Origin of the sequence: Polaribacter sp. L3A8 (assembly GCF_009796785.1) — a bacterium.
GTDB lineage: Bacteria > Bacteroidota > Bacteroidia > Flavobacteriales > Flavobacteriaceae > Polaribacter.
Map to the genome: position 1 here is coordinate 288,357 of NZ_CP047026.1, position 57,671 is coordinate 346,027.

At 31.2% G+C, this 57,671-nt stretch carries 36 protein-coding genes (2 of these 36 cut by a window edge); 22 read left to right on the plus strand and 14 right to left on the minus strand.

Annotated elements, in window-relative coordinates; translation table 11 throughout:
• The 15 genes from GQR92_RS00940 to GQR92_RS01010 form a co-directional block, all read left to right on the plus strand.
• A protein-coding gene (locus tag GQR92_RS00940; protein WP_233269935.1) for a BNR-4 repeat-containing protein crosses the window boundary here: on the plus strand, nucleotides 1–62 show its end. It extends 2,335 nt beyond the left edge of the window; 62 of the gene's 2,397 nt are visible here — the last part of the coding sequence; its start codon lies beyond the left edge, outside the window; it ends in the stop codon at nucleotides 60–62.
• 196 nt (nucleotides 63–258) lie between these two features.
• Nucleotides 259–2,169 carry a hypothetical protein gene (locus GQR92_RS00945; RefSeq protein WP_158837362.1) on the plus strand — a complete coding sequence of 637 codons (1,911 nt, stop codon included), beginning with the start codon at nucleotides 259–261 and terminating at the stop codon, nucleotides 2,167–2,169.
• 226 nt (nucleotides 2,170–2,395) lie between these two features.
• Nucleotides 2,396–5,173 (plus strand): family 78 glycoside hydrolase catalytic domain, encoded by a 2,778-nt coding sequence (locus tag GQR92_RS00950; RefSeq protein ID WP_158837363.1) that lies wholly within the window; start codon nucleotides 2,396–2,398, stop codon nucleotides 5,171–5,173.
• 66 nt (nucleotides 5,174–5,239) lie between these two features.
• Complete coding sequence (locus GQR92_RS00955; protein WP_233269937.1) at nucleotides 5,240–7,954, plus strand: alpha-L-rhamnosidase; 2,715 nt, start codon at nucleotides 5,240–5,242, stop codon at nucleotides 7,952–7,954.
• Between the two features lie 23 nt (nucleotides 7,955–7,977).
• The gene (locus tag GQR92_RS00960) at nucleotides 7,978–8,823 is read left to right on the plus strand and encodes a hypothetical protein (RefSeq protein ID WP_158837365.1); all 846 of its coding nucleotides are present in this window, start codon (nucleotides 7,978–7,980) and stop codon (nucleotides 8,821–8,823) included.
• A gap of 1 nt (nucleotide 8,824) precedes the next feature.
• The gene (locus GQR92_RS00965; RefSeq protein ID WP_158837366.1) at nucleotides 8,825–10,267 is read left to right on the plus strand and encodes a sulfatase; all 1,443 of its coding nucleotides are present in this window, start codon (nucleotides 8,825–8,827) and stop codon (nucleotides 10,265–10,267) included.
• A 39-nt stretch (nucleotides 10,268–10,306) separates the two neighbouring features.
• The gene (locus GQR92_RS00970; protein ID WP_158837367.1) at nucleotides 10,307–13,366 is read left to right on the plus strand and encodes a sugar-binding domain-containing protein; all 3,060 of its coding nucleotides are present in this window, start codon (nucleotides 10,307–10,309) and stop codon (nucleotides 13,364–13,366) included.
• A 28-nt stretch (nucleotides 13,367–13,394) separates the two neighbouring features.
• Nucleotides 13,395–16,814 carry a glycosyl hydrolase gene (locus GQR92_RS00975; protein WP_158837368.1) on the plus strand — a complete coding sequence of 1,140 codons (3,420 nt, stop codon included), beginning with the start codon at nucleotides 13,395–13,397 and terminating at the stop codon, nucleotides 16,812–16,814.
• A gap of 328 nt (nucleotides 16,815–17,142) precedes the next feature.
• Nucleotides 17,143–18,933, plus strand: a complete 1,791-nt coding sequence (locus GQR92_RS00980; protein WP_158837369.1) for a T9SS type A sorting domain-containing protein — start codon at nucleotides 17,143–17,145, stop codon at nucleotides 18,931–18,933.
• Between the two features lie 211 nt (nucleotides 18,934–19,144).
• A complete protein-coding gene (locus tag GQR92_RS00985) occupies nucleotides 19,145–22,660 on the plus strand; it encodes a glycosyl hydrolase (protein WP_158837370.1) in 3,516 nt (1,171 codons plus the stop codon).
• A 25-nt stretch (nucleotides 22,661–22,685) separates the two neighbouring features.
• Complete coding sequence (locus GQR92_RS00990; RefSeq protein ID WP_158837371.1) at nucleotides 22,686–24,089, plus strand: hypothetical protein; 1,404 nt, start codon at nucleotides 22,686–22,688, stop codon at nucleotides 24,087–24,089.
• Entirely contained in the window at nucleotides 24,052–26,166 is a 2,115-nt protein-coding gene (locus GQR92_RS00995) for a T9SS type A sorting domain-containing protein (protein WP_158837372.1), read from the plus strand. The genes GQR92_RS00990 and GQR92_RS00995 overlap by 38 nt, the downstream gene beginning before the upstream one ends.
• A gap of 12 nt (nucleotides 26,167–26,178) precedes the next feature.
• Entirely contained in the window at nucleotides 26,179–27,663 is a 1,485-nt protein-coding gene (locus tag GQR92_RS01000) for a sulfatase (RefSeq protein WP_158837373.1), read from the plus strand.
• A 118-nt stretch (nucleotides 27,664–27,781) separates the two neighbouring features.
• Entirely contained in the window at nucleotides 27,782–30,250 is a 2,469-nt protein-coding gene (locus GQR92_RS01005) for a hypothetical protein (RefSeq protein ID WP_158837374.1), read from the plus strand.
• Between the two features lie 6 nt (nucleotides 30,251–30,256).
• The gene (locus GQR92_RS01010) at nucleotides 30,257–31,660 is read left to right on the plus strand and encodes a BNR repeat-containing protein (RefSeq protein ID WP_158837375.1); all 1,404 of its coding nucleotides are present in this window, start codon (nucleotides 30,257–30,259) and stop codon (nucleotides 31,658–31,660) included.
• A gap of 157 nt (nucleotides 31,661–31,817) precedes the next feature.
• On the opposite strand, the gene GQR92_RS01015 is transcribed toward GQR92_RS01010, so the two are convergent.
• Together GQR92_RS01015 and GQR92_RS01020 are read right to left on the minus strand one after the other, a co-directional pair.
• Nucleotides 31,818–32,861 (minus strand): GntR family transcriptional regulator, encoded by a 1,044-nt coding sequence (locus tag GQR92_RS01015; protein ID WP_158841891.1) that lies wholly within the window; start codon nucleotides 32,859–32,861, stop codon nucleotides 31,818–31,820.
• Between the two features lie 94 nt (nucleotides 32,862–32,955).
• Nucleotides 32,956–34,002, minus strand: coding sequence for a GntR family transcriptional regulator (locus GQR92_RS01020; RefSeq protein ID WP_158837376.1), 1,047 nt, complete (start codon nucleotides 34,000–34,002; stop codon nucleotides 32,956–32,958).
• A gap of 402 nt (nucleotides 34,003–34,404) precedes the next feature.
• Between GQR92_RS01020 and GQR92_RS01025 the strand changes: the two genes are divergently transcribed.
• The 5 genes from GQR92_RS01025 to aldA all read left to right on the plus strand — a co-directional run bounded on the left by GQR92_RS01025 (nucleotide 34,405) and on the right by aldA (nucleotide 42,066).
• Nucleotides 34,405–36,510, plus strand: a complete 2,106-nt coding sequence (locus tag GQR92_RS01025; protein ID WP_158837377.1) for a bifunctional aldolase/short-chain dehydrogenase — start codon at nucleotides 34,405–34,407, stop codon at nucleotides 36,508–36,510.
• 81 nt (nucleotides 36,511–36,591) lie between these two features.
• Nucleotides 36,592–37,872 carry a sugar isomerase gene (locus GQR92_RS01030; RefSeq protein ID WP_158837378.1) on the plus strand — a complete coding sequence of 427 codons (1,281 nt, stop codon included), beginning with the start codon at nucleotides 36,592–36,594 and terminating at the stop codon, nucleotides 37,870–37,872.
• Between the two features lie 9 nt (nucleotides 37,873–37,881).
• Nucleotides 37,882–39,258, plus strand: coding sequence for an FGGY-family carbohydrate kinase (locus GQR92_RS01035; RefSeq protein ID WP_158837379.1), 1,377 nt, complete (start codon nucleotides 37,882–37,884; stop codon nucleotides 39,256–39,258).
• Between the two features lie 37 nt (nucleotides 39,259–39,295).
• Nucleotides 39,296–40,585: a class II aldolase/adducin family protein gene (locus GQR92_RS01040; protein ID WP_158837380.1), complete on the plus strand. Its 1,290-nt coding sequence runs from the start codon at nucleotides 39,296–39,298 to the stop codon at nucleotides 40,583–40,585.
• 41 nt (nucleotides 40,586–40,626) lie between these two features.
• On the plus strand, nucleotides 40,627–42,066 hold the full coding sequence (gene aldA, locus GQR92_RS01045; protein WP_158837381.1) for an aldehyde dehydrogenase: 1,440 nt from the start codon (nucleotides 40,627–40,629) through the stop codon (nucleotides 42,064–42,066).
• A 76-nt stretch (nucleotides 42,067–42,142) separates the two neighbouring features.
• On the opposite strand, the gene GQR92_RS01050 is transcribed toward aldA, so the two are convergent.
• The 3 genes from GQR92_RS01050 to GQR92_RS01060 are packed head-to-tail and all read right to left on the minus strand — an operon-like array spanning nucleotide 42,143 to nucleotide 44,821.
• The gene (locus tag GQR92_RS01050) at nucleotides 42,143–42,748 is read right to left on the minus strand and encodes a LutC/YkgG family protein (protein ID WP_158837382.1); all 606 of its coding nucleotides are present in this window, start codon (nucleotides 42,746–42,748) and stop codon (nucleotides 42,143–42,145) included.
• On the minus strand, nucleotides 42,714–44,081 hold the full coding sequence (locus GQR92_RS01055) for a LutB/LldF family L-lactate oxidation iron-sulfur protein (RefSeq protein WP_158837383.1): 1,368 nt from the start codon (nucleotides 44,079–44,081) through the stop codon (nucleotides 42,714–42,716). Before GQR92_RS01055 ends, GQR92_RS01050 begins: the two co-directional genes overlap by 35 nt.
• A gap of 2 nt (nucleotides 44,082–44,083) precedes the next feature.
• Nucleotides 44,084–44,821 carry a (Fe-S)-binding protein gene (locus GQR92_RS01060; protein ID WP_199269203.1) on the minus strand — a complete coding sequence of 246 codons (738 nt, stop codon included), beginning with the start codon at nucleotides 44,819–44,821 and terminating at the stop codon, nucleotides 44,084–44,086.
• A 329-nt stretch (nucleotides 44,822–45,150) separates the two neighbouring features.
• Between GQR92_RS01060 and GQR92_RS01065 the strand changes: the two genes are divergently transcribed.
• Both GQR92_RS01065 and GQR92_RS01070 read left to right on the plus strand, forming a co-directional pair.
• Complete coding sequence (locus GQR92_RS01065) at nucleotides 45,151–46,572, plus strand: purine-cytosine permease family protein (protein ID WP_158837385.1); 1,422 nt, start codon at nucleotides 45,151–45,153, stop codon at nucleotides 46,570–46,572.
• A 382-nt stretch (nucleotides 46,573–46,954) separates the two neighbouring features.
• Entirely contained in the window at nucleotides 46,955–47,848 is an 894-nt protein-coding gene (locus tag GQR92_RS01070; RefSeq protein WP_158837386.1) for an IS1595 family transposase, read from the plus strand.
• Nucleotides 47,849–48,543: 695 nt separating this feature from the next.
• On the opposite strand, the gene GQR92_RS01080 is transcribed toward GQR92_RS01070, so the two are convergent.
• The 9 genes from GQR92_RS01080 to GQR92_RS01120 form a co-directional block, all read right to left on the minus strand.
• Nucleotides 48,544–49,323, minus strand: coding sequence for a YoaK family protein (locus GQR92_RS01080; protein ID WP_158837387.1), 780 nt, complete (start codon nucleotides 49,321–49,323; stop codon nucleotides 48,544–48,546).
• A gap of 215 nt (nucleotides 49,324–49,538) precedes the next feature.
• Nucleotides 49,539–50,321, minus strand: coding sequence for an anti-sigma factor (locus GQR92_RS01085; protein ID WP_158837388.1), 783 nt, complete (start codon nucleotides 50,319–50,321; stop codon nucleotides 49,539–49,541).
• Nucleotides 50,322–50,324: 3 nt separating this feature from the next.
• Nucleotides 50,325–50,855 (minus strand): RNA polymerase sigma factor, encoded by a 531-nt coding sequence (locus tag GQR92_RS01090; protein ID WP_158837389.1) that lies wholly within the window; start codon nucleotides 50,853–50,855, stop codon nucleotides 50,325–50,327.
• Nucleotides 50,856–50,997: 142 nt separating this feature from the next.
• On the minus strand, nucleotides 50,998–52,950 hold the full coding sequence (locus tag GQR92_RS01095; protein ID WP_158837390.1) for a transglutaminase domain-containing protein: 1,953 nt from the start codon (nucleotides 52,948–52,950) through the stop codon (nucleotides 50,998–51,000).
• Nucleotides 52,951–54,030 carry an exonuclease domain-containing protein gene (locus GQR92_RS01100; RefSeq protein WP_158837391.1) on the minus strand — a complete coding sequence of 360 codons (1,080 nt, stop codon included), beginning with the start codon at nucleotides 54,028–54,030 and terminating at the stop codon, nucleotides 52,951–52,953.
• Nucleotides 54,031–54,053: 23 nt separating this feature from the next.
• The gene (locus GQR92_RS01105; protein ID WP_158837392.1) at nucleotides 54,054–54,725 is read right to left on the minus strand and encodes a YggS family pyridoxal phosphate-dependent enzyme; all 672 of its coding nucleotides are present in this window, start codon (nucleotides 54,723–54,725) and stop codon (nucleotides 54,054–54,056) included.
• Nucleotides 54,726–54,869: 144 nt separating this feature from the next.
• Entirely contained in the window at nucleotides 54,870–55,823 is a 954-nt protein-coding gene (locus GQR92_RS01110; RefSeq protein WP_158837393.1) for a D-2-hydroxyacid dehydrogenase, read from the minus strand.
• A gap of 79 nt (nucleotides 55,824–55,902) precedes the next feature.
• Nucleotides 55,903–56,967, minus strand: coding sequence for a 3-phosphoserine/phosphohydroxythreonine transaminase (serC, locus tag GQR92_RS01115; protein WP_158837394.1), 1,065 nt, complete (start codon nucleotides 56,965–56,967; stop codon nucleotides 55,903–55,905).
• A gap of 109 nt (nucleotides 56,968–57,076) precedes the next feature.
• Nucleotides 57,077–57,671, minus strand: partial view of an acyl-CoA reductase gene (locus GQR92_RS01120; protein ID WP_158837395.1) — the 3' portion only. 467 nt of this gene lie beyond the right edge of the window; only the last 595 of its 1,062 coding nucleotides appear in the window; its start codon lies beyond the right edge, outside the window; it ends in the stop codon at nucleotides 57,077–57,079.

The following is a 57,671-nucleotide window of genomic DNA, read 5'->3' on the forward strand; positions in this document are numbered from 1 at the left end:
ATATTATAAGAGTAATTAGTGATCATAATAAAGTATACAATCATAAAATTATTGTAAAATAATTTTTAAATAGATTATAAAATTGATGAAGCTAGCATTGTAAAAAATGCTAGCTTTTTTTTATACAGCAAAGTTTTTTTTTAGAGGAGTGTATTTTATCAAATTTTAAAAAGCATTTAACCAATAACGATAATGCAGGACAATGTTTTTTATAAAATAAATTAATTTTAAAGCTTAATTGTTAAATAAGGTATAAACATGAAAAGACGCTCATTTATTCAGGTATCCACATGGGGGAGTTTGGGGCTAATTTTACCAATATATTCGTGCAACAAAAATGGTTTTAAAAAGCTAGATTTAAAAAGCATGACCGAGTTTGAAAAGCAATCTTTTAATTTGCTAAAAACATGGTGTGATGCTATGATTAGAGATCAAGTAAATAACCCAAACGATTCCGTTACAGATGGGGCATTGTACTGTTATGCCTGTAATGTTGTGCATGGTAGGTGCAACGATGCTGTTTACCCGTTTATGTATATGGCAGATGTTACTGGTGAGCAAAAATATTTAGATGCGGCCTTAAAACTAATGGATTGGTCTGTAAATGTAGATAACCCAGATGGAAGTTGGACCAATATGATAGATCCAAAATCTTGGAATGGGATTACTGTTTTTGGAGCCATAGCTTTAGGCGAAGCTTTACATCATCACGGGCATTTGCTATCTAAAGAGTTAAAAGAAAAATGGGATACACGATTAAAAGCTGCAATAGAATTTGTTTATAAAAAGTTCGACATGCATTTTAGTCACATCAACTATCGTTTTACAGCTATTTATGCCCTGTATTTTTTAGGAAAATATTTTAAAGAAGAAAAATATATTGTCCGCAGTAAAGAATTTGTAACATTAATTCCCGAGTATTTAACAACTCCCAATAAATTGATATTTGGAGAAGATAAACCAGATAACGATAAAAGTGCTAAAGGCTTTTATCCTGTAGATTTGGGGTATAATGTAGAAGAAACTTTAAATGCTTTAGTACAATATGCTGTTCTGGAAAAAGATGAAGAATTACTAGTGTTACTTACAGAATCTATGAATGGGCATCTAGAATTTATGTTGCCAGATGGTGCTTGGGATAATAGTTGGGGTACTCGTCAAAATAAATGGAGTTATTGGGGTAGTAGAACTACAGATGGTTGTCAACCCGCATTTTCGTTAATGGCAAATAGAAATGCTGCATTTGGTACGGCAGCTGTTTTAAACACAGAGTTATTAGAGCGTTGTACCGTAAACGGCCTTTTAGCTGGTGGTTTGCACTTTGAGTCTCATGGTGTAAAACCATGCATACATCATACTTTTTCTCATGCAAAAAATTTAGCATTTGTTTTAGATAATACAGCGCATATAAAAAATGTAAATAAAGCTACTCCAATTCCTAGAAGTAGTAAAGATGGTGTAAAACACTTTGCAGAACTAGATGTGTGGCTAGCCTCAAGAGGCCCTTGGAGAAGTACAGTTTCTTCTTACGATCAAATTTGGAAAAAGAAATATTCTGTTGCAGCCACAGGCGGATCTTTAGCTGTTTTATGGCACGAAAAAGTTGGTCCGTTATTTACAGCAAGTATGGCAGAATATCTCTTAGTAGAAGATTATAACCAGCAACCACAACCAGAAGAAGGTTTTTGTTTAACACCAAGAGTAGAGCGTTTTGTTGATGAGGTTTGGTATACAAATATTCATGATTTAAAAGCAAAAGTATCAGTAATTGATACTAAAGAAACTATAGATTTTACTATAGATGCAGTGTTAACCAATCGTGAAAAAGAAACTTTAAAAACAGCAGGTAATATTAAATTGAATTACCTTTTTGATAAAGAAAAAACAACCATTAAAGCAGTAAGAACAGCGTCAAATTTTAATAAAGACACCTTAGTGTTACCTCTAGTTTCTGCAAGTGGCGAAAAAGTGGCTCAATTAACCGAGTATAAAATAGCAATTCATAAAAAAGAAGGTGTGGTTGTTATTAATGCAAATGTGCCTTTAATCATTAAAAAACATAATAGAGAGCGCATATTTAATCAAGTTCCTGGTATGGAGGTAGTGCCCATTTTGGCAATGTTTCCAGAAGGAGTTAAAGAGGTTATTTGTACAATAAAAATAATATAAATTAATTATCGATTTTACGAGACAGAGCAGGATGGTTTTAAAAGAAAAAAAATCAATCTTGCTCTGATGAGTTTTAATTTTTTTTTGATGATTTTTTTATGAAAAAATGCATACAAAATCTATGTGTCAAATAATAAAAAATAAATCGAATAATCTTTTAATACAGTTTAAAGCATATCCGTTTTAATCTAAAAAAAAAACTAAAATTTAAAGAATTCAATTAAAAATGAAGCAGCAATATTTTTATTACATAGTTAGTTTTCTAACCCTATCAATTTTTATTTCATGTGAAAAACCTGAAATTTCAAAACCTATAGAACTTAGGGTTTCAGAGAATTTTAAAAACCCTATTGGGTTTTATAATAACAAACCTACTTTTTCATGGGTATTACCTGTTTCAGAAAATGTAAAAAGTCAATCTGCATATCAAATTGTTGCAGCTAGTTCACCTAGTTTATTACCAGATAACCCAGATATTTGGGATTCAAAAAAACAAGTAAAAAATCAATCTACATGGATTAATTATAAAGGGAAACCTTTGCAATCTAGACAAAAAGTATACTGGCAAGTGCGCTATTGGGATCAAGACAAAACCGCATCTACATGGAGTGCTATAAATACTTTTGAATTAGGTTTACTAAATAATAAAGATTGGAAAGCAAAATGGGCAGGTTTAGATACTGCAAAAGATAGTATTAAAGGCGTTAGAAAATTTTTAATGCATAGACCTCAATATTTAAGAAAAGGTTTTGAAGTATCTAAGGAAGTAGAATCTGCAAGGTTATATATTACAGCAAAAGGAATTTTTGATGTGCATTTAAACGGAAAAAATGTAAGTGATGATGTAATGCCTCCGGGTTGGACACCTTATAACCACCGTATAGAAACACTTACTTACGATGTTACAACGTTATTAGAAACAGGTAAAAATGCCATAGCGGTAGCGTTGGCTTCAGGATGGCATTCCGGAAGAATTAGTAGAGGTAAAGCACTTTACGAAAACTTTGCATCACCTAAAATATTATGTCAGTTAGAAATAACCTTAAAAGACGGATCTAAACAAATTATTATATCTGATGAAAGTTGGAAAGGAACCACAAATGGTCCTATTCGATTAGCAGGTATTTATGATGGAGAAACTTATGATGCTAATCTTGAAATACCGAATTGGTCTGCTGCAAATTTTAACGATGCTACTTGGCAAAATACAGAAATAGATGCGGTTGTAGATTCTGTTAAACTAGCTCCTAAACGCCATACAACAGTAAAACAAAAATCATTAATTAGTAATGTAGAGGTTGTTTCTGTAAAAGAGAACATAGCAATATTTAACTTAAAGCAAAATATGGTAGGCGTACCAAAGGTAAAAGTGCCTATGAAAAAAGGTGATACCTTAAAAATTCGTTTTTCAGAAATGTTGTTAAGTGATGGCTCGTTTTATACCACCAATTACCGTTCGGCACAATCTACCGATTATTATATCGCTGCGGCGGATGGAATTATAAACTATACACCAAAATTTACGTTTCACGGATTTCAGTTTGTAGAATTAAGTGGATTTGATAAACAAGGAAAACCAGATTCAACTTGGGTACAAGGATTGGTGCAGCATTCAGATTTTGAAGTAAATGGAACGTTTACATCATCACACGAAAAATTAAATCAATTACAAAGTAACATTACTTGGGGCTTACGCGATAATTTTTTCGATGTTCCTACAGATTGTCCGCAACGAGACGAACGCTTAGGGTGGACAGGCGATGCACAAGTAATCTCTCCAACAGCCATGTTTAATTTTAAGACACATGCTTTTTGGACAGCTTGGTTACAAAGTATGCGAGAAACTCAGTCTGAGCATAAAGACGGTTTAATCCCTTTTATCATACCAGACGTACTACAAAATAACAATGCAAGTTCTGGTTGGGGAGACGCAGGTGTAATTATCCCTTGGGATATTTATAATATTACAGGAGATATAAGTGTGCTTCAAGAAAATTACGAAATGTCTAAAAAGTGGGTTGGTTATTACCAATCTAAGGCTAAAAATTATATTTCTTATGTGCATTCTTTTGCAGATTGGTTACAACCTTACCCAGAAAAAACAGGTAAAATAGGGAATAGAGGCGATACACCAAAAGAGTTTATAAACACAGCTTATTTTGCACACTCTGCTCATTTACTATCTAAAATTGCAAGTGTTTTAGGTAAAACAGAAGACGAAAAAAAATACAAAAATTTATACAAAGAAATAGCCAATGCTTTTGAAAACAAGTTTTTTGATGAAAACGGAATGTTTATAAACACAAAACAAACGCAAACAAGTTATTTACTAGCGATACATTTTAATTTATTAAAACCAGAAACCAAAGTAAAAGCACAAAAGCATTTGCTAGAAGAACTTAAAAAAGCAGATTACCATTTAGGAACAGGTTTTTTAGGAACACCAATATTACCTAAGGTTTTAGATGATATGGGCGAGATAGATTTAATGTATAAAATTTTATTTAAAGAAACCTATCCATCTTGGTTTTATTCTATAAATCAAGGAGCAACCACTATGTGGGAACGTTGGAATAGCTTTAGTAAAGCAGATGGTTTTAACCCACAAAGCATGAATAGTCTTAACCATTATGCGTACGGAGCAGTAGGACAATGGATGTACGAGCGTATTGCGGGTATTGCATCATTAGCACCAGGCTATAAAAAAATTAGAATTGCTCCAATACCTAATGAAAGATTATCTTCTGCATCAGCATCTTTAAACACCTCTTACGGAGAAGTTTCTTCTGCATGGAAAATTGAAAATAAAACGTTTCAATTAGATGTTGTTATTCCACCAAATACAACGGCAGAAGTTCATATTCCTTTAGGAAATCTAGAAGAATTACTTGTAAACGGAAGCGCTATAAAAGAAAATATTAATATAAAATTATTAAATACAGATAAAGAATCTTTAGTAATTTTAGTGAATTCAGGAACTTATAAATTTCAAAATAAATTTTAATTAATACTTTATATAAACATGTTTAAATATCTTTTTTCCACAATTTGTTGTTTTACCTTATTTACTTTGGTATCATGTAAGGAAGCAGAAATTCTACAGACTCCTAAAAACTTAACCGTTTCAGAAGGATTTGAAAACCCTATTGGTTTTTATGAATCAAACCCTACATTTTCTTGGCAATTACCTATTTTAGATGAGGTAAAAAGTCAATCTGCTTATCAAATAGTTGTAGCTAGTAGTCCCGATTTATTGCCTGATAATGCTGATGTTTGGGATTCTAAAAAACAGAAAACAGCTCAATCTGCATGGATTAAGTATGGTGGAGATGCTTTAAAATCTCGTCAAAAAGTGTATTGGCAAGTTAAGTATTGGAACCAAGATGATAATGCTTCAGATTGGAGTGATACCAATAATTTTGAATTAGGTTTATTAAACAATACAGATTGGAAAGCCCAATGGATAGGTTTATCAACCAAAGAAGAAGGAGTTATTGGAAGTCAAGATAACATTATTCACAGACCACAATATTTAAGAAAAGGTTTTGAGTTATCTAACGATGTTGCTTCGGCAAGATTATATATTACCGCAAAAGGTGTTTTTGATGTGGCAATAAATGGCGAAGACGTTAGTGATGATGTAATGCCTCCGGGATATACCCCGTATAAAAAACGTATTGAAACCATTACTTATGATGTTACAGATTTAATAAAACCTGGTAAAAATACTATTGGAATAGAATTGGCTGCAGGATGGCATTCTGGTAGATTAGGTTGGATGAAATCCTATTGGAGTGATACAGAATCGCCTAAAGTTTTATCTCAGTTAGAATTAACAATGAAAGACGGTTCTAAAGAAGTTATTATTTCTGATGATTCTTGGAGAGGAACTACAAATGGTCCAATAAGATTGTCTGAAATTTATGACGGAGAAACTTATGATGCCAATCTAGAAATGGCAGCTTGGACAACAAGTAATTTTGATGATAAAGACTGGTTAACTGTTAACGCAACTAAGGTTACTAATGCTATAAAATTAGAGCCAAAAAGACATACAACAGTAAAGTCTAAAATTGAATTAGAAACAAAAGAAATTATTAAAAAAGAGGGTGCTGTTATTTTTGATTTACAGCAAAATATGGTGGGTGTACCTCTAGTAAAAGTACCTATGAAAAAAGGGCAAATACTTAAAATTAGATTTGCAGAAATGTTATCGCCAGATGGTACATTTTACACAGAAAATTATAGAAGTGCTCTGTCAACAAATTATTATACAGCATCAAAAGATGGTGTGGTAGAGTGGATGCCAAAATTTACGTTTCACGGATTTAGATATGTAGAGTTAAGCGGATTTGATACAGCAATAGAACCATCAAAAGATTGGGTAACAGGAATCGTTCAATATTCTGATTTTGATGAAAACGGAACATTTACAACTTCTCATAAAAAGTTAAACCAACTACAAAGTAATATTGTTTGGGGACTTCGTGGTAATTTCTTTGATATACCAACAGATTGCCCACAACGAGACGAACGAATGGGGTGGACGGGCGATGCTCAGGTTTTTGGACCAACGTCTATTTTTAATGCAGATGTATATAAATTTTGGGCTAGCTGGTTACAAAGTGTTAGAGAATCTCAATACGATAATGGTGGTATTCCTTGGGTAGTACCAGATGTTTTAAATAATAATAAAGTAAGTTCTGGTTGGGGAGATGTATGTACTATTATTCCGTGGAAAATCTACTTTAGAACAGGTGATAAAAAGATTCTTGAAGAAAATTTTGAAACAATGAAAGCATGGGTGGCGCATCATAAAGCAACATCTGAAAATTATATTTCGTCTATGAACACGTTTGCAGATTGGCTACAACCAAATGCTGAAAACGGTAAAGTAAAAGGAGACACATCTCATAATTTAATTGGTACAGCTTTTTTTGCACATTCGGCTAAATTAACAGCACAAACGGCAGAAGTTTTAGGTAAAACTGAAGAAGCTAAAATGTATCAGAAATTATATGAAACAGTAGCAAAAGCTTTTGATAATGAGTACTTTGATGATCAGGGTAATGTTAAAGGTGTAAAGGCTACGCAAACATCATATTTATTAGCATTAGCATTCGATTTATTACCTGAAGGAAAGCAAAAACAAGCGCAGCAAAATTTATTAGTTAAAATTAGTGAAGCAGACGATCATTTAAAAACAGGTTTTTTAGGAACACCGCTTTTATCTCAAGTTTTAGATAATATGGGAGAAACAGACCTAGTTTACAAGTTGTTATTTAACGAAACTTATCCATCTTGGTTTTACTCTATTAATCAAGGAGCAACAACTATTTGGGAACGTTGGAATAGCTATAGTAAAGAAGAAGGATTTAATCCTCAAAATATGAATAGTTTAAACCATTATGCTTACGGAGCAATAGGAGAATGGATGTACGAGCGTATTGCTGGTATTGCACCTTTAGAAGCAGGGTATAAAACTATTAGAATAGCACCAAAAACAAATAAAAAATTAACTTCGGCTTCTGCTTCTTTAAATACAACCTATGGTGAAATTGCTTCATCTTGGGAAATTAAAGCGGGTACTTTTTCTTTAGAAGCTACAATTCCACCTAACACAACAGCAAAAGTAAGTGTTCAAGGAAATACAAACAAACCATTGTTAGTAAATGGTAAAAATGTAGAAGATGTAAAAGAGGTAAAGCTAGTAAAAACAAATGCAGATTCATTTGAATTGTTAGCACAACCAGGTACTTATAAGTTTCAATCGACAGTTAAATAATTTAGAAGAAAAATAAACTCATCATGAGAGAATTAAAATTAGTGTTAATTGGTTTGTTATTGACTAGTTGTGCAGTAACATCGCAAACTGTAAATGCTCCTGCGGGTAGAATTGCTATTGTAGCAGATGGTAACTCTCCAGATCCGGATGATTTAGGTGGTACCGCCATTTCTTTAGCTTTATTAAGGGCAACAGGTTTAGAAAGTAGGTTGGTGCATTATTCTCATAGTTGCGATTTGGTTCGTGTAAATAGAATATCGGAAAAAGCAGAAAAAGAACGACATGCATTAATGCAAAGTGCTTGTGATGTTACTGCAAGAAGATGGGGAGGTTTTGATGAACTTACTTTTTTAGATGCAAAGTGGCAATTAGATGAAACGATAAAAGATTTAGCAAAGGCAATAAATTTATCTACAGAGAAAGATCCTCTTTGGATTATTGAAGCAGGAGAACCAGATATTATTGGTTTTGCTTTAGAAGCATCTAAAAAAAATAAACACAAATATGTAAAAGTGGTTACTCATCACCCTGCTAATGATAATGCAGGAGATTTTTATAAATGGCAACAGATATTAGATTTTGGTGTAGAAGAAGTTAGAATTCCAGATCAAAATATAAATTTAAAAGCAAAATTAGCTGATTGGGATTGGGCAAAAAATCATAAAGATGAACGCTTACAACAAGTATGGATTCAAGGTAAAATTGCAGAAAATGATGATGTAGTTAAGTTTCAAAAAGGAAGTTGGGATTGTTCTGATGCAGGAATGGTGTTGTATTGGGTAACAGGAGCAAACCAAAATAATGGATTGAAAATGGGAACCGTAACGGATGTTAAAAATATCTTATTAGAATATGTTAAACGTAAATAAAATGAAAAAAATTATAATTGTATTTTTTGTAGCTTTTAGTTTTGCAAACTTTCAGGCTCAAAATGAAAAACCAAATGTATTGGTTTTTTACGTAGATGATTTAAGAGCAGAATTAGGTTGTTATGGAAGCGAAACAGCAATAACACCTAATATAGATAAATTAGCAAAAGATGGAGTACGGTTTAATAAGGCGTATGTACAGCAAGCTATATGTGCTCCTTCTAGAATGAGTACATTAACTGGGTTAAGACCAGAAACTATAGGTATTTACAGTATTTTTACGCCACTTCGTAAAGTAAATAAAGAGGTGGTTTCTTTGCCGCAACTTTTTAATAAAAATGGATACAAAACAATAAGTATAGGTAAAGTATATCATCATGGTGTAGATGATAAAAATGTATGGTCTACTTATTTTGAAAAAGAACCAAATGCTTACTTAAAACCAGAAAACAAAGCACTTATAGAGGCACAGATAAAAGCAGGAAGTAAAAGAATTAAAGGACCTGCTTTTGAAGATGCAGATGTACCAGATGAAGGTTATAAAGATGGGCGAGCAGCACAACATGCTATAGAAACACTTAAACAATTAAAAGAGGATAATTTTTTAATGTTTGTGGGGTTAAGTAAGCCACATTTACCATATAATTCTCCAAAAAAATATTGGGATTTATACAATAAAAACGACTTTAAAATTCCGTCTAGAGAAAAGCCTCAAGGCATGTATAAATTAGCTTTAAGTAATTGGGGAGAGCTAAAAGGATATTCTAATATTCCTAATAAAGGAGACTTAAATGATGATTTAACAAGAGATTTAATTCATGGTTATCATGCATCAATTAGTTATATAGATGCCCAAGTGGGTAAAGTAATGCAAACGTTAGAAGACTTAGATTTAAGAAAAAAAACATTTGTAATTTTTATGAGTGATCATGGTTATAAAATAGGCGAATATGGATCTTGGTGTAAACAATCTAATGTAGAAATAGATGTTAGAGTACCTTTAATTATTAGCCGAGAAACAGGTTATAAAAACAGGGTTACAAACAAAACTTCTGATGCTTTGGTAGAAAATGTAGATATTTTTTCAACTTTAGTTGATTTATGTAACTTAAAATCTGCTCCTGTATCAGACGGAAAAAGTATTTTATCTGTAATAGATAATCCTAATAAAAAATGGGACGAAGCAGCATATAGTATGTATGCCAGAGGTAAAAAAATAATGGGAGTTACAGCAACAGATGGTGAGTGGAGATATACAGAATGGCGTAATGCAGTTACACAACAAGTATTAGACGCAGAGTTATATCATCATAAAAAAAGTTTACTTGCTTTTAAAAATTTATCAGGAAATAAAAAATATAAAAAAGTAGAAAAGAGAATGAAAAAGCTTTTAGATATTAAATTTCCAACAGATAAAGGACCGTTTTTACAGAACGATAAATAGCATTTATTGATATTAACAAATAATAGAAGAAATATTAAAATGAAAAAACAAGTTTTAGAAGTAAACCTTAATAAAAAACACTTTTTATTTTTACTATTATTTTTAATAGCACTAGTTAGTTTTTCACAACGTACAGAAGTAAATTTCAACAACAATTGGCACTTTATTTTAGAGGATAACTCCTCCTTTTCTAAAGAAAATTTTGATGATTCTAGTTGGAAAACGTTAAATGTTCCTCACGATTGGTCTTTCGAGAAAGGAGTTAGAAAAGGTGGAGATCAAGGTCAAGGTGGTGGTTATCATGATGGAGGTATTGGTTGGTATAGAAAAACTTTTAAGGTAAAAAAGCAAAGCCTATCAAATGTAACTTACATCAATTTTGATGGGGTTTACATGAATAGCGAAGTTTGGATAAATGGCAACCATTTAGGGAAACGCCCTTATGGCTACATTAGTTTTAGATACGATATTTCAAAGTATTTAAAAGAAGGAAAAAATACCATTGCAGTTAGAGTAGATAATGCTTTAGAGCCATCAGCAAGATGGTATCATCCTTGTGGAATTTATGCTCCAGTAAAATTAGTAGTCGTAAATCCAACACATTTTAAACCCAATAGTATCTTTATAAAAACGCCTTCTATTAAAGAAGATAAAGCAACTGTTTCTATTGATGCAGAAATTAATGGCGATGTAAACAAGCTAAAATATGAAGTAAAATTGTTTTCTCCAGAGGGAAAAGAATTGACTAAAAAAATTGAAAGCTTAAAAGGATCAAATCCAACTTATCAATTTGAAATAGAAAACCCACAATTATGGAGTCCAGAAACGCCAACCTTATATAGAGCTATTACCAAAATTTTAGAGGGTAAAAAAGTAATTGATGAGGTAGAAACAACATTTGGCTTTAAAACGGTAAAATGGGAAACTAAAACTGGTTTTTGGTTAAATGGCGAAAACGTAAAATTAAAAGGTGTTTGTGAGCATTGGGAAGGCGGACCTGTTGGAGGCGCTTGGACAAAGCCTTTGTTACGCTGGAAATTACAATCTTTAAAAGATATGGGCATCAATGCCATTCGCCCCTCACACAACCCAACTCCGCCAATGTTTTATGATTTATGTGATGAAATTGGTCTGTTGGTGATGGATGAAATTTTTGATGGATGGCACAAAAAAGCACCTCAAGATTATGGCAAACAAGCCTTTGATGAATGGTGGCAACGAGATGTAAAAGAATGGATTACCAGAGACAGAAATCATCCAAGTATTTTTGTGTGGAGTTTAGGTAACGAAACCCATAGTGATGTTGCACCAGAATTGGTGAAATTCGGAAAAAGTTTAGACCCAACACGATTATTTACATCAGGTGCAGGAAATCCAGAAGATATGGATATTACAGGTGTAAATGGAGGATCAGAAACCAAATCATTTATAGAAAGTAAAACCTTTGATAAACCATTTATTTCTACCGAAGCGCCACATACTTGGCAAACAAGAGGTTATTACAGAACACAAACATGGTGGCGTGATAACGAATTACCAGGAACTTACGAATTGCCAAATTTAACCGAAAAAGAAATCTTTTTTTACGAAGGAATTAACCCTAAAAATTGGCGAAACAGAAAACAAAGTTTCAATTCGTCTTATGATAATGCTACGGTAAGAGTATCAGCTAGAAAATACTGGGAAGTAATGCGAGATAATCCTTGGCATAGTGGTCATTTCCGTTGGACAGGTTTCGATTATTACGGTGAAGCAGGTTTAGTACATGGAGGTTTACCATTCAATTTATTTATGGGAGGTGCTTTAGATGTAGCAGGATTTAAAAAAGATTTGTTTTATTTCTATCAAAGTCAATGGACCAAAGAAACTATGATTCATATGCTTCCTCATTGGACGCATCCCAGAATGGAAAAAGGAACGCTTATTCCGGTTTGGGTATATTCTAATGCAGATGAAGTTGAATTATTTTTAAATGGAAAATCACTTGGAAAAGACAAACCAGGAACTGTTTGGAACGAAATGCAATGCGAATGGATGGTACCTTATGAAGCGGGTAAGTTAGAAGCCGTTGCTTATATTGAAGGAAAAGAAGTAAAACGAATGTCTTTTAGCACAAGTAAGCAACCTTCAAAATTAAAGACAAGTATTCAAAAGTTAGCTGCCGAAGATTCTTTTACCACAAGTTATATTATCACTTCAGAGGGATTAGACGAAAATGATAATTTATATCCCTACGGCGAAAATAAAGTCTACTATAATATTCAAGGTGATGTAAAGAAAATTTCTATGGAAAATGGAAATCCTATTGACCCTACAAGTAGAACAAAATCTGATTTTAGAGCCTTGTTTTTCGGGAAAACGAGATTGTTTTTAAGAGCGTTACCAAATGCAGAAAAAGCATCAATTATTACTGCATCAATTTTAGGAGATAAGGCATTATACACTTCAAATAAAATTTCCATTGATGCCAAACAGATTCAAGTTTTTGGTACTTCAAATACAGATGATTTAGAAATTCTTTATACTGTAAATGGCGAAAATCCAGAAACAAAAGGTGTTATTTATAAAGGTGCTTTTAAAGTTGCAGATGCTACAATAGTAAAAGCAGTAGTAAAACAAAATGGCAAAGTTGTTTTAAATATGGAAGAAACCTTTGGTAAAAACGAAGGCTTATTTTGGGGAGATGAACATTCTAAAGATCTATGGGTTGGTAGAGGAGTAAATATTTCTGCGGAAGAAGGTATTTTAAAAGGAAATGCAAAAGCAAGTAATGCGGCACATCATTTTAAAGGTACTGGCTTTGTCGCATTTGATGGCAAAGAAGGATCGGTTACGTTTTACAACGAAAATGATGGAGCGGGTAAAGAATATGCAATAAGATTTAGATATATGCATAATGATGAAGGAAAGACTTATCCAATGAAACTCTTTGTTAACGATACCTATATAAAAACGTTTGAATTTGAACCAACAGGAGGTTGGGTACAGAATTGGAAATTTGTAAACGCGAAGGTGTTTTTTAAATCTGGCGCAAATAATATTAGAATAGAAACAACAGGTAAAAGCGGCCCTTTTATTGATGAAATGTTTATCGATTAAGTTCTAATTAGAAAAGGCATCTAAATTAATGAATTATAATATTACTATTAAAATGAGTAAAGTAATAGCACAGTTGACGATGTTTATACTCTGTTTGAGTATTTATGGTCAAGAAGTAACTAAAACCAATTTAGAAAACGGTTTTAAAAACCCACCTCATTCTGCAAAACCATTAACGTGGATGCATGTTATGGGCGGAAATATGAGTAAAGTAGGAATGACCAAAGATTTAGAAGCTATTGCCGATGCAGGTATTGGCGGCATTATTCTTTTTAATGTAACTCATAGAATACCAAACGGACCTGTTGATTTTAATTCACCAGAATATATTGAAATTACTGCACACGCTGCTGCGGAATGTGAACGTTTAGGGTTGAGTTTTGGGATTCATAATTGCGATGGATGGACTTCTAGCGGTGGACCTTGGGTACCTGTAGAGCATTCTATGAAGCAAGTGGTGCATCGTGAAATTATTGTAAATGGTGGTGACGTTGAAGTGTATTTGCCTAGCCCTAGTAAAATTGGAGGATTTTATAAAGAGATTGCCGTTTTAGCTTATCCAGCTTTGGAGTCAGAAATTATAGATTCAGAAAATCCAACGATTATCACGAGTTCAAATAAAGATTTTGATATTAATATTGCTACCAATGGTAAAATTGATGAACGTACAGAGTTAAGAGTTCCTAAAGATGGTAAGGCTTGGATACAATGGAATTTTGGAAAACCATTAACCGTACAATCGTTTCTTCTTAAAACACAAAGACAACGTTATAAAGTACCGCAACTTTTACAAAGTTCTAACGATGGTATCAATTTTAAAGACGAATTTGTTATTAAAATGTCTAGACATGGTAAGTATGAATATACAATTGATAAGACTTTTAAAGGTATAACTGCGCAATATTTTCGTTTTGTAACAGATGTGCCTTTAGATATTGCAGAAATTAGCCTTACAAATACAGCTCGTTATGATAATATGATTTCTCGTACCAATATTCATAGAGCCAATAATGGAGGGTTACCAAAGTTAGAGGAAGTAGATGCTAGTAAGGTTATTAAGAAATCTGAAATTTTAAATTTAACTAAATATGTTGATGATAAAGGAGTGTTAAAAACAACATTGCCTAAAGGAAAGTGGACAATTATGCGTGTGGGTTATACTACAACAGGTGCTTTAAATGACCCTGCTTCTGTTGCAGGTACGGGTTGGGAAGTAGATAAATTTAGCCGTGAATCTTTTAAAATATTTTACGATGGTCATGTAAGAAAGGTGATTGATGCTACTAGTAAAATAGCACCAAATGCCTTACAGTATGTAGAAATTGATAGCTATGAAGTAGGTGGACAAAATTGGACAAAAGATTATGAAATACAATTTAAAGCAGAACACGGTTACGATATTATAAATTTCTTGCCATTGTACGCAGGTCGTTATGTAGGTAATGCAGATACTACAGAACGTGTACTTTGGGATATTAGAAATTTTAATAGTAAGCTAATGTGTGAAAATTATTTTGATTATGCTACAGAACTTATTCATGCAGATGGCTTAAAAAGTTATGTAGAACCTTACGGAAATGGTCCTTTTAATACTTTAGATGCCGCTCGTAGTTTTGATATACCAATGGGCGAATTTCACGCGAGTGGAAAGTCAATGACCGGTGTAGCCGTATCAGCAGGTCATATTTATGGTCGTAATATTATTTCTGCAGAAGCTTTTACTTCGGGACCTAATGTTAATTTTGAAGGACACCCTGGGTTTTTTAAAGAATTTGGAGATAAAGGTTGGATTGATGGTATTAACGAAATAGTTTTTCATCGCTTTGCACACCAAGCAAATACAAAAGTAAAACCTGGTATGGGTATGAGTGGTTTTGGTTCGCATATAGATCGTACACAAACCTGGTGGGATAATGCGGGTAAAAGTTGGTTTAAGTATTTAACTCGCGGACAGTATCTTTTGCGTCAGGGAGTGCCCGTGTCTGATGTACTAGCTTTTGTAGGTGATGGTTCTCCTAATACTACTGCATCACGCAAAGGAGTAAGAGATTTGCCAAACCATATCAATTATGATGGTGTAAATACAGATGTTCTTTTAAACCGTATTTCGGTAGAAAACGGACAACTTGTTTTACCAGAAGGTACACGTTATCGTGTACTTTATTTAGGCAACCAAAAAGAAATGCGTCTTGCTACCTTAAAAAGAATAGCAGAATTGGCGAATCAAGGTGTAATTATTATAGGAAATAAACCCGGTAAAATTGGAGGCTATTTAGTGTCAGAAAAAGACGAGATTGAGTTTTCTAAATTATTAGAACAAGTATGGAGTAAACCAACCACAAGTACAAACTATAATTGGAATGAGATTTATAAAAAATATAATATTCCTGTAGATTTAAAGATAAAAGGAGGCGAGCAAATTAATTATGCACATCGTACATCTGCAAATGAAGATATTTATTTTTTCTTCAATCCAGAGAAAGAAAAACGTACCTACGAATGTACCTTTAACGTAGAAGGAAAAATTCCTGAGTTTTGGAATCCAATGGATGGATCTATTACAAAATTAGTGGGGTTTGAGCATAGCAATGGTAAAACTAAAGTAGCTATTACACTTCCTTCTCAGGGTTCTGGTTTTGTAGTTTTTAGAGAATCATCCGCATCTATAAATTCAATTGCTACGGCTAGTGTTATAGATAATCCAGAACTTAGCTTTAAGTTAAATTCTTTGGGTAAAGCAGAAATTGAAGCCAGCAAAAACGGTGCGTATGCTATTTCTTATGCAGATGGTAAACAACAAAAATTAGAGGTTAAAAATCTTCTAGAGCCAATTGAAATAAAAGGTGATTGGGAAGTTGCTTTTCCAGATTTAAAAGCAGGTGTGCAAAGTTTTACTTTTCCAAAATTGATTGATTGGACTTCTCATAATTTTGAAGGGATAAAGTATTACTCCGGAACAGCTATTTATCAAAAAACGTTTAAGGTCGATAAGAAAAGACTAACTTCTAATAACAAGTTTATACTTGATTTAGGGAAGGTTTACGAAATAGCACGGGTTATTTTAAATGGAAAAGACTTAGGTGTTCTTTGGAAAGCACCCCACACAATTGATATTACTTCTGTTTTAAAAGCAGGTAAAAATAACTTAAAGATAGAAGTTACAAACCAATGGACAAACCGTTTAATTGGTGACGAAAACTTCCCTAATGTTTCTGGTTATAATTTACAACCACACCTTAAAACACCATTGTTAATTAAAAATCCACAGTTATCGCTTATCAATAGAAATAAGATGGTAGATTGGTATACAAATAATGAACCAGCACCTTTAGGGCAGCGATCTACGTTTACCACCTATCCATTTTATAAAAAAGGAGACAAATTATTACCTGCAGGTTTGGTAGGACCAGTTAAAATTAAACAGGTTAAAATAAAAAGTATTAATTAATTTTTTTTATCACTTATTTAATTCTTCTTATTGGGGTAAGATTGTCTTTTTTTATTTCAAAAAATGATAGTAAAAATGCATTATTTTTTTTAGATAATTATTCCTCTTTCTTAGGTATAACAGAACAGAACAGTTTGCAGCAGGATGGTTAAGTTGTTAATTGTAAATAATTTAGTGAATCTAAAATAGTTACGCAACTTATTTTTTAATGAACTTTATAATAACCCCTAAAACTAAACATATGTAATAAAGAAAATTAAGAGACACACTAAACGTTTAATTACAACTAATTAAACATTAAATTATTTTAACCAAACTAAATTAAAAAATGAAAATTAATATTAAAAAAACAGCAATTACGGTAGGTCTTTTCTTAGCGTATTCTAGCGCAATTACTGCGCAGAGTTATCCTTTTCCACTTCCTGCTACAGTTAGTGCAACACTAAATATCAAAACAGGAACAAAGGTAAAATACAAAAATGCTCAATTAGGGTTAAACCTTACACGTTTATCAGATAGTAATGGTAAAGATCTTTTTAGAAAATGGGGTACCTTAGGCGCTCGTTTTCCACACGGATTATTTTCTAACTGGTACGATTGGAGAACTGATGAAACAAAGCTTTTTGGAAGTGAAATGATAACGCTTCAAAATGCCAGAAATCAAACAGTACAAAGAGAAGTAGATAAATTATCTAGTATTAAAACATTTGAAACATCTCATTCAAAAGTTGGTATTGGAGTATTAGAGTCTTTATATAAAGAAAGAACTGCTAAATTTGATATTGTATGGACTTTTAATATGAGTGCAGATGGAAGAGATGTTAATAATAGCAATGAAACAAAGGCAAGATATGACGATTTAAAAAGGAGAGGATTACCTGTAGATTTTGTTGAAATGGGTAATGAGAATTTTTATCCAGGTCAAAGAAGTACTATTATTCCAAATACTTGGAATTATATTGCACGCGCTAAAGCAATGTCTAAAGCATTAAAAGCCAAAAATAGAAATATACAAGTTTCTGTACCTATGCTAAGACGAGGTAATGCATTTAACCCAAACTGGAATGCTGCTTTGGCAAGAGATCAATCTTTTTTTGATGCTGTAACGGTGCATTCATATCAAGGAGAAGATCCAGATGGTAACGCTTCTAGTGATGGTATTGAATATGGACTTATAGCTAGAAAAACGTTAAAAGAATCTATAGACAACTATGCAAGAAAAGTAACAAGCAAACCAATTTGGTTAACAGAATGGGGTGTAAAATCTGCCGGTGGTTCAAATGCAGTTTCTGCTTTAGGAGCAGCAGATTGTTACCTTTATATGAGTGAAAATATGGATACATACCATAGAGCAACATGGTTTACGCCAACAGGTAGCTTAAATTCTTTTTATCCTACAATAACAAATAGTAAAGGTAGACCTGTTCCAGATCCTACAAGAAAAACGGTTTTTGCCGCTATGTATGAGGCTGTTAAAAGTGTTTTTGCTTATAGTGAAGTTTATACAACTTCTATTTTAACGTCTCCTAATATTACTTCTGGTGTAAAAGGAGTTAGCGCAAGAGCTACATTAAAAGGAGGTAGAATTAAAATTATTGCTGTAAATTTAACAAGTAAACCAGCTGCTTTTGTTATAAAAATTAATGGTGTTAAGTATACTAAAAACTTTAATCATAAAGCAATTAAATTTAATAATTTGACAGATACACCTCTTTATAATATAGGAGATAATGCTTTAAAAGACGTAAGAAACGGAAGAGGTCACGTTACTTCTTTACCTAAATTTTCAATAAACGTTATTACACTTAGCTCAACTAGTGCTAAGGGAGTTGTTTTAAATGATAAAAATATTTCTGTAGAAACTGAAGAAACAGACGAAAGTTTACTTAGATCTGTAAACGTGTTTCCAAACCCAACTACAAAAGATTTTAATATATCTTTATTTGGTATGGAAAAAGCAGATATTACAATTACAGATATGTTAGGTAAAGTTATTTATAAAAAATCAACTATAGAACCTAATGTTAATATTGGACAAGCATTTAAGTCTGGTCTTTATTTAATAAAGGTTGTAGATGATAACAAGAAAGAGTACATTAAAAAATTAATTATTAATTAATTTTAATCAGAATAATTTTAAAAGCCCAAATATTAATTTATTTGGGCTTTTTTTTTGGAATACCATAACATTACAGGATACCTTATAGGCTATAAATAAATAAGTTTACCGTAGTAAAATTTATTAGAACGAGAGCTTATGTAAAATAAGTAAATTGTTAAGTATTTTACTAATATGCAACTTAAAAAATAAAAGAATCTTAATGTTAAATATGAAACAAATTGTATTAGTAATATCTGCGATTATTTTATTTACATGTTCAATATTTGGACAAAATTTTGGACATCAAAATAATATTTCAACTAAAACAGATTTCCTTCAAGAAGGATTTAAAACCCCACCAAATGAAGCCAAAGCAAGAACGTGGTGGCATTGGATTAGCGGAAACGTATCTAAATCTGGAATTACAAAAGATTTAGAAGCGATGAAAGAAGTTGGTATTCAAGAAGCACAATTGTTTAATGTTAAATTAGAATTTCCAGATGGACCTGTAAAATATTTAAGTGAAGAGTGGTTAGATTTATTTCATTTTTCTGCAAAAGAAGCTAAAAGATTAGGTTTAGAACTTACGTTTCATAACAGTGCAGGTTGGTCATCTTCAGGTGGTCCATGGATTACACCAGAATATGCTATGCAAACAACCGTATTTACGGAAGTTACGGTACAAGGCGGAAAATTATTTAAAGATCAATTACCACAACCTAAAACCAAATTAAATTATTACAAAGATATTGCAGTATTGGCATTTCCTAAACCTCAAACAGATATAAAAATAGATGGTTTAGATTATAAAAATTTAACAGATCGTATTCGAAATCATTTGTTACCAGATACAAAAACGATTACTGCTTCTGCCGTTATTAATAAAAATGACATTATTGATTTAACTTCAAAAATTACAAAAGACGGATTTATTGAATGGAACGTCCCAAAAGGAGAATGGATTATTTTAAGATTAGGACACACGCCAACAGGTAAAAGTAACCATCCTGCACCAGAAGGAGGCCGTGGTTTAGAAGTTGATAAAATGAGTAAAAAAGCAGTTGATGTCTATTGGGAAGGCGGCATACAACCTATTATTAATAAATTGGGAGATTTAATAGGAACAACTGTTAATAATTGTTTGATAGATAGTTATGAAGTAGGAACTACCAATTGGACTGCCGGATTTGATGCTGAATTTAAAAAATTAAGAGGTTATAATTTAACAAGCTATTTACCAACTTTAGCAGGTTATTACGTAGAAAGTGGTGAAGTATCAGAACGTTTTTTATGGGATTTTAGAAGAACGATAGGAGATTTAATGGCAAAAAATTATTATGCTCATTTTGGCGAATTATGTCATGAAAACGGCATGAAATTTTCTGTAGAACCATACTGGGGACCTTTTGATAATATGCAAGTTGGTGCAACTGGAGATATAGTAATGTGTGAGTTTTGGAGTGGTGGCTATCCGTTTTTCGATTCGCCTAAATTCGTTTCTTCGATAGCACATTTAAACGGAAGTTCTATTGTTGGTGCCGAGTCTTTTACAGGAATTGGTGGTTGGGACGAGCATCCTGCTGTTTTAAAATCTATAGGAGACCAAGCTTGGGCACAAGGTATTACGCGTTTTATTTTTCATACGTATGTACACCAACCTTGGGATGCAGCTCCTGGTTTAGCGTTAAGTTATCATGGTACAGATTTTAACCGATTAAATACATGGTGGAGTCAAGGAAAAGGTTTTATGGATTATATTGCTAGGTCTCAATTTTTACTTCAACAAGGTCAAAATGTAGCCGATGTTTTGGTTTTTACAGGAGAATCATCTCCTAACACAGCTTTTTTAATGCCAGAAATTAAAGCGATGGGTTTTGATTATGATTTAATTGGAGCCAATAAATTAGCAGGATTAACTGTTAAAAATGGAGATATTTATACATCAGTTGGTAATAAATACAAAGTTTTAGTTTTACCAACTTCTAGTTGGATGAAACCTGAAACACTTTCTAAAATAGCAGCACTTACAAAAGCTGGTGCAAAGGTAATTGGTGAGCGTCCTTATAAATCTCCAAGTTTGGAGAATTACCCAGAAAGTGATGATAAGATTGATAAACTTGCAGAAAACTTATGGAATTCTGGTTTGGTAAAAAAAATAACAATAGAAGAATTTTTATCAAAAAGTAAAACACCTTCTGATTTTAGAATTGAAGAAGGAGATGCATCAGACATCAGTTTTATCCACAGAAAAACAGAAGATGCAGATATCTATTTTATTGCCAATGCTAAAAAAGAAAGTAGAGAAATTACAGGACGATTTAGAGTTAATGGAAAGCAACCAGAATTATGGAATTCAGAAAGTGGTGAGGTTAAAAGTCTTGCTGTTTGGGTAGATAATGAAGACGGAACAACAAGCGTGCCTATTCAATTAGGTATGGAAGCATCTGTTTTTGTTATATTTAGAAAACCAGTTGCTGCATCTGCTCATATTACAAAAATTTCGGAAACACTTAAAAAACCTCAGTTAGAACCTTTATCTAATTTAAAAATTATTAAGGCAGAATATGGCTCGTTTTTACAAGACGGATTGGTAGATATCACCGATAAGGTAAAGGCAGCTGTAGTGGATAATAAGTTAAAACTACAGGCTGGAAGGCAATTTTGCGATTGTGATCCTGCAATGGGGTACAAAAAGGAATTTCGAATGGAATATAAAATAGGTGAAGAAATCAAGCGAATATACGTAGAAGAAAGAGAGTTTGTAAATATAGATGCTACTGATAAAGGATCTTTAACCATTTTAAAAGCAGTTTTTGGAAAGTTTAAGCCAGAAACTAAAGAGGTACCTAAATATTATAAAATATTTGATATTACAGAGAAAATTAAAGGCATGGTATCCTCTGGAGTTTTAGAAATTCCGATAGAAAAATCTTTAATAGATGGTAATGTTCCCGAAGGTAAAAACAAAGTATTGCGTGTTACTTTTTCTACGGATGGGGTAGAGCATGTTGTTTCTGTTCCGGAAGGAAGAGTGCTTAATCTGTCTAAAGATATTTCTAAAACAAAACTGGTTAATACTAATGGAAAAGTAAATTGGGTAACACCTTATCCAGGAGAAATAACATACCAAACTTCTTTGGGTAAGAATAAAACGATTAAAGTAAAATCGGTTCCAAAACCAATAGAGTTAGTAGGTGACTGGAATATAGAATTTAAAGAAAATTTAAGTACACCAATTAAAACCGTATTTAATAATTTGGTATCGTGGTCTAATTCAGATAATAATGCTATTAAATATTATTCAGGAACAGCAGCATATCAAAAAAACTTTAATATTTCTAAAAAGATATTTAAAAAAGACACCTCTTTTGAGTTAGATTTAGGAAGTGTTGGTGTAATAGCAGAAGTAATTATAAATGGTAAAAATGCAGGTATATTGTGGAAAGCACCGTTTAGAATTAATATTGATGATTTTGTAAAAGCAGGACAAAATACGCTAGAAGTTAGGGTAACCAACCTGTGGCCAAATCGTTTAATTGGAGACGAAAATTTATCGTTAGATTTTGAAAGAAAAGGAGAAAAAACAAAAAGCTTACCAGATTGGTTGCTAAATAATACACAACGACCTTCAAATAGAACTACGTTTTCATCATGGAAGCATTATAATAAAAATGATGCATTGTTAACTTCAGGACTTTTAGGGCCTGTTAAAATTAATATATCAGTAGTAAAAAATATAAAATAATATTTAAAATATTAAACTAAATAAAATGAAAAAAATATTATTAACTTTATTTTTGCTTAAGGTGTTGTTTCTATCAGCACAATCTCTGCAACATCCAGTTATTTGGACAACGGCTTCAGATAAATCAGAGGTTTTATCTAAAATTAATGATTACAACTGGGCAAGTAGTATTGTAACAAAAGCAAAAGCTGCTGTAGATGATAAAGTTTCAACCCACATTACAAATCCTTTAGCAATTCTTAATACAATACCAGCATTAGCTACAGATGATAACTTGTCAGAATCTCAGGCTATAACAAATGGGGCACATTCAAAAGTACTTAATTATGCATCATACGCAGCGATGATTTATCATCTTACTGGAGAAGAAAAATATGCACAGTTTGCATCAGATATTCTTTGGTATTATATAGAGCAAATTGCTTCACGAACGCCAAGTAATACAGCAATGAGTGGAAGTGATTTTTATGATCCCAGATCTGGCTACGCACAATTTGCAATAGCTTATGATTTTATGGTAAACTACTTAAAGTTACCAAGTACACAAGTGTATCAGAAATCTACAGGTACTAAGATTGCATTTGATAACACAAAGGCACAAACAGCTGTTTATAATATAGCTATGAATGCATTGCATGAACATGGTGGAGCAGATACTAAATATGGAAAAACGGTTAGCAATCATCCTATATTAAGAGCGCCAGGTGTGTTGTTTAGCATTCTTTGTGTAGAAGATGATACCGAACGAGAACGTATGTTTAATGTGTTTTGGAATGTAGGTACAAAAGAGCAAAATTCGTTTACTAAAACCATCTTACCTATGTTTGGAGAACAAGGTATATGGCCTGAAGCAGTGAGTTACAGTTTTATGCAGAATATTACATTGGTATTGAACCTAGTGGATAGACTTAAACCAGAATTAAATGTAATGAATAATAATATGCATATTCTAGATGGGAACTTTTTGTTTGATAACTTAAGAATGCCAAATAGACGTTTTGTGCGTTATGGAGATTCGCATAGAGATAATGATGGTACAGCGCAATTGTATAGATATACATTAAATTTGGCTTCTAGAAAAAGCTTTGATTCCTATGAGCAAAAAGCTAAAGTTGCATTAAAACAATCATATGATGCTGATGGAGGCTACAATCCACCTGTGCCTATATCTACTTTTGGAAACTTTTACGCTTTTGAACAATTATTTTGGGGGATAAATATACCTGAAACGATAGAAGGAGAAATTAATTTTCAGAAACCAACAGTAGTTATTAAACATGCAGGTGTAGCGTTACAACGTAATTATGTAGAAGACAATAATGAAGATTATGGGCTGTGTGGTATTATTGGAGGGGGCACACTATGTACATTCTCATGCTACTGGAATTACTATGGAGTTATACGGCGCAGATTATATTATGTCTGCTAATGCTGGATTACCAAAAACACTTGCAGAAAGAAAAGAACCTGAACATGAGAATTATTTTTGGAGACATGCAGGTAACAATACCATGATTGTAAATGGTACTACTCATGGGATACAACCAGGCTCTTGGAATACAGATTCGTATTTATGGATGAATACAACTGTTAATGTTGCTGCAGAACCAAAACATTTAGAAGATCCAATTAATCCGAATTTTAGTTTTGCTACGCAGTTTTTAGATGATACTGTAAATAATGATCAGCAAAAAAGAACACTCAGTACCATTAGAACAAGTGAAACTACGGGTTATTATTTTGATATGTTCCGCTCTAAATCTTTAGGGACTAATAATTTTCATGACTATATTTATCACAATTTAGGAGATGTTACAAACATTATGACAATGGATGGAACAGAATTACCTGTTTCTGCAACCACTAGATATCAAAATGATATAGGAGACCTACAGAAATCTCCAGGGTGGCGCTTTTTTGAAGATACTAACGTTACACAATCAACAGATGCCGCAATACAAGTTCGTTTTGATTTAAATGAAACCAATACCTACATGAATATGTTTGCTGCTTCTGGTGTTTCTAGAGAATATACAAAAGCACTTGGACCAGCAACCCGAGAAGCAAAAGGGGGCTATATTAATAAAAAAACGCAAATTGTAGCTGTAAGACAACAAGGTGAAGCTTGGAATAAACCTTATGTATATATTTTTGAACCTTCTAAATCTACCAATACAAGCGTAAAATCTACAGAGCATTTGTATAGAGGAAATGTTATTGTAGGAGCAAAAGTAAAAAGTCAAATAGGCGATAAAGTAGTTACAGATTATGTAATTTGTCAAGAAGATGCATCTAAAGTATTGAGTTTACCTGATGTTGGAATTGAGTTTACAGGGCATTTTGCAGTGGTGCGTCATGAGCAAACTTTAGATAAGGCATACGTTACTTTATATATTGGAGAAGGAACTAGTCTTACTTATGGAGAGCATTCATTGAATGCAGATACAACTAAAAAGGGACAAAAAGTTATTGAAGTTTCGGCAGATTTAAGTCGTGTTGTAGGTTTTAAAGATTTGAAGAATAATCAAGAAATACCAAAAGGAAGTGATTTATCGGTAGAAGCCATTGTTGGATCCGATTTTACTGAAGCTACACTATATGTAAATAATGTAAATGTAGGCACTTTAACAGAGGAACCTTACGTATGGTCATCAATACCAGAATTAACAAATATGACAGAACTTTCATATTTAATTAAAATCGAGGTAAAAGATTCAGAAGGTAAAATAGAAGAAAGAACGCTTACCATTTTAACTCCTAATCAATGGGCATATACTACAGACAACAAACCACATTCAATTCCGGGGAAAATAGAATTTGAACATTATGATAATGGAGGTATTGATATTGCTTATTGGGATAAAAAAAATCAAAATAGCTCATCATTTAGACCTACTGAAATGGTAGATATTAGTACGAATGGCGAAACTGTTAGAGATATTAAATCTGGAGAATGGTTAGAGTTTACTATTGATGTTGCTCAATCTGGTAATTATGATTTAGAAGTAACGCATCAAACAAGACGAAGCCCTGCATTTAAGCAGCTTACAGTGTCTTTTCCTGATGAAAATGTTACATTTTTAAGCGATATAATATTAACGAATACAGGTTCTGGTACTTATTTAACCGAGACTATAGGGAGTATTGATTTAGAAGCAGGAACCCATGTGTTAAGGTTTAGTTTACTAGATTTTGGTTTTGATTTAGATTCTTTTGAATTTAAATTAAAAAGTTTGTCATTGCCAGAAGATATCATAACAAATAAATCAGAAATAAAAGTGTACCCAAACCCAACAATTAATTCGTTTACAATAAAATTAACTAAAATGGTTTGGGAAAGTTTGAGTATTTACAACGTTTTAGGTAAAAAAGTATATCGTAATAATTCGGGTAAAGAAGAGCTTTTTATTGATGTAAAAGAAAGTAAGATGAAAAGTGGATTGTACTTTTTAGTGATTGGAGATTCTTTTGGAAAACAACACACAAAAAAAATAATTGTTAAATAATACTATAAAAAGATGAAAAAAGTATGTTACTTAGTATTGTTACCGTTGCTGTTTTTAACTTGTACTACTAAAGATAGAAAAACAGCAGAAGAATTACATCCTAAAAACCCCAACGTTTTATTTATTGCTGTTGATGATTTAAATACTTGGTTGGGATGTTTAAATAACTATTCTAATACCAAAACGCCTAATATAGATAGGTTGGCAGCAAAAGGAGTTTTGTTTTCAAATGCACATTGTCAGGCACCATTATGTGGCCCATCTAGAGCATCGTTAATGACGGGTTTACGTCCTTCTACAACAGGTATTTATGGTATGATTTCTGATGACAAAATTCGTCGTCCTGATAATCCATCAACAAAAGAAATTACCTTTTTACCTGAGTATTTTAAAAATAACGGCTACCATACCATGGGAATAGGAAAGTTGTTTCATAAATACGCACCAAAAGGTTTATTTGATGATGAAGGAGGGCGTGTTAATGGCTTTGGTCCATTACCAAAAAAACGTTTTGTTTGGGACGGTGTTGGAACAGCAAATAAAAACTACGGACATACCAGCACAGATTGGGGCGCTTTTCCTGAGCAAGACTCTTTAATGCCAGATCATAAATCTGCAAATTGGGCGGTAGAACGTTTAAAAAGAAACTATAACAAACCATTTTTTATGGGAGTAGGTTTTTTAAGACCTCATGTGCCTTTTTATGTGCCTCAAAAATGGTTTGATATGCATCCAATAGAGGGCATTGACGTTGCTCCGTATTTAGAGGATGATTTAAATGATGTACCTCCAATAGGTCTTGCCATTAACGATTTACCAATGATGCCTTCTACAAAATGGGCAAAAGAAAGTGGAGAGTGGAAAAAAATTATACAAGCTTATTTGGCATGTATTAGTTATGTAGATTATGAGGTGGGGCGTGTGTTAGATGCGCTAGAAAATAGTGAATACGCTAACAATACCGTAATAGTGTTGTGGTCTGATCATGGATATCGAATGGGCGAAAAAGGAACTTTTGCTAAGCATGCTTTATGGGAACCAGCAACAAAAGCACCATTAATGTTTGCTGCGCCAAACTTACCTAAAGGCAAGGTAGTTAATACGCCAGTAGAAATGCTGTCTATTTACCCAACACTTTTAGAGTTATGTAATCTTCCTGCTTACGATAGAAATGAAGGGGTTAGTTTAGTATCTACCATGACAAGTGAAAAAGAAGTAAAGAATGCTTATGCTCTTACTACTTATGGGATGAATAATCATGCTGTAAAAGCTAACGGATTTCGTTTTATACAATATGAAGATGGTTCGCAAGAATTATACGACCATAGTAATGATCCAAACGAATTTACAAACTTAGCAGAAAACCCTAAATATGCAAATGAAATTGAAAAACTTAAAAAATATTTGCCAAAAGTAAATAGAAAATGGGATAAAAATTCTGCATACAATTATCAGCCTTATTTTAAAGAACAAAAGGCAAGATTAACTGCAGAATAAGAAAGTTTTATTTAACGTAGCACATTGTAAATAAATGCACCTAGTATACATTTTTAGTTAAAATAAACTATTAAAATGTGTACCAGGTGTTTTTAAATTGAAGTTATAATTAAAAAATATGATATTAAAAAAAATAGTATTAGTAACCTTGGTTATGGTAAATCTTTTTGTTTTTAAGGGTTTACAAGCACAATCTCTAAAACACCCTGTTATTTGGGTAACCGAAGCAGAAAGAGCAGATCTTTTAGAGAAAATAGACAAATATGATTGGGCAAAAAGTGTTGTAAACCAATTACATAAACGTGTTGATACTAAATTAAAGATACATCAAAGTAATCCTAATATTATTTTAAGTACTATTCCAGATTTTGCTAAACATGATCGTGAAAACACAGAACGAAAAGCAAGCCCTATAGCCGCTGGACACAATAACGTTTTAACACTAGCATCAGAATCAGGAATGTTGTATTTTTTGACTAAAGATGAAAAGTACGCGCAATTTTCTGCCGATATTTTAGCGTATTATATAGATGTTATTGCACCGTTAACCCCAGAAACAACCACTATTTGTGGTAATGAGTTTTTTGATCCAAGAACCACTTATGCTCCCTTTGCTATCGCTTACGATTTTATATATAATTATTTAACAAAGCCTAATATAAAGGTATACAACAAAGCAAAAAATACTCGTGTAGCTTTCAATAATAATAAAGCTCAAAAAGCCATTGCAAATATAGTTGGTAATGTAATGCAAGAGTACGGTAAACCAGACGAACACGGTAAAATAGTTTCTAATCACCCTATACTTACAGCTCCTGGCGCATTATTTAGTATATTTTGTATTGATGATGATGCAGAACGTAATCGTTTATTTAATGTCTTTTGGCAAAAAGGTACAGCGCATCAAAACTCATTTAAAAATACCATTTTACCTATGTTTGGAGAGCAAGGTATTTGGCCAGAATCATTAAGTTATAGTTTTATGCCTATTATAACAATGGTGTTGAATATAGTTGATAGAATTCATCCAGAAATGAATGTAACTCAAGATTATCAAAATATTTTTGAAGGTAATTTCCTTTTTGATCATTTAAGACATCCTAACAGAAAATTTGTTCGTTTTGGAGATTCTAAACGAAACAATGATGGAACACAAGACCTTTATAGGTACACATTAAGTATTGCAGAAAGACGCGGATATTCTAATTTAAAAAAGCAAGCCCAAATAGCATTAAGTCAAGCATACACCGCCCAAGGCGGATATAAACCACGTATTACTAATGACATTTTTAATAATTTTAAACCTCTAGAATTGTTTTGGGGACTTCCTATTCCAGCACATACTCAAGGTGATATTAATTTTAATAAACCAACAGTTTTAGTAAAACATGCAGGTGTTGCTTTGCAGCGTAATTATGTCGAAAAAAATAATGAATTATATGGTTTATCGGGTATTATTGGCGGAGCGCATTATGTGCATTCTCATTTAACAGGAATTTCTATGGAGCTTTATGGAGCAGGTTATATTATGGCACCTAATGCAGGACTTCCAAAATCTGTATCCGAAAGAAAAATACCATTACACGAAAATTATTTTAGACTCTATGCGGGTAATAATACCGTAATTATAAATGGAACTTCTCATGGTTTACAGCCCGGATCTTGGAAAGATGGGGCGTATGTTTGGCAAAATAAAACGGTTAATATAGCTTCGGAACCCAAACATTTAGAAAACCCAATTAGTAAAAACTTTAGTTTTGCAACCCAATTTTTAAACGATGATGTTAATAAAGCAACACAGCAACGTACATTAAGTACAATTAGAACCAGCGACAAAACCGCTTATTATTTAGATGTTTTTAGATCTAAATCTTTAAATGAAAATAAATTTCATGATTATATTTATCATAATATTGGTGATGAAACCATAATTACAAACCGTAAAGATGATGTTTTAAAGGTAACTCCAACAAATCAATATAAAAATGATATTGGAGACCCAGTGCAATCTCCTGGGTGGCGTTATTTTGAAAACACAAAAGTTACGAAGTCTACCAACAAGGCTGTTAATATTAGGTTTGATATAAATGATGATAAGCGTTATATGCATATGTTTGTGCCAAAAGGAACAAATAGAACCTATACAAAAGCACTAACGCCGGCAACCAGAGAAGCAGAAGGAGATTATATAAATAAAAAAACACAAGTGTTAGCCATACGCCAAAAAGGTGAAGCTTGGGACAGACCTTTTATTGCTGTTTTAGAACCATCAACCACTAAAAAAGCAAGTGTACAAAGTATAGAACCTTTAATGGATGGTGCTAAAATAGTAGGCGCTAAGGTGGTATCAAAAGTAAAAAAACGTGTTATTACAGATTATATAATTTCGCAAGAAAACCAGAATGCTACTTACAATAATATTAAATTGAATTTAACATTTAAAGGGCGTTTTGGCATTGTAAGAGTAGAGGAAGAAAAAAATAAAAGCACTTATAGTTTGTATATTGGTGATGGAGAAACGTTGCGTTTTAAAATTTACAAAGTAACAAGTAATCAAGAAAAAAGTGCATTCAAAATATTTAAATAATTAAAAATGAATTTATCAGCATACAAAATATTATTAGTCTCAACATTTTGTTTGGTCTTAATATGTCCTGTTTTTTCGCAGGTAAAGGTTGTTAAAGAATATATTTCTGTTGTAGACAAAAATGCACTTATAGTGAATGGTAGGTTTTCTAGTGGTATAAACGGACGTACGTTTCAAAAAGATGCATTAATTTCACATAAAGGGTTTCAATATTTGGTACATTATAATGCTGATCGTCGTGTTTGTTTAAGTAGACGAAAGTTGCCAAATGGATCGTGGAATACCATTCAATTTTTAGATTATCACTTTAAAAGTAACGATTCGCATAATTGTATTTCTATGGGTATTTGTCCTAATGATGGCACAATACATTTAGCTTTCGATCATCATGTTGATGACTTACATTACCGTGTTTCTAAAAAAGGATTGGCAAACAACCCAGAAACGATGGCGTGGAATGTTGCTGCTTTTGGACCAATTATATCCGAATTAGAAAAAGATAAACCCATAGTTATTACCTATCCAAAATTTTGGCAAACTCCAGACGGAAATCTTCAATTTAACTATCGTGTTCGTGGTTCTGGTAACGGAGATCGTATGTTGGTAGACTATAATGCAGAAACGGGAACTTGGGGAAACACACACCAAATTGATAGTGCAGAGGGCATTTTTAAAGATCAATTAGGAGTTAGTGAATCTAGATGTTCTTATCCTAACGGATATGATTATGATAACAATGGCATTCTTCATACAACTTGGACTTGGAGAGAAGATAGCCAAGGTGCTAACCACGATTTAGTTTATGTTTATAGTGAAGATAATGGTAATTCTTGGAACAATAATTCAGGAAAACCTTTAGAAAATATAACACAAGTTAATTCGCCAGGTGTTGTTGTGCAATCTATACCGCATGTATTGGGGTTAATGAATGACCAAGGGCAAACAATTGATTCTAAAAACCAAGTGCACGTTGTTATGTATCATTCTACAGAACAAACTATAAAAGATGCAGGTAGCTTTTTAGGCGAAACACGCTGGGGTCCAAAAGAGGCGAAACGTTATCATCATTACTGGAGAGATACAACAGGTAAATGGCATCACTTTGAAATGAATTTAAAAGTAGGTAATCGTCCAAAAATATTTGCCGATACGCAAGATAATTTAATTATGATTTATGCTGGTAATGATAATAATAATTTGGTTATAGCTACGGCAACTGCTAAAAACAAATGGAAAGATTGGAGCATAACACATGTGGTAAAAGGTCCTTTTATTAATGATATGTTAGGCGATTTTTATAGATGGAAAAACGAAGGTGTTTTATCTATAATGGTACAAGACCAACCAAAGCGAAAAAGAAAAAAAAGTACTTTAAAAGTAGTGGATTTAACTTTTGAATCTAAGCTTTAAATAATTTATAATTGAATTATTTAAAGATGAAATTATATACGCATTTATTAGAACTACCGTGTTTTAATCTTTTAATAGTTTTTATAAAAAAAAGCAGTGTACTTTCAGATGATTATTAAATTTAGGTTTTAGAAAACAACTTAATGTTTGCTTAAAATTAAAGAGATTCTCTTTCAATAAAATTAAAAGGAACTTTTACCTTTCCTCTTTTTTTATGTAAAATCATATCTGCTGCAGTTTCTGCCATAATTTTAAAATCTGTAGACATTACAGTAATACCTAGTAATTCTTTTAAAGGAGTGTCATTATAAGAAATAATACCTATTTCATCACCTAGTACGTATTCATCTTCTCTTACTTGTTTTACAAGATTTACTAAATCAGATTCTTCAATAGTAATAAATAAATCTCCTTTTTTTAAGATCATATCATCATAAACTTCATTTAAAACTTCAAAATCTAATTTATGTTCTACACAGAATTTTCTAAATCCGTGTAAAATTCTGCGAGGATATGGGTAAATTGCTTTATCAGGATAAATAAGCATAATTTTTTTATACTTTTTTATTTTAGCTATACCTTCATTGAGCGCAGAATAGATATCATTTTCAAAATCTTGAAAAACTTCTATACAGTTTTCAATGTCAAGATTTTTCTTAATATTGTCTAAAAGCACTAATTTTTCTTTGGGTATTTTCTTTATTGCTTTAACTACATTTTCTGTAAAACTAATATGAGTAGAATCATCCGTTTTAAAGTGCGGCATAATAACGTAATAGTCGTATGCAGATTTATTTTTATCTAATAAATTTAAAAATAAAGTTTCATCACAATGATATATATGTAAATCGGTATGAGAATTGGCTCCGATAGCATCTATAAAATGATTGTAAGTCCTCATTTTATAAGAGCTTAATTTATTTACTAAAAATAAAATATTAACTTTAGATATTAGTTTTGTTCTAGAAATATAATATCCTTTACCTCTAATTGAGGTAATAATATTTCGTTCTTTTAAAATGCTATAAGCTTTTTCTACGGTATCTCTAGAAAGGTAAAATTCCTCACTAAACATATTTATGGAAGGGATTTTTTTATCCATAGTTAAATTTCCAATAGAAATATTATGAATTATTGAATCAATGATTTGCTGGTATTTAGGTACCCTCGAATCTTTGTCAATTTTTATATATTTAATCATATCCATACTAAAGAAAATTTAATAAATTAAAAATATAACTTTTTCTTAAGAAAAGATAAGTAAAGATCTTTTTTAACAAAAAAAATGAAGTATTCTATAAAGAATTGCGATTTATAAATTTAAAAGGGACTTTAATTTTTCCTTTTTCTTTATTTAAAATCATTTGAGAGGTTATTTCACCCATTTTTTTAAAGTTTGTAGAAATAACAGTAATGCCTAAAAGAGCTTTTAGTGGGGTGTCATTATAAGAAATAATCCCCATGTTATTACCTAAGGTAAATTCTTTTTCTCGTATTTGATCAATTAACTGTACCAAATCATCCTCTTCTATGGTAATAAATAAATCACCGTTTATAAGTACCATATCGTTATAAACTTTGTCTATAATATCAAAATCAAAGTTATGTTCTATACAAAATTTTTTAAAACCATGTTTAATCCTTTTTGGATAAGGATATATAGTTTTTTGTGGGTAAATAAGAATTAGCTTTTTATATTTTGAAATTTTTTCGAGGCCTTCATTTAAAGCATTGTAGATGTCATTTTCATAATCTTCATAAACTGTTATAATGTTATCATCTATAGGAACTTTCCCATTATCCATTATAATAAGTTTATTTTTAGGAATTTTACTAATAGCTTCAGAAACAGCTACAGTAGTACTTGCGTGCTCGTTATCTTTTGTTTTAAAATGCGGCATAATAACATAATAATCGTATGCTTTTTTATGCTTACTTAATAAATTTAAAAATAAAGATTCATCACAGTGATAAATATGTAAGTCTACAAAAGAGTTTGGACCCATACTATTTAAGAAAGAATAATAGGTTTCCATTTTATACCAGCTTAATTTATTAATTAGGAATAAAATATTAACTTTAGATATTAATTTAGTTCTTGTTACATAAAAACCTTTCCCTTTAATAGAGGTAATTATTTTTCGTTCTTTAAGAATGCTATATGCTTTTTCTACGGTATCTCTAGAAAGATAAAATTCTTCACTAAATCTATTAATAGAAGTAATTTTTTCATCTATTTTTAAATTTCCTTTAGAGATGTTTTCAATAATTTGGTCAACTATTTGTTGATACTTTGGTATTCTTGAATTTTCATCAATTTTAATATATTTATATTTTTCCATGTGTGTTCCTTTATAAATATTTAACTTGTTGTTATCAACTATAGAAGTGAAATATTACATTATAACAGAATAACTTTTGTAAATTTCAATATTTAACCCAAAATTAACTTTAAAGTAGACTTAAAGAGTCCTGCACTAACCTGTACTATCCTGTTTTATTTGTTGAGTCCAATGATATAGAGAAGTATAGCTCTTTTTTTTTATTTATAATGCTCTTAAATAAATAAGTTGTATAAATTAATTAAGTAGAAAATTTTGTAAATTTTATCTTCAAATAATATAAAAACAATAAAATATCTAAATTTATAAGCATAATCTATGCGGACACGGTACAGTACAGGATACAAAAGTTTGCTATGAGATATATTTTTGATGTAATATTTTTATAACTAAGAAACCAATATGGAAAATAAAACAAAAACTTTTAATTACGTAGATTACTTATGGGACGAAGAAAAGGCATTATCATTTGGAGATAACCAAGTTGATTTGTTTTTATATAGATCAAATATTTTAGGAGCCGATTTAAGAATTACAAATTACGGAGGTGGTAACACTAGTTGTAGAACTACAGAAAAAGACCCACTTACAAACGAAGAGGTAGAGGTAATGTGGATAAAAGGTTCTGGTGGAGATATAGGAACTTTAAACAGAAGTGGTATTGCGGGGATTTATACAAACCGATTACGCGATTTAAAAAATGTTTACGGAGGTTTAGAAGATGAAGATAGAATGGTTGGATTATTTAACCACTGTATTTTCGATTTAGATAGTAAAGCACCTTCTATAGATACTCCTTTACATGGTTTATTACCATTTGCACATATAGATCACTTGCATCCAGATGCTTTAATAGCAGTTGCTGCAGCAAAAGACAGTGAAAAAGTTACCAAAGAAATTTGGGGAGACACTATGGGATGGGTGCCTTGGCAACGTCCTGGGTTTGATTTAGGTCTTCAAATAGAAAAATGTTTAGAAGACAATCCTGGTATTAGAGGAATTGTTTTAGGGTCTCATGGTTTATTTACTTGGGGAGATACATCTTACGAATGTTATGTAAATAGTTTGGAAGTTATTGAAATGGCTTCTGAATTTATAGAAAAAAAGATAAAAGAAAAAGGAAGCGTTTTTGGTGGTCAAAAATTAGAAAGCTTACCTAAAGAAGAGCGTTTAGAAAAAGCGGCTCAAATAATGCCTTTGTTAAGAGGTTTGTGTTCTTCAGAAAACAGAATGATTGGTCATTTTTCTGACACAGAAGTTGTTTTGGAATATATTAATAGTAATGATTTAGAAAGATTAGCTCCTATGGGAACATCTTGTCCAGATCACTTCTTGCGTACAAAAATTCAACCTTTAGTTTTAACGTTAGATAAAAACGAAGATTTATCTGATGCAGCTGCAATTCTTAAAAAGTTAGAGCCTGCTTTTGCAGCTTACAGACAAGAGTACTTAGACTATTACAATACTTGTAAAAAAGAAAATAGCCCTGCAGTTAGAGATGCAAACCCAGTAATTATTATTTACCCAGGAGTAGGGATGTTTAGTTTTGCAAAAAATAAGCAAACAACTCGTGTAGCAAACGAATTTTATATCAATGCTATTAATGTAATGCGTGGAGCAGAAGCAATTACTTCTTACACGTCATTACCAAGACAAGAAGCTTTTGATATTGAATATTGGTTATTAGAAGAGGCAAAATTACAACGTATGCCAAAAGAACAACCTTTATCTCGTAAAGTAGCATTAGTTACAGGAGCTGGTGGAGGAATTGGTAAAGCAATTGCAGATAAATTAGCAGCCGAAGGAGCAAATATTGTTTTAACGGATATTAATGAAGAAAGTTTAGTTAAAGCAAACGCAACTTATAAAAGAGATGTTTCTACTTATGCTATTTGTGATGTAACAAATACAGACTCTATTGCATCTGCTTATAAAAAAGCATGTATAGAATTTGGTGGTGTAGATATTATTGTACACAGTGCAGGTTTAGCAATTTCTAAAGCATTAGAAGATACTACTGATAAAGATTGGAATATTTTACAAAGTATTTTAGTAAAAGGTCAGTTTGATTTAGCAAAACAAGCTACTGCAATTATGCGTAAACAAGGTCTTGGAGGAGATTATATTGCCATAGCAAGTAAAAATGGTTTGGTAGCAGGACCAAATAATGTAGCTTACGGAACTGCAAAAGCAGCACAACAGCACATGGTACGTTTATTAGCTGCAGAGTTAGGAAAAGATAAAATTAGAGTAAACACAGTAAACCCTGATGGAGTTATTGTAGGTAGTAAAATTTGGGAAGGTGCTTGGGCAGAAGGTAGAGCAAAAGCAAATGGAATTACCGTAGAAGAATTGCCAGCATTTTATGCAAAAAGAAATCTATTAAATGAAATTATTACCCCAGATGATATTGCAAACGGAGTATTTTCTTTAGTAGGAATTCTAGATAAATCTACAGGAAACATTATAAATGTTGATGGTGGTATGGCAAATGCCTTTGTTAGATAGTAAAAAAAAAGTAATTTATAAATAGAAAAAAGCTTTTATAAATTCAATGTTTATAAAAGTTTTTTTTGTAAGAATTAAAACATGAAAGTAAGTAAAGAGCAAATCTTTGAGTACAACAAAAAAGGGTTAGAAAATCATTCAGAAAAATTAGATTTTCTTGCAGGACAGTTAACAAAAAAAGGACATGATGTAGCAAGCATCGTTTCTAAATTATCAGAATTTCAAGTAGCAATTCCTAGTTGGGCATTAGGTGCTGGAGGAACACGTTTTGGTAGGTTTTCTCATTTTGGAGAACCATCTACACTAGAACAAAAAATAGAAGATGTAGGGGTTTTACACAGTTTAACTCAAACTGCAGGAGCTGTATCTTTACATATTCCTTGGGATGTTCCTTCTGATTATGCAGCAATTAAAGAAAAGGCAGATGGTTTAAATATTAAATTTGATGCTATTAATTCTAATACTTTTCAAGATCAAAAAGACGCAAAAGAAAGTTATAAGTTTGGCTCATTAAGTAACACAAGTCAGGCTGCTAGAGAACAAGCAATTCAACATAATTTAGATGTTATAAAAATTGGAGACAAATTAGGATCTAAAAGTTTAACGGTTTGGTTAGCAGATGGTTCTTGTTTTCCTGGTCAAAATAATTTTCAAACAGCTTTTCAAAACACACAAAACAGTTTAATAGAAATTTATAAAGGTTTACCAGATGATTGGAAATTGTTAATAGAATATAAACCTTTCGAACCAAATTTCTATAGCACTGTTATACAAGATTGGGGAGCTTCTTTAATGTTAGCTAATGGTTGTGGAGACAAAGCATTTACGTTAGTAGATTTAGGACACCATTTACCAAATAGTAATATAGAACAAATTGTTTCTATTTTACAACTAAAAGGAAAATTAGGTGGTTTCCACTTTAATGATAGTAAATACGGAGATGATGATTTAACCGTTGGTAGTATTAAACCTTATGCATTATTTTTAATCTTTAATGAATTGGTTTATGGTATGGAAAACAATCCTCAAAACCCAGATTTAGCGTGGATGATTGATGCGAGTCATAATATTAAAGATCCATTAGAAGATTTAATTCAATCTTTAGAAGCAATTCAAGAAGCATATGCAAAAGCACTTTTAGTAGATCAAAATTTATTAAGAGCTGCACAAGAAGCAAATGACGTTGTTAAATGTCAAGAAATTCTTCAAGGAGCATACAGAACAGATGTACGTCCATTAATAGAAAAAGCACGTTTAAACACAGGTGGAGTTATAAGCCCTATAAATGCTTATAGAAGTTTTAATGTAAGAGAAGAGCTTATTAAAGAAAGAGGTAGAAATACAGTTGCTACTGGTCTATAATATTTATTTATGAAACAAAAAGTAACCGCTGTTTTTGATATAGGAAAAACGAATAAAAAGTTTTTCCTATTTGACAAAGACTTTAAAGAAGTTCATAAAGAATATATCTCTTTTGATGAAATTCTTGATGAAGATGGGCATCCTACAGAAAATTTACCTGCATTACAAAAATGGTTAAAAGAAGTTTTTGATAGAATTTTAAAGGCAGAAGAATTTAGCGTTAAAGCAATTAATTTTTCTACCTATGGAGCCAGTTTTGTTCATATTGATGAAGATGGTAAGGCATTAACTCCTTTGTATAATTATACAAAGGAAATTGATGATAAAGTAGTTGATGATTTTTATAAAAAATATGGTCCAGAATTAGAGCTTACAAGAACAAGTGGTGCACCAAAATCTGGCTTATTAAACTCTGGGATGCAGTTGTATTGGTTAAAACATACAAAACCAGAAATTTTTAAAAAAATTAAATATTCACTTCATTTACCACAATACTTAAGTTTTATTTTTACAGGTATTCCGTTAAGTGAATATACAAGTATAGGTTGCCATACTTCTTTATGGAATTATGAAACCAAAGATTATCAAGACTGGGTATATAAAGAAGGAATTAATAAAATACTACCACCACTTGTTTCTACAGAAACAAGCGTAAATATTAATTACAATGGTAAAAGAATTAAAATAGGTGTTGGTATACATGATAGTTCATCGGCACTTTTGCCTTATGTTAGAAGTGTAAAAAAACCTTTTGTATTAGTATCAACAGGTACTTGGAGCATTGCTTTAAACCCTTTTACAGATACTCCTTTAACAGAAAGTGATGTAACGTCTGGTTGTATAAATTATATGAGAATTAATGGAAAGCCCGTAAAGTCTTCTCGTTTATTTTTAGGTAACGAATATAAGATTCAAGTAACAAAATTAACAGAAAAGTATAAGGTAGATAAAGACTATCATAAAACTGTAGATTTTGATTTTGATGTATATTCAGAAATCATGAAAAATTTTCAGCATGTATTTAAATGGGAGTCGTTTTCTGATAAAAATATGCCTGTAAAAACATCTTACTCATATTCTAATTTTGAGCAAGCTTATCATCATCTAATGATAGAGTTGGTACAACTGCAAGTACAAAGTATAAATAGAATTGCAGATACTCACAAAATTGATAGACTCTATATTGATGGAGGTTTTACAGATAATGATTTATATATAAAATTATTATCGCATTATTTAAGAGGTATGAAATTAAGAACTACTAAAGCTTCTTTAGGGTCTGCTTTGGGTGCAGCAATTTCAATATCAGATACAAAATTAAATTCTAAATTTTTAAAAGAAAATTACGCATTAAAAAAACATGTGCCATTTATTATTAGTGGCTAAGTTTATTAAAGTATCAAATCTAACAAAAAAATAAAAAATGTCTAAGAACATAAAATTAATTCACCCAAGAGATCAAATTACAGAAATAATAAGTAGAATTTATAAAAGAGGTATGACAACCACTTCTGGTGGTAATATTTCTATTATAGATGATCAAGGAGATATTTGGGTAACTCCATCTGCAGTTGATAAAGGTTCTTTAAGGGCTTCAGATATTATTTGTGTTAAAAAAGATGGTACTATTTTAGGTAAACATAAACCATCTTCAGAATTTCCTTTTCACAAAGCAATTTACGAATCTAGACCAGATATTAAATCTGTAATTCATGCACATCCACCAGCATTAGTTTCTTTTAGTATTGTACGTCAAATACCAAATACAAATATTATTTCTCAAGCAAGACATATTTGTGGGCCAATTGGTTATGCAAAGTATGAGCTTCCTGGTAGTGAAGATTTGGGAAAAGTTATTGGCGAAGAGTTTAAAAAAGGCTTTAAAGCTATTATTATGGAAAATCACGGAACTGTTTTAGGTGGAAGTGATTTAACAGATGCTTATGAGCGTTTTGAAGCTTTAGAGTTTTGTGCAAGTACCATTTTATATGGTTCTCAAATAGGTACACCAAAGTATTTAACAGATGCACAAATAGATGAATTTGAAACGCAAGCAAAAGGTGTTTTGCCAGAAATGGAAGAAACAGTATACACTTCTGAAGAGGTAGAAAAAAGACTTGAAATCTGTAATATTGTTAAACGTTCTTGTGAACAAGGTTTAATGATTAGTTCTTACGGTACCGTTTCTATGAGATGGAATGAAAATGATTTTTTAATTACCCCAACTGGTTTAAATAGATGGGATATTGATGTTGATGATATTGTACAAATTAAAGGAGGAAAAAGAGAAGCAGGTAAAGTACCTAGTAGAGCTTCTTGGATTCATCAAGAAATTTACAACCGTAACCCAGATGTAAACTCTATTATTATGACACAATCTCCATATTTAATGGCTTTTGGTGTAACAGGTGAGTATTTAAATGTAAGAACAATACCAGAAAGTTGGATCTTTTTACAAGATATAAATACGGTAAAATATGGTAATCATTTTAGAAAGAATAACAATTCGGAAATGGTTGATAATTGTGCTACAGCATTAATAATTGAAAATGATTCTGTAATTATTACTGGAGATAAATTATTACAAACATTCGATTATTTAGAAGTAGCAGAATTTAGTGCAAAGTCAATAGTTTTAGGAAACTCTCTAGGTAAAATGGTTCCAATTAATGATGATCAAGTAGAAGAATTAAGAAAGAAGTTTTTAGGATAATAACTTTTTTAGTAAAAAAGAATTAACAATAACAAAATTACATGAAACATTATAAGCAATATATCAACGGTCAGTTTGTAGACTCTAAGGCAACCTCAGTAATAGAAATAGTAAATCCTTGTACAGAAGAAGTTATTAGTACTATTTCTTCTGGTACTGTAGAAGATGCAAATAATGCGTTAGAAGCTGCTCAAATAGCACAACCTGCTTGGGAAGCTTTACCAGCAATACAGCGAGCTCAGTTTTTACATAAAATGGCAGATGTTATTAGACAAAACCGTGTTTTTTTAGCAGAAACATTATCTAAAGAACAAGCAAAAGTAATTGGTTTAGCGCAAGTAGAAATTGATGTAACTGCAGATTATTTTGATTACAACGCAGGTTGGGCTCGTAGAATTGAAGGAGAAATTATTCAAAGTGATCGTGCAAAAGAACATATTTATTTACACAAAGTTCCAATTGGAGTTGCTGTAGGTATTTGTCCTTGGAATTTTCCGTTTTTTGTAATGGCTCGTAAAGTGGCAGCTTCTTTAATTACAGGAAATACCTGTGTTATTAAACCAAGTTCTGAAGCACCAAATACAATTATGGAGTTTGCAGATTTTATTCAAAAAATAGATTTGCCTAATGGTGTTTTAAATTTTGTTTGTGGAGCAGGAAGAACTGTAGGTAATGCATTATCTAAAAGTCCTATTACAGGTATTATTAGTTTAACCGGAAGTGTAGGAGCTGGTCAGAAAATTATGACTGCAGCAGCAGAAAACATTACTAAAGTTTCTTTAGAATTAGGAGGTAAAGCACCTGCAATTGTTTGTGCAGATGCTAATATGGAACTTGCTTTAAATTCAATTGTATCTTCTAAAGTAATATTTAGTGGACAAGTTTGTAATTGTGCAGAAAGAGTTTATGTAGAAGACAGTATTTATGATGAGTTTGTAGAGAAATTAACTAAAAAAATGAGCGAAGTAGTTGTTGGAGATGCTTTAACAGGTACAGATGCTGATATGAGTAGTTTAGTTTCTAAATCTCAATTAGATAAGATTTCTGAAATGGTGGAGTTTGCCAAAAAAGAAGGAGCAGAAGTGTTAACTGGAGGTAATAGACCTGATAAATTTGATAAAGGTTATTTCTATAACCCAACACTTTTAACAAATGTTACCCAACAAATGGAAATTATTCAAGAAGAGGTTTTTGGACCTGTTTTACCAGTAATGAAATTTGGTTCTTTAGATGAAGCAATTGCATTATCTAATGATTGTCAATATGGATTAACTTCTTCTATATTTTCTGAAAACTATAACAATATTATGCAAGCTACTAATAATTTACATTTTGGTGAAACTTATGTAAATAGAGAGCATTTTGAAGCAATTCAAGGTTTTCATGCAGGATGGAAAAAATCTGGAGTAGGAGGAGCAGATGGTAAACATGGTATGGAAGAATATCTTCATACTCGTGTTGTATATGCAAAATACTACTAGTAGTATTTATACATACAAAACAAAAAACTCAACTATATTTAGTTGAGTTTTTTATTTTATAAAAATAAGATTTTTTTTAAACTAAAAAGACAGTTAAACTCATAGCTCCATGAGCACCAACAACCAAACATTGCTCTATGTCTGCGGTTTTTGATGGGCCAGAAATAAAAACCCCAAAGTTACGATCTCTATTACTTATTTTGTCGTATGCTTCTAACATGTGTAAACAAATTTTTTCTTTATCAAGTATTATAACTAGGTCGTTAGTTATAAAAGGTAAAGCTCTAACAATGCTAGTATCTGCTGTAACCCAAATAGCACCATTTTCAGAAACACCTAATTCTCCTTCTACAATAGCAAGATCAATATCTTCTAAAGTATGAGGATCTGTATTTTTAGTTACAGAAACTGTACCTAATGTAGTTTTAGAAGATGTAGAAACAATACGTTTAGCATTTGCGTAGGATTCTTTTATTTCAGCATCAATAGTTTCTATATTAATTTCTTTTATTCTACCACCAACTAAAACAATATTGTCTTTAAAAACTTCTTTTACATTTATATCTTCTGCAAAAATTTCTTTTTTAATTTCAGGAACTGTAAGTAGTTCTGGTTTGTTTTTCTTTATCGATTCTAAAATAGCTTCTCTACCCATCTTTATTTCTTTTTTTAAACCATTCATCAAAATTATCGTTCTTTACCTCTGGTAAATCCCTTGCTTTACCCCAAGCATTTAGTTTATTATAAATCATAAACTTTGGGAAGTTTTTTAAAGCAAATCTAGCAGATTTACCTGCAAAATCGTACAAGCCAGGTTTAGACAATACAACACCAGCAGTTTTTAAAATAGCTTTCTTTATAATTGGTTGTTTTTCTTCTTTAACAATTACTTGTCTCCACTTATAAAGTTGTTCGTGAATATTAATTTTTACCGGACAAACGTTAGAACAAGAGCCGCATAATGTAGATGCAAATGGCAATGAACTGTATTTTTTTAAATCCTTTCCTGGAGATAAAATAGAACCAATTGGTCCCGGTATCGTATAATCATAACTATGCCCACCACTTCTTCTGTAAATAGGGCAGGTATTCATACAGGCACCACAACGTATACAATGTAAAGAAGCTCTAAAATCTTCTCTACTTAATTGTTCTGTTCTACCATTATCTACAATAATAATGTGCATTTCTTTTCCTTCTTCTGCTTTATTAAAATGAGAAGAATAGGTAGTTATTGGCTGTCCTGTAGCACTTCTTGCAAGTAATCTTAAGAAAACACCTAAGTGTTTTTCTTGCGGAATAATTTTTTCTATTCCCATACAAGCAATATGTGCTTTTGCTAAATGAACACCCATATCTGCGTTTCCTTCATTTGTACAAACAACAACTCCTCCAGTATCTGCAACGGCAAAATTAACTCCCGTAATAGCAACATCTGCTTTTAAGAACTTATTTCTAAGGTGTTTACGTGCTTCACTTACTAAATATTCTGGGTTTCCTTGACTTGGTTTTGTTCCTAAATGTTCTTGAAACAATACATCTACTTCTTCTTTTGTTTTATGAATTGCTGGAAGCACAATATGACTTGGCGGTTCTTTTGCTAATTGTACAATACGTTCTCCTAAATCGGTATCTATAACTTCAATGCCTTTTTTTTCCAAATAAGGATTTAAATGGCATTCTTCTGTAAGCATCGATTTACTTTTTACTACTTTTTTAGCATTATGTTTAACAAGAATACTGTTTACAATTTCATTATGTTCTTCTGCATTTGAAGCCCAATGAACATGGATACCATTTTTTTTAGCGTTCGATTCAAACTGAATTAAATATTCATCTAAATTAGATAAAACATTAGCTTTAATGCCAGAACCTAATTCTCTTAAATACTCCCAACCTTTTACTTTATGTGCAGAGTTGTCTCTTTTTTCTCTAACATACCAAAGTGCCTTATCATGCCAGTTTACTTTAGCTTCATCTTTATTAAATATTTCTGCTTTTTCTGAATGCTTCATACTTATAAACTACTATTTAATATTTCTGCAATATGCATAACCTTTAAAGGTTGTTTGTTTCTGTTGATTAAGCCTTCTAGATGCATTAAACAAGAATGATCTGCTCCGGTTATTACTTCTACATCACTATCTAAATGATCTTGAACTCTATCTTTTCCCATTTTTACAGATATTGCTTCTTCAAAAACAGAAAATGTTCCTCCAAAACCACAACATTCATCTTTTCTGCTTAAAGACATTAATTTTAGTCCTTTAACCTTATTTAATAAATCTTCTTCTGTAGAAAAATGAGGTCCCATCATTTCAGAACAAGAGCCTAGTTTTAAACCTCGTAAACCATGGCAACTTTTGTGTAAACCAACTTTGTGTGGAAAGGAAGCGCCTAAATCTTTTACATCGAGTATTTTTACTAGAAATTCACAAAGTTCATAAGCATTATTTCTAACTCTAATTACTTCGGGAGTTTGTTCTAAAATATCAAAGTGATGTTTTACATGATATATACAACTACCAGAAGGACCAACGATATAATCATATTCTTTAAAGTTTTCTACAAAAAGACTGCAGGCTCCTTTAGAATCTTCTTCATATCCAGAGTTTCCTAACGGTTGTCCGCAACAAGTTTGTCCTTGAGGATAATAAACATCTACATTTAATTTTTCTAATAACTCTAAAGTTGCAATAGCAACCTGAGGGTATAATTGATTTACATAACAGGGTATAAATAAACCTACTTTTATTTTTTTCATCTTCGTTTTGATTATTTTCAAATCATAGTTAAAGTTACACTATTCTTATAGTTTAGCTGTCCTGTTGTAACCTGAAAAGAGTCTGGTTTTCAATAATATATTCTATTATTTCTATTATTTTTTTTTTGTAAATTAGAATTTGAAGCCTATATTTTTGATAAAATAAGCTTTTGTCTATTGAAAATTAACTTATTTACTATAACCAACATAGTACAGGATAGGATTTTAAAGCCTACAGTATATTTTCGTCAAAACAATAAAATTATTCGTAGAAGTATATAGCATACTTCTTCATCTTAAAAACAATTAGAACTATAAGTATGACACAATATCACCAAGAAGAAGACATTTTAACAGAAGAGGTTGGCGGGGAATTTGAAAGAACTCCCGTACCAAAGTCTAAACTAAAAAATTGGAAAAGTTTTATAGGAATGTATGCTGGAGAACACGCTGCAGGTACAGAGTTTATGATTGGGCCATTATTTTTAACGGCCGGTGTTAGTGCTTTCGATTTAATTGTTGGCTTGTTATTTGGAAATATTTTAGCAGTATTAAGTTGGAGGTATTTAACAGCTGAAATTGCAGTAAAAAATAGACTAACGTTATATTATCAATTAGAAAAAATATGTGGTAAAAAATTAGTAACTGGTTATAATCTGGCAAACGGAATCTTATTTTGTTTTTTAGCTGGGTCTATGATAACAGTATCGGCAACAGCAGTAGGTATTCCTTTTGACATGCCCATGCCAAAACTAGACGATACATTACCAAATGGAATGACATGGGTAGTGATAGTAATTATAATTGGTGCAGTTATTTCTATAATTGCTGCAAGAGGTTATGATACGGTTACAAAAGCAGCCAATTGGATGTCTCCTATTATAGTAATTGCTTTTGTTGCTTGTGGTGTTGTTGCTTTGAGCCAATTAGGAGTGAGTAGTTTTTCTGATTTTTGGAATATTTGGGGAGAAGGAGCAGAGCCATTTCCAGGGCAAACTAAATTTACATTTTGGCATGTAGTTATTTGGTCTTGGTTTGCAAATGGAGCAATGCATGTTGGTATGTCTGATTTATCTGTATTTAGATTTGCAAAAGAAGCTAAAGCTGGTTGGGCAACTGCAGCAGGTATGTATGTTGGTCATTATATGGCATGGATAGCTGCAGCATTACTTTATGCAGTATATGTAAAATCTCCTGAAGCATTATCATTTTTAAATAACGGACAAGCGCCTCCTGTGGCTCCTGGACCTATGGCTTATAATGCTATTGGAGTTTTAGGTATTATTGCTGTAGTATTGGCAGGTTGGACTACCGCAAACCCAACAATTTATAGAGCAGGATTAGCTTTTCAAGCAATTTTACCTAAACTTTCTACTGCAAAAGTTACTATTTTAGCAGGTGTAATTGCAACTATTGCAGGATTGTTTCCCGCATTTGCAATGAAATTATTAGGTTTTGTAGCATTATATGGATTTATTTTAGCTCCGTTTGGTGCCATTATAGCCTTTGAGCACTTTTTCCATGAAAAATGGGGTATCACAAAAAACTATGCAGAAGTTGCTGGGTTACAAGTTAACAAAGCAGTTCTTTATGCTTGGGCTATTAGTTTTGGGTTATTCTATTTTATTTCTATAAAATTTGATGTTTTCTTATCTTTTGTAACACTACCATCTTGGTTGTTATGTGGTATTTTATTTATGGTATTTAGTAAATATTATCAAAAAAAATCAATAAAAAAATAATATTGTATGAAAAAAATAACACTTCCTTTTAAGTTAATATTCTTAATAATAACCCTTCCTTTTGAGTTATCTAAAGGTAAGAAGAGGAAAGTGCGAAAACGGATTAAAAGTATTTTAATGAACTTTTAATTTTTTAAAATAAATAATTAATCTTTGTAATTATAGCTGAACAATAATATATTGTTCAGCTTTTTTGTTTTGTATTATTTTCATTTTACAAATATTTTAGTATACCACTATTTCAGAACGGAGCATTATATATACCAATTAGAAGAGTTAAAGGTCTATTCTTATTTAAATAAGTTATTGTAAAACCAATATTATTGCTATAGAGGTCAGTATTTAAATTCATATCTTTAAAAACAACAAATACAGTAATATTATGAATATATTTAAAGGACAAAACCTTCTAGAGTTTGCTGATCGGTTTAAAACGGATGAAGATTGCAAGAAATACTTGGCAGATATTAAGTGGAAAGATGGATTTCAATGTGTTAAATGTGGTCATAAAAAGGCTCAAATAAGAAAAGATTTTTCACGGACATGTAATATTTGCTCTCATCAAGAATCATCTACATCAAACACACTTTTTCATAAAGTAAAGTTTGGTGTTAGAAAAGCTTTCTTTATTGTTTTTGAAATGAGTACGAGTACTAAAAGCCTTTCTGCTAGTTATGTTGCAGTTCGTTTTAGTGTAACAGAAAAGACTGCACGTTTATTTATGCTCAAAATTAGAGAAGCTATGGAAAGTAGTGGAAATAGTCCTATGACCGGTATTGTTCATGTGGATGAATTTGTTTTGGGTGGACGAGAAAAAGATAAAGTAGGAAGAAGTTATAATGCTAAGAAAAAGAAAGCTATAACTGCTGTTGAACTAACTGAAGATGGAAAAGTTAAAAGAATGTATGCCATGAGAATCGAAGATTTTTCAGCTAGTTCTTTGCAATATATTTTTGTGAATCATATCAGTCGAGAAGCTAAAGTGATAACCGACAAATGGAGAGGTTACAGACCTATTGTGAAAGCTTATAATATTACTCAAATAGAAAGTAATGGAGGTATGAATTTTAAAGCACTTCATACAATGATTCATCAAGTGAAATCTTGGATAAGAACAACGTATTCTTGGGTAAGTGACTATAATCTAAATAGATATTTTAATGAATTTTGTTTTAGAATTAATCGATCACAAAGTAAAGCAACAATATTCAATAACTTAATAACAAAAATGGTTCAAAAGGATAAAGTAGAGCAGCACAAAATTATATGTAACTAACTACTGACCTCTATATTGCTATTTAGAACATATGTTATTCTAGTGTATTTTTAGAGGTAGAGGTAGTATTAAAATACAATCTATAAATAGACGAAACCATTAAAGCTTTTAGTAGCTATTTGTTTAATCTTTTTGTAAGCTTAAAAACAACAGCTAAAAATAGACTTTATGATGAGTGACTTATTAATGCTTCTTCTGATAAAAATTTAGATGGAAGATAGGCTACTTGTTAAGTGAAATTGATTTAGAAATTGTTACACGTTATTATTAGTGTAATTTTTAAGAAACGATAAAAGCTGGTAGTAAAACTAAAAGGAGTTGTTGTTAATAGTATTGTTAGTAATTAAAAAAGTGTTTCGGGCATTTTAAATTAAGAATAAAACTTACGAATGAATAAAAAAATAAATATTTTAATAAGACTTTTTTTTCTGTGTAAATAAAAGTTTGAAAAATCCCCCCAAAAAAAACATAGAAACTGTTTAGTAGGACGTTAATGACATTATTTATAAAGTAAGAAAAGAAATAAAAGATCCTTTTAGTAAGCAAACTTTTGCAATTGTAAAAGGGAATACCAGTACACAAGAGTACCTTTATATAGTTAGGTATTTAAATTATTATCTTTAAAGGTTAAAATCTTCTAGAGTTTGCCAATCGGTTTAAAACGGATGAAGATTGCAAGACATACTTGGCAGATATTAAGTGAAAAGATATTTTAATGTGTTAAATGTTTCTTTTTGATTAGCTTTCTTTTGATTGTATTTTCTTCTGGCTTTTATTATTTGATATCTAAAATCATCAAAGAATAAGCTTACTAATAAAAGTAAAGCAGCAAAGATTAAAGTGTTTAGTTTTAAGTCTAATTTAGAATAGAAAAAACCACCAGTTAAACCGCCTGCAAAAAAGAATAAAATAATATATAAACGAAGTTTTATATTTGCTTTTAATTTTTTCCTTTTTGCGTCTAATTTAGGGAAACATAATAAAGATAAATCGATACCTAAATCTGTAAATAAACCTGTTAAATGGGTTGTTCTTACCACTGCGTTCGATATTTTAGTAACAAAAGAGTTTTGTAATCCCATTGCAAAAAGAAGTAGACAAACTAATAAATTGATAGATTCCATTTTTATAAAATCACTTAAAAGGCCTATTGATATTAAAACAAGACATTCTATAATTGTAGGTAGTACAAAGACATTTAGTTTTTTACTTTCTTTATATTTTTCTATTAAATAACTCGATAAAAAAGACCCCAATAGAAATGAGAAAATATACAGAAAATAGACGGTGCCTTTCCAAAAATTAAAATGAGCTACATCATTAATAAAGAGGGCAAAATGGCCGGTTACATTTGTGGTTAATTGTTTAAAAGCCAAATAACCTGTAACGTTTACAATTCCTGCAACAAAAGAAAGTATAGTTGCAATTCTTAAATTATGCTTTAAAGTTCTGCTTTTACCTTGATGTCTAAACATTCGTTTTTCATTTATTCTGTACTTATAACTGAAAATATTAATACGTTTTGAGCGTTTTAATAAAGAGAGTTAAGTTTAGAATTAGTGTATTGTACTAAAGTAGACAGCAAAGTTAGTTTTTTTGGATGAGAATATTCATAAATGAAAACATCTATTTATAAAAAGAAACACCTCACAAAAAGTGAGGTGTTTATAATAATATATGTTTTATTTAATTAAGAAGCTACAGCTCCTAAAGTGTATAGTTGTTCTAAATTAGGAGATTTACTACCACCTGCAGGTTCTAAAGTTATACCAAATGCTTCAGATTCATTAGCATTGTCTATGGTAAATATCTTGTTTGTATCTGCTGTAAAAGTATCTATTGTACCTAAACTTGTTGGGGTTAAAGGGCTTAATTTTAAAGACCAAACTTGGTAAACTTTTCCTTTTGGAGGTGTTGGTAAACCTTTAGCATCTAAGTAAATACTTTTTGTTTTTTTATCCCAATAAACCTTAGCATACGAATTTGGAGAAACCTTTTGACCTGCAAGAGGTACAGAAATAATATCTTTATCTCTAAAAACAGTGATTAGTTTTTCTGCTTCTGCTAAACTGTTAGATGCTTTTTCTATTTGTTGTTCTAATTGCTGTTTTTCTGTAGCAACCTGATTTTTAAGTTCTTTATTTTGAGTAACTGTCCAAACAAGTAAACTACCTATTAATACAGAAGCTGCCCAACCAGCATATTGCATCCAGTTTACTTTTGGTTTAGAAATAGAGATTACTTTAGTTTCTTCTATTTTTAATTTATTTTTAATGTCAGAAAAAGAATAAGGAGTATCTTTTTTAGCGGCTGCAGTTAATTGTGTAATTGCTTTTTCTATAGATAAGACTTCTGCCAATACTTCTGGGTATTCTTTAATTTTTGCATGCACATCCTCATTTTCCTTTTCAGAAAGCGAGCCTGCAACATACAGTTCTAAAATTCCAGATGATATGTATTCTTTTATATTCATTAATTAAACTCCAAGCATAGTACGTAATTCGCCTATACAGTTTCTGTTTCTTGTTTTTATGGTGCCAATTGGCATTTCTAATTCTTCTGAGGCTTCTTTTTGTGTAAAACCTTTAAAATATAATAATTCAATTACCGCTTTACACTTGTCTCCTAGTTTGGTAACAAACTCTTTTAAGCCAATTGTATCAGTTGCAGTATCTAAGCTTTCACTTGTTTCTAATATATCTACGAAAAAATCTGCGTTATGGTTTTGTTTAGACTGTTTAAAATTTTTAGAACGTGTATAATCAATAGCAGCATTTCTTGCTATGTTAAGTATCCATGTAAAAAAACGGCCTTTTTTAGAAGAATAAGTATCTGCTTTGTTCCAAGCTTTTATAAAGACATCTTGCGTAATTTCTTGTGCAATATCATCATTCTTAACAATATTATTTACAATTCCAGAAATACTATCACAATACATATTGTATAATTTTTCATAGGCCTTTACGTCCTTATTTTGAAATTGTAAAATTAATTGTTCTAAATCCATAAATTGTATCTGTGGCTAAAATATTGAATTAAATTGATAAGTACGGGATTATTATCATTTAATAAATTAAAAACACTCACCTTAATTATAAGTTTACTTTATTAAGCTGGTATTGAGGTTTATCCCTTAAAAATAACAGAAATTATTTCTTTTCTAAGATAATGTAACCGCTCTCTAAAATAATAATCTGTTTATAAAATTCTTTTAATGCATAATATTCTTGTACAGAATAATCTTTTTTAGAGATATTTAGTCTAACCAAAAGACTAATGGTATTTCCTTTTTGTATTGTTTTAAGTATAAAGTTACCTCCATTATTAGGGAGTGAAATAGCTTTGTTTTCTGGTAACTTTATAATGGTATAGTTTTCTGGAATTTCTAAAGTTAAATAATAATTGTTTCTTCTAGAATAACCAAAATCTACAGGATAATTTCTTTCTTTTAATTTAAATGGATTTTGTTTTAATCGATCAAAAAGAAAAGGATTAATTCTTATTTTGTTTCCTAAACTTTCATTCATTTCTAATCGTATGGTAAAGTTTTCTTCTAAATTTTTATCTAAAGCATCTAAGTTTTTAACTTTATAATCTTCTACTTCTATGTTTTCATTTTTTGCTTCAAAATCTTCTAAGTAATTTTCTTCGCTTTTTAAAGAAATCTTTTTTCTTTGTTTAGAAGCAAAATAGCCGTCTCTTCTTATTCTTAAATACCCTAAAAATGCACCTTCTTCATCTAAAGTAAGTTTAGCTGAAATATTTATAGAGGATTGATTTTTAGGTTTTAGTGTTACCCAAAAGCTTTTATCTTTATAATTAATAACTCTTGCCTCGCCATTTAGCGTTCTAACAGGAACCTCACCAAATGGAATATATTTTTCTGTAGCGTCTAAATAATAGTATTTTCCATCAATAATTGCTTGTACAATTACATAATTATAATCGTAAATAACAGGAAATAGTTTTGTGGGTACACCATTATTTCTGGTAGATAAAACTACCAAATTAGCATCTATGTTTGCTGCTTTTAAACTATTGTATAAAGAAATATTTATTTCGCCAACATCACCCGTTTTTTCTTGAAATGCATTTTTTACTTTGGCGTCTTCATTGGTCCAATAATTATCATTCCATGTAAAATGATTCGAAATAAAGCGGAACACTTTTTTAGCTCTTTCTAAGGTGTTTTCTGTTGTTAAAATTTCTTCAGAAATATATTTTTTAAAAAAACTTTTTTTGGAAGTTTGATTGTTAAAAAATTGAGATTGCAGCGCTTTATCTGCTTTTTTCCAAGTTGTGGTTAAGTCGGTGGTAACTCCGTTATACCCCGTGTTAGATTTTAAATCGAAAGAAATTCTTGAAATATAATTTTTTTTACTTAGCATATAATCCTCTTCCTTAAAAGCAGGAATATTATTCATGCCATAAGTAAAATGAGCACAATTGCCTTCTCCAATACCATCAATAATAACACACTTTTTGTCTATAGATGGTTCGTCTTTATCTAATTTTAAATAGCCAATAATTCTTATGTTATATTTGTAGTTCCCTAAAATGGATGCATCAAATTCACTTTTTATTTTTGGTATATCAGACTGAAAATACCAATCATTAATACCTAAGTACGGTGATAAAACGCTGTATTTGTATTCTATAACGGTACCTTCTTTTATATTAGGTAATGTAAACTTTTTAACCGTCCAAGTATCTCGTTCTTTAGTGGTAAAAATATCTTTGTCAGAAAGATAAGTGGTGTTCATCGTGCCTTTTTCTGTAATATTATAAGTAATGGCACTAATATCTTCTATTTTTTGTTTTTTATATAAGTTAACAGTAATGTCTGCTAAATTAAAAGAAGACTTGTTTAAAATTTTAATTCTAAAGTAGTAATCTGTTCTTGGTATTTCATCATTTTCTCTATCGGGATATCTATTTGCATGTTCATATAAAACCACGGCAGTTGCTGTAGAATCTTTATCGTAAACCGTCATTTTTAATTCGTCTAAAGTGGTTTGCCCCAATTTAGTTGATTTACTTTTTTGTGCAATTAATATACTTGATAGGAATGTAAATAGTAGGAGTAGGGTAATTTTTTTCATCTACAAGCGTATAATCTTCTGTATTTTGAATTTATTGATGTAATTCTTAACAATCGTTTTAGCCTGTATTTTGTTTTCTATAGGGGTTAAAACTGCTTTTAAAATATCTAGTTTATTTTCTTGATAGTTTAGACTTGTATAGCCATAGCCGAATACCTCATTGTTTTCTATTAAAATGATGGCATTTTCTTCTACTTCTCTACCTTTTTCTATAATAATGAAATCATCATTATTAAAGTCTTGAGTAGTTGTTTTTTGCTTCTTTTTAAAGTTAAACTTGGGTAATAATGTTTCTAGTTCAATAGAGTGTTTTAGTCGTGTAAATAATTCATTACCTGTTTTATCAAAAGAAATTGTTTGCGCTCTTTCTTGAATCTTAATAGCTCTTCTTGTTTCTTTTAAAAAGAGATTATTTACTTCTGCTTTAATGTTTTTTCCTTTACCTAAATAAATTACTTTTCCTTCTTTGTCGTGCACATAAAAAACACCTTGTATTGTAGGTATTTCCTCTATTAAAGTTCTTAGTTTTTGTTTCTGATTTCTTCTATCAAAATATTTTATAGAACTTTGTATAATGGTTTTGTTGGTGTCTTTTTCTAAAAGTAATTTAAATAATTGCACTGTTGCCAATGCGTCTCCAGACGCTCTATGTCTATCTGTCATTGGTATTCCTAAAGAACGTATTAGTTTACCTAAACTGTAAGAGGGTTGGTCTAAAATTAATTTCTGACTTAATTCTACCGTACACAATGTATTTCTATTAAAGTCATAACCTAATCGATCAAATTCTGTACTTAGAATCCTATAATCGAAAGTAGTGTTATGTGCAACCAGAATACAATCTGAAGTAATTTCTATAATCCGCTTTGCAACCTCATAAAATTTGGGTGCGTTTTTAAGCATTTTATTATTGATTCCTGTCAGTTTTACTACAAATTCTTGAATCGGTTTTTCTGGGTTTACGAGGCTAATAAATTGGTCTACTGTAGTGTGACCATCAAATTTATAAATGGCAATTTCTGTGATGCCTTCTTCATTAAATTTACCTCCTGTAGTTTCTATATCTAAAATTGCGTACAAAGTCTTCTTCTTTAACGATAAAATTACGCATTATAATTTCTATGACCAAATATAGAGCTACCAACTCTTACCATAGTACTGCCATTTTTTATAGCTAGCAGGTAATCTCCGCTCATTCCCATAGACAATGTTTTTAAGTTACAGTTTATAGCGCTAATTTGTGTTTTTTTGATATCGAAAAAGGATTTTAGTGATGAAAATTCTTCTTGTAATTGTTGTTGATTGTCTGTAAATGTAGCCATTCCCATAAAACCAATAATTTTTATATTTTCTAATGTAGAGAATTCTTCTGATGATAAAATTTCTTCAATTTCATCAAAAGAAAGTCCAAATTTGGTTTCTTCTTTGGCTATTTTTACTTGCAACAAACAATCAATAACTCTGTTATGTTTTTTTGCTTGTTTGTTTATTTCTTTTAATGTTGAAATTTTATCTACTCCATGAATTAAATTTACAAAATGTGCCATGTATTTTACCTTGTTACTTTGCAAATGACCAATCATGTGCCATTGTATGTCTTTTGGTAAAGCATCATATTTATCAACCATTTCCTGAATTTTATTCTCCCCAAAAATGCGTTGACCAGCAGCATAAGCTTCTTGTAGGTCTTCTATTGGTTTGGTTTTAGAAACAGCAACTAAGGTTACCGTTTCTGGAATTGATTTTTTTATTGCTGATAGGTTTTCTTTAATCATGTATTGAATCTTTTTTTTAAAATTGTTCTCGATACAATTTTTTAGTTCCTCAAAAATCACTCGAATTGATATGTTGCCAACTGTTACTTGGAGTGGTTTTTTTTTGAGGAAAAAATTGTATCGAGAAGTTTTTAATTCATAAAATTAATTTTTCAATAAAGCTATAATTTGATGTGCCAATTCTACACCAATTCTATCTTGTGCTTCTTTGGTTGCTGCACCAATATGTGGAGTTAAAGAAATTTCTGGATTCATTAATAATTGAACTGCAGGTGATGGTTCTGTTTCAAAAACATCTAACCCAGCAAATTGTACTTTACCACTTTCAATTGCTTTTACTAAATCTACTTCGTGTAAAATTCCTCCTCTTGCCGTATTTATAATACCAACTCCATCTTTCATTTTTTCAATTTCTAATGCAGAGATAACGTAACCTTCTTGTTCTGGTATGTGTAATGTAATAAAATCAGACTCTTTTAAAAGTTCTTCTTTATCTACAGTATCAATAACAAAAGTAGTTTTTTGACCGTTAAAAAACTCTAATGTAATAGGTGCGCTGGTTACCTTATCGTCGGTAGCCAAAACATTCATACCAATACCAATAGCAATTTTTGCAACTTCTTGTCCAATGCGTCCAAAACCAATAATACCAATGGTTTTTCCTCTTAATTCAATTCCTTCAGAATACGCTTTTTTTAATTCTTTAAAACGAGAATCTCCTTCTAAAGGCATTTCTCTATTAGAAGAATGTAAAAAACGTACCATACCAAAAAGGTGTGCAAAAACTAATTCGGCTACAGATTCAGAGGAAGCTGCAGGGGTATTAATTACTTGTAAACCATTGTCTTCTGCGTAATCTACATCAATATTATCTAAACCAACACCACCACGTCCTATTAACTTTAAACTAGGGCAAGCTTCTATTAACTCTTGTCTTACTTGTGTAGCACTTCTTACTAAAATTGCATCAATACTGTTTTCATTGATATAATTTTCTAACTGGTTTTGAGCTACTTTTATGTTTAGTACTTCAAAACCTGCTTTTTCTAAAGCGTTAATTCCGCCTTCAGAAATTCCATCGTTTGCTAATATCTTCATTCTTAAATATGTTCAAAATTTAAAATTTATAGTTCAAAGTTTATTAATACTCAAAATTTTGAATATTAAATTTAAAACTTTAAGCCTTTTTTTCTAGAGCTTGCATTACATCAACCAAAGCTTGTACACTATATAAAGGTAAAGCGTTGTACATACTAGCTCTATAACCACCAACACTTCTGTGTCCGTTTATACCGCTAATACCTGCATCTGCCCACATTTTATTAAACTTCTCAGTTAAAGATTCATCAGTTAAAACAAAAGTTGCATTCATTGTACTTCTATCTTCCTTTGCAACAACTCCTTTAAATAAAGGGTTTCTGTCGATTTCATTATATAAAAGTGCTGCTTTTTTATTGTTTACTTCCTCAATAAATTTAACGCCACCTAAATCTTTTAACCATTGTAATGTTAACATAGATACATACACAGCAAATACAGAAGGTGTATTAAACATACTGTCTTTATCTATATGAATTTGATAGTTTAACATAGAAGGGATGTGTCTTTCTACTTTACCTAAAATATCTTCTTTAATAATCACTAAAGTTGCTCCTGCAGGTCCCATGTTTTTTTGAGCACCAGCATAAATTAAGTCGAATTTTTCAAAATCTAATTGACGAGAAAAAATATCTGAACTCATATCACAAACCAAAGAAACATCGGTTTCCGGAAAGTTTTTCATTTGTGTACCAGCAACGGTATTGTTACTTGTACAGTGAAAATAATCTGCATCTTCAGGAATCGTATATCCCTTAGGTATATAATTATATCCTTTGTCTTTAGAAGAACCAACTTCTACAACCTCACCAAAAGCTTTTGCTTCTTTTTGAGCTTTATCTGCCCAAGTTCCTGTATTTAAATATGCTGCTTTTTTATTTAATAAATTATATGCAACCATTAAAAACTCTAAGCTTGCACCACCTTGTAAAAACAACGCTTGATATCCTTTATTTTCTAATCCTAATAACTCTAAAGCTAAAGAACGCGCTTTTTCTATTACTTCTACAAAAGGTTTACTTCTGTGAGAAATTTCTATTAATGATAAATTATCATCGTTAAAATTTAAGATTGCTTCTGATGCTTTTTGCAACACTTCTTGTGGTAAAATACAAGGACCAGCACTAAAATTATGTTTTTTCATACTCTTAAGTTCAATTATTTAATGTTTTAGATTCAAAGTTGTAACACTTTGCAAACTTTGCGAAAAACTTAGCGTCTTCGCGGTTAATTTTAAAATTCCTCTGCAAGGATTATATCGTTGATAAAAATTCTAATGTATTAACTCCATCTGCGTAATCTGTTAACTGAGGGTGTTGTGTTTGCCCAAAAGCTACTTCATTTTCTATAAAGTCTTTTGCAACAATACACTGAATCTTTTCTCTATCTTGATGTAATTTTATTTTTAAATCTATTTCGTTATCATAATATTCGTAAAATACGGTTGCAATAGGGGAGGCGTAGCTTTCATCTTCCTTAATCATTAGAAATCCGTTTTCTAACAAATCAAACAAGCTCATTAAATATACAGCTTTGTTATAATCGTAATTATTAGCGTATTTGGCATTATCAATCATGTGTTTCTTGGCGTACATTCCGGTAAAGAAAGCATCAAAATTATAACCTTTAGGAACGTATAGTTTAGAAACAGATCTACAACCTAAGCCGAAATAGTGAAAAACATCATCAGATAATTTAATAAAATCTTCTTCTGTTTCTTTTCCGGTGATTACAGCAACAGAATTTCTGCTTTTTCTGATAATATTTGGTTTGTTTTTAAAGTAATATTCAAAATAACGCGCCGTATTATCACTTCCTGTAGCAATTACAGCATCAAAATCTGTCAGT

Coding starts and splice junctions, on each gene's coding strand:
- GQR92_RS00975 (WP_158837368.1), top strand. CDS start 13,395: ATGAATTATAATATTACTATTAAAATGAGTAAAGTAATAGCACAGTTG.
- GQR92_RS01005 (WP_158837374.1), top strand. CDS start 27,782: ATGATATTAAAAAAAATAGTATTAGTAACCTTGGTTATGGTAAATCTT.
- GQR92_RS00985 (WP_158837370.1), top strand. CDS start 19,145: ATGAAACAAATTGTATTAGTAATATCTGCGATTATTTTATTTACATGT.
- GQR92_RS00965 (WP_158837366.1), top strand. CDS start 8,825: ATGAAAAAAATTATAATTGTATTTTTTGTAGCTTTTAGTTTTGCAAAC.
- GQR92_RS01040 (WP_158837380.1), top strand. CDS start 39,296: ATGTCTAAGAACATAAAATTAATTCACCCAAGAGATCAAATTACAGAA.
- GQR92_RS00950 (WP_158837363.1), top strand. CDS start 2,396: ATGAAGCAGCAATATTTTTATTACATAGTTAGTTTTCTAACCCTATCA.
- GQR92_RS01090 (WP_158837389.1), bottom strand. CDS start 50,855: ATGGATTTAGAACAATTAATTTTACAATTTCAAAATAAGGACGTAAAG.
- GQR92_RS00945 (WP_158837362.1), top strand. CDS start 259: ATGAAAAGACGCTCATTTATTCAGGTATCCACATGGGGGAGTTTGGGG.
- GQR92_RS01105 (WP_158837392.1), bottom strand. CDS start 54,725: ATGATTAAAGAAAACCTATCAGCAATAAAAAAATCAATTCCAGAAACG.
- GQR92_RS01055 (WP_158837383.1), bottom strand. CDS start 44,081: ATGAAGCATTCAGAAAAAGCAGAAATATTTAATAAAGATGAAGCTAAA.
- GQR92_RS01095 (WP_158837390.1), bottom strand. CDS start 52,950: ATGAAAAAAATTACCCTACTCCTACTATTTACATTCCTATCAAGTATA.
- GQR92_RS01070 (WP_158837386.1), top strand. CDS start 46,955: ATGAATATATTTAAAGGACAAAACCTTCTAGAGTTTGCTGATCGGTTT.
- GQR92_RS01085 (WP_158837388.1), bottom strand. CDS start 50,321: ATGAATATAAAAGAATACATATCATCTGGAATTTTAGAACTGTATGTT.
- GQR92_RS00970 (WP_158837367.1), top strand. CDS start 10,307: ATGAAAAAACAAGTTTTAGAAGTAAACCTTAATAAAAAACACTTTTTA.
- GQR92_RS00995 (WP_158837372.1), top strand. CDS start 24,052: ATGGAGTTATACGGCGCAGATTATATTATGTCTGCTAATGCTGGATTA.
- serC (WP_158837394.1), bottom strand. CDS start 56,967: ATGAAAAAACATAATTTTAGTGCTGGTCCTTGTATTTTACCACAAGAA.
- GQR92_RS01020 (WP_158837376.1), bottom strand. CDS start 34,002: ATGGAAAAATATAAATATATTAAAATTGATGAAAATTCAAGAATACCA.
- GQR92_RS01035 (WP_158837379.1), top strand. CDS start 37,882: ATGAAACAAAAAGTAACCGCTGTTTTTGATATAGGAAAAACGAATAAA.
- GQR92_RS01110 (WP_158837393.1), bottom strand. CDS start 55,823: ATGAAGATATTAGCAAACGATGGAATTTCTGAAGGCGGAATTAACGCT.
- GQR92_RS01000 (WP_158837373.1), top strand. CDS start 26,179: ATGAAAAAAGTATGTTACTTAGTATTGTTACCGTTGCTGTTTTTAACT.
- aldA (WP_158837381.1), top strand. CDS start 40,627: ATGAAACATTATAAGCAATATATCAACGGTCAGTTTGTAGACTCTAAG.
- GQR92_RS01065 (WP_158837385.1), top strand. CDS start 45,151: ATGACACAATATCACCAAGAAGAAGACATTTTAACAGAAGAGGTTGGC.
- GQR92_RS01050 (WP_158837382.1), bottom strand. CDS start 42,748: ATGAATGGTTTAAAAAAAGAAATAAAGATGGGTAGAGAAGCTATTTTA.
- GQR92_RS01015 (WP_158841891.1), bottom strand. CDS start 32,861: ATGATTAAATATATAAAAATTGACAAAGATTCGAGGGTACCTAAATAC.
- GQR92_RS00980 (WP_158837369.1), top strand. CDS start 17,143: ATGAAAATTAATATTAAAAAAACAGCAATTACGGTAGGTCTTTTCTTA.
- GQR92_RS01080 (WP_158837387.1), bottom strand. CDS start 49,323: ATGTTTAGACATCAAGGTAAAAGCAGAACTTTAAAGCATAATTTAAGA.
- GQR92_RS01010 (WP_158837375.1), top strand. CDS start 30,257: ATGAATTTATCAGCATACAAAATATTATTAGTCTCAACATTTTGTTTG.
- GQR92_RS00990 (WP_158837371.1), top strand. CDS start 22,686: ATGAAAAAAATATTATTAACTTTATTTTTGCTTAAGGTGTTGTTTCTA.
- GQR92_RS00960 (WP_158837365.1), top strand. CDS start 7,978: ATGAGAGAATTAAAATTAGTGTTAATTGGTTTGTTATTGACTAGTTGT.
- GQR92_RS01025 (WP_158837377.1), top strand. CDS start 34,405: ATGGAAAATAAAACAAAAACTTTTAATTACGTAGATTACTTATGGGAC.
- GQR92_RS01030 (WP_158837378.1), top strand. CDS start 36,592: ATGAAAGTAAGTAAAGAGCAAATCTTTGAGTACAACAAAAAAGGGTTA.